We start from the raw sequence: 56,585 nt of genomic DNA on the forward strand, positions 1-56,585 counted from the left end.
CGGAGGCTTTCGCCGCGGCGCAGGCCGCTGCGGCCGCCATTGCCGCGCAGGCCACCCGGCAGCAGACTCCCGCGGCGTCGGCACCCGCGGCCCCGGCCGCGCCGAATGGCTCGGGCAGTACCGGCTCGGGCAGCAGCGGTTCGGGCAGCACTGGCTCGGGCAGCTCGGGCAGCTCGGGCAGCTCGGGTTCGGGAAGCGCGGGTTCGGGAAGCACGGGTTCGGGTTCGAGCGAACCGGCCGGCTCCGGCGAGAGTGCCGCGCCCGAAACGGCCGCACCCGAGGCATCCGTGCCCGCACCGAGCGCGAGCGCGGTCTCCACGGCCCTGAGCTTCGCCCGCGCCCAGCTCGGCGATCGGTACCGGTTCGGAGGCGCCGGCCCCGACGAGTGGGACTGCTCCGGACTGACCAAAGCATCATATGCCGCTGCCGGCATTTACATCGGAACGCACTCAGCGACCAACCAGTACAACACCATGGCGAGCCAGGGCAAGCTCGTGTCCTTCTCCAACGTGCAGGTCGGCGACCTGCTGTTCTGGGGCAGCGCCGGCAACTATTACCACACGGCGATCTACGTCGGCGGTGGCCAGATTCTCGAGGCGCCGAACCCGAGCCAGCGCGTGCGCGTGCACTCCATCTGGTCGATCGGTGCCGTCGCACCGTACGTGGGTCGCCCCTCGGCATAGTTGCACCTGACCCGTGGTATGCGGGTGCTGAGTCGCGGACTTCGCACCCTCATGCTGCGAACGACGGTGCGTTTTCCGCGACTCAACTCGCGCTTGGCAGCGGATGCGCTGGAATGGGCACGAAAAAGCCCCCGCCGGGTGGCGGGGGCTTTTGCGCAGCTGAGCGAGAGGTTCTAGTGGCCCTCGGCGAGCAGCTTCGCGATGCCGTCAACGACGATCTGCTCGGCCTCGGCGGCGTCGCCCCAGCCCTCGGTCTTGACCCACTTGTTCGGCTCAAGGTCCTTGTAGTGCTCGAAGAAGTGCTCGATCTCCTTGCGGGTGTACTCCGGAATGTCGAGGACATCCTGAATGTGCGCCCAGCGCGGGTCGCCGGCCGGAACGGCGATGACCTTCGCGTCGGAGCCGCCGTCATCGGTCATGTTGAACACGCCGACGGGACGCACGGACACGCCCACGCCCGGAAAAAGCGGGTAGTCGAGCAACACCAGCACGTCGACGGGGTCACCGTCGAGCCCGAGGGTGTTCTCGAAGTAGCCGTAGTCGGTCGGGTACATGAAGCTCGTGTAGAGCACCCGGTCGAGGTAGACCCGGCCGGTGCCGTGGTCTACCTCGTACTTGTTGCGGCTCCCGCGGGGGATTTCGATCACTGCGTCGTATTCGGCCATAGCTGTGTTTCTCCCTTGTTTCACGTCTGCCGATAACGTTACTGGATGCAGTATGAACGCCGCCCCCGCTTGACTCCGGCCATTGCCGACGTGCGCCGGGCCGTGCGCGCCGTGCTGCCGGCCGACGGTCTCGTTCTCGTGGGCCTCAGCGGGGGAGCGGATTCGCTGGCCCTGGCCGCGGCCGCGGCCTTCGAAGCCCACCGCGCGGCATCCGGTGGCGTGCGGGCCGGCGCCGTGATCGTCGATCACGGCCTGCAGGCAAGGTCAGCGGATGTCGCCGCCACGGCGGCCGCGCAGGCTCGCGGTCTCGGACTCCACCCGGTGCTCGTGCTGGCGATCGACGTGCCGAGCGGGACTGACGGCCCGGAGGCCGCCGCCCGAGACGCGCGCTACGCCGCCTTCGAGCGCGCGCTGGCGCAGACCGGAGCGGTCGCGGTGCTGCTCGGGCACACCCTCGACGACCAGGCCGAGACGGTGCTGCTGGGCCTCGCCCGCGGCTCCGGCCCCACCAGCCTGCACGGAATGGCGGCCCGGAGCGGGCCGTGGCTGCGCCCGCTGCTCGGCATCCGTCGCGCCCAGACCCACCAGTTCTGTGCCGACGCCGCCCTGACCCCGTGGCACGATCCGCAGAACCTCGACCCGCGGTACGCCCGGGTGCGGGTGCGGCAGGCCGTGTTGCCGATGCTCGAACGCGAACTGGGCCCCGGCATTCGCGAGGCCCTCGCGCGCACCGCCGAACAATTGCGCGAAGACGCCGACGCCCTCGACGCCCTGGTGCCGGCGCTGCTCGACGGTCTGCCCGCTGGCCTGCCCGCCGGCCGCGCCCCCGGATGCCGCCTGCCGGCGGCCGATCTTGAGCGCCAGCCGGCCGCCCTGAGGCAGCGGATGATTCGCGCCGCCGTGCAGCGCACCTTCGGCATTTCCCTCGATCGCACGCACACTCTGATGGCGGCCCGCCTCGTGACCGACTGGCACGGTCAGGGAGCTCTCGACCTGGCAGGCGTTAGAGTTGTACGGCAGGACGGAGACCTCGTGTTCTCCAGCCCTGGACCCGCACCGATCGAAGGACATTTCCGCTCCCATGGAACCCCGCGACATTCCTGAAGACCTCACCGAGATTCTGATCAGCGAGGAGCAGATTCGCACCCGTCTGGCCGAGCTCTCCCGCCGCATCGAAGCCGACTACGCCGGCAAGGACCTGCTACTCGTCGGGGTGCTGAAGGGCGCCGTGATGGTGATGGCCGACCTCGCCCGCGAGCTGCACCACCCCATCACGATGGACTGGATGGCCGTGAGCTCCTACGGATCGGGCACCGAATCCAGCGGCGTCGTGCGAATTCTGAAGGACCTCGACACCGACCTGTCCGGCCGCAACGTGCTCATCGTTGAGGACATCATCGACTCCGGCCTGACCCTCTCGTGGCTGCTCGCCAACCTCAATACCCGGGGCCCCGCATCCGTCGAGATCTGCGCCCTGCTGCGCAAGCCGGAGGCCGCGCGCGTCGACATCGACGTGAAGTATGTGGGTTTCGAGATTCCGAACAAGTTCGTCGTGGGCTACGGCCTCGACTACGCCGAAAAGTACCGCAACCTGAAGTCCGTCGGCATTCTCGCGCCGCACGTCTACACACCCGTGGCCGCACAGTAATCTTTCCGCACAGTATTTCCCCGCCATGCGCCGGAGCGCGCCTGAGTTCTCCTGAGGGCGAACACACGGCAATCCTCCAGTGCCGTCACGCTAGCCTGTGAGGATCATGAACGTCAAGAAGCTTCTTCGCGGCCCCATTCTCTATTTCGTTCTGGCCATCATCGTGGTCTGGGTGGGGTCGAGCCTGCTCACCATGTCCGGATTCCGCGAGGTCCCGACCCAGCAGGGGCTTGAACTCCTGAAATCGGGAGACGTGATCGAGGCGAAGATCGTCGACGGCGAGCAGCGGGTCGACCTGACCCTCAGCAAGGCCAGCGGCGACCTCGGAACCGAGGTGCAGTTCTACTACGTGGCCCCGCGTGGCGAAGAGATCATTCAGGCGGTCACGGCCGCCGACCCCAAGGACGGCTTCACCGACGAGGTACCCCAGCCCAGCTGGATCCTCTCGGCCCTGGGCTTTCTGCTGCCCCTGCTGCTGATCGGTGCCTTCTTCTGGTTCATGCTCGCCGGCATGCAGGGCGGCGGCAACAAAGTCATGCAGTTCGGCAAGTCGAAGGCGAAGCTCGTCTCGAAGGAAAGCCCGCAGGTCACCTTCGCCGACGTCGCCGGTTCCGACGAGGCCATCGAAGAGCTCGAAGAGATCAAGGACTTTCTGAAGGAACCGGCCAAGTTCCAGGCCGTCGGCGCCCGCATCCCCAAGGGTGTGCTGCTCTACGGCCCTCCCGGCACCGGTAAGACCTTGCTCGCGCGGGCCGTGGCCGGCGAGGCCAACGTGCCCTTCTACGCCATCTCCGGCTCCGACTTCGTCGAGATGTTCGTCGGCGTCGGCGCCAGCCGAGTGCGCGACCTGTTTCAGCAGGCCAAGGAAAACGCCCCCGCGATCATCTTCATCGACGAGATCGACGCCGTCGGCCGTCACCGCGGCGCCGGCATGGGCGGCGGCCACGACGAACGTGAGCAGACCCTGAACCAGCTGCTCGTCGAGATGGACGGCTTCGACGTCAAGGCGAACGTCATCCTCATCGCCGCCACTAACCGCCCCGACATCCTCGACCCCGCCCTGCTGCGCCCGGGCCGCTTCGACCGTCAGATCGGCGTCGACGCGCCCGACATGCTCGGCCGCAAGCACATTCTCGAGGTGCACTCCAAGGGCAAGCCGATGGCTCAGGGTGTCGACCTCGAGGTACTCGCCCGCAAGACGCCCGGTTTCACCGGCGCCGACCTGGCCAACGTGCTCAACGAGGCCGCGCTGCTCACCGCACGTTCCAACGCCCAGCTCATCGACAACCGGGCCCTCGACGAGGCCGTCGACCGTGTCATGGCCGGCCCGCAGCGTCGATCCCGCGTCATGCGCGACAAGGAAAAGCTCATCACCGCGTACCACGAGGGTGGCCACGCCCTCGTCGCCACCGCGATGCGCAACACCGACCCGGTCACCAAGATCACCATCCTGCCGCGCGGCCGGGCCCTCGGCTACACGATGGTCATGCCGCTCGAGGACCGCTACTCGGTTACACGCAATGAGCTGCTCGACCAGCTCGCCTACGCCATGGGCGGCCGCGTCGCGGAAGAGATCATCTTTCACGACCCGACCACCGGCGCCTCGAACGACATCGAGAAGGCCACCGCCACGGCCCGCAAGATGGTCACCGAGTTCGGCATGAGCGCGGCCGTCGGCCCGCTCAAGCTGGGCCAAGGGTCCGGCGAGGTCTTTCTCGGCCGTGACATGGGCCACCAGCGCGACTACTCGGAGCGACTCGCCGAGCGGGTCGACGCCGAGGTACGTCAGCTGCTCGAAGACGCTCACGACGAGGCCTACGAGGTACTGATCAACAACCGTGAGGTGCTCGATCGCCTCGCGACCGCGCTGCTCGAGCACGAGACCCTCGACCAGGTCGCCCTCGCCGAGATCTTCACCGACGTTGAGAAGCTCGCCCCGCGCCCGCAGTGGCTCTCGAGCGACAAGCGCCCGGTCAGCGACGTTCCCCCCATCGACATGCCGGCACCGAAGGCCCCCATCGACGGCGCCGCCGTCGACGGCGGTATCTCGAGTGGCGACTCCGCCAAGCCCACCCGAGCGCCGGTACGTCACCCCCGCCCCGCGACCGCCTAGGTCACCGGTGGCAGTTGACAGGGAGCGCATCGGCCGCGCCGTGACCGAAATTCTCGCGGCAATCGGGGAGGACCCCGAGCGGGTCGGCCTCGCCGCAACCCCACACCGGGTGGCCGATGCCTACGCCGAATTCTTCGGCGGCCTCGACCAGGATCCGCTCACGCTGCTGCGTGACACGGTGCCGGTCGGGCCGGCAACCGGTGAACTCGTGCTGCTGCGCGATATCGCCTTCCGCTCGATCTGCGAGCACCATCTGTTGCCGTTCCTCGGCACCGCGCACGTGGCCTACCTGCCCGGAGACCGGGTCGTGGGCCTCGGCCGCCTGCCCGCCGTCATCGAGGTGCTCGCGGCGCGCCCGCAATTGCAGGAACGCCTCACCGAAGAGATCGCCGGCGCCCTCGAGACGGGTCTCGCGCCGCGCGGCGTGCTCGTCGTGCTCGACGCCGTTCACGGTTGCGTCGGCACTCGCGGCCCGCGCCAGAGCAACAGCTCGACGGTCACGATGGCGAGCCGCGGCGAGCTCTCCGACCCCGTCAACCGGGCCGAGATCATCTCGCTGATCGCGGCGGGGCATCCGGCGCCGTGACCCTGATCATGGGCGTGCTGAACGTCACGCCGGACTCCTTCAGTGATGGCGGCCGGTGGGCGTCGACGGATGCCGCGATCGAGCACGGCCTGCTGCTCGCCGCTCAGGGCGCCGACCTCATCGACGTCGGCGGAGAGTCGACTCGCCCCGGCGCGACCCGCGTTGCGCCGGCCGAGGAGCAGTCCCGTGTGGTTCCCGTCATCACCGAACTCGCCCGGCAGGGGCTGCGGATCAGCGTCGACACCCTCAACGGCTCGACCGCCAGGGCCGCAGCGGCGGCCGGGGCCGAAATCATCAACGACGTGTCCGGCGGTCTCGCGGACCCGCTGATGGCATCCGTCGCCGCCGAGACCGGCCTCACCTACGTGGCCATGCACTGGCGCGGTCACGCCCAGCAGATGGATGCCCTCGCCCTGTACGACGACGTCGTCGCCGAGGTGCACGCTGCTCTCGCCGAACGCATCGCCGTGCTGACAGCGGCCGGGGTCGCCCGCGACCGGATCGTGCTCGACCCCGGGCTCGGCTTTGCCAAGCTGCCGGAGCACAACTGGCGGGTGCTGGCCCACCTCGACGCGCTTGCCGACCTCGGCCTTCCCGTCATGGTCGGCGCGAGCCGCAAACGGTTTCTCGCCGAGGTTCTGCCCGACGGCGCTCCGGTTCAGGGCCGGGACCTGGCGACCGCCGTCGTGAGCGTGCTGTGCGCCCAGGCCGGCGCGTGGGCGGTGCGGGTACACGACGTGCCAGGCACCCGTACCGCCCTGAACGTGCTCAACCGGCTCGGGTCGACCAGAATGGTCTCATGAGTCTTGACTGCATCACCCTGACCGGACTGCGGGTCAACGCCCACCACGGCGTCTACGCCTTCGAACGGGAGAACGGTCAGGACTTCGTCATCGATGTGACGGTCTGGCTCGATCTGGTGCGCGCGGCCGCGAGCGACGACGTGACCCAGACCATCCACTACGGCGAGCTCGCCGTCGAGGTCGCCGATGCCGTGCGGCACAACCCGGTCGACCTGATCGAAACCGTCGCCGAGCGCATCGCCGCGGTCGTACTCGCCCACGCCGCGGCAGAGCGGGTGCGGGTGACGGTGCACAAACCAGAGGCGCCGATCGAGATTCCGTTCACGGATGTCTCGGTGCAGATTGAACGCGTGCAGATTGAACGCGCGCAGATCGAGCGGAGCCGCGCGTGAGCGGCCCCGCCGCCCTGCCCGCTGCCGCCCCGGTGATCCTTGCGCTGGGCAGCAACCTCGGCGACCGTGCCGCGACGCTGATTCAGGCCGTGCAGGATCTCTTCGCGGTCGACGGCCTCGAACTCAGCGACGTCTCCCCGCTCTGGGAATCCGCCGCGTTGAAACTCGACGGGGTCGATGCGGCCGCGCCCCGCTACCTCAACGGCGTCGTAGCCGGCAGCTTCGCGGGCGACCCGCTCGACCTGCTCGCGGCCGTGAATTCGATCGAGGCCGATCACGGCCGGGTGCGCGCCGAGCGCTGGGGCGACCGCACCCTCGACATCGACATCATCGTGATCGGTGATCTGGTGCGAGCGGATGCCCGGCTCACGCTGCCGCATCCGCTCGCCCACGCCCGTGACTTTGTGCTGGCACCGTGGCTTGACGTCGACCCCGACGCCGTGCTGCCCGGGCGCGGCCCGGTGCGCGACCTGCTCGCGGCAACCGAGCAGACTGCGCGGCGCTACACCGACACCCGCATCGACGCGCCGCCTCGCGACGCCCCGCCTCGCGCCGCGCCGACCGGCGCCGCGGCGCTCGGAGCGTCGGGCCTCGGAGCCTCGCGGTGAAGCCGTCCCGCCCGACCCCGTTGATCGCCCTCGGGCTGCTGGGTTTCGTGCTCGGCCTGCTCGTCGAAATCGCCGCTGCGGCGTCGGGGCGGGCCATCATCGTGCCGCCCGTCACCCTGCCGCTCACCCTCATCGTCGTGGGCGTCGTGGTTGTGCTGCTGGCCTGGCCGATCCGGCAGGTCACTCGGGGCCGCGGTCGGCGCCTCGTTGACCCGTTTCGGGCGATGCGCGTCGCCGTGCTCGCGAAGGCGTCGAGCCTCAGCGGCTCGCTCGTCGCTGGCGCCGGCGCCGGAATCGTGGCATTCATCCTGACGCGCTCCGTGGTGCCGGCGGTAACATCAGTGTGGCTGGCCATTGCAACGGCGCTCGGTGCCGGCATCCTGCTTGCGGGTGGCCTGGTCGCCGAAAAGTTCTGTACTCTGCCGCCGGACGATGACGAGAGCCAGCCGGGAGGCGAACGTGCCTAACTCACACTCTGACGACGCACCAGGTGACGCAGCACGATACGACGCTGCACCGCGCGACGCTGCACCGCGCGACGCTGCACCGCGCGACGCTGCACCGCGCGACGCTGCACCGCGCGACGCTGCACCGTACGACGACGTGCCGTACGACGCGCAGCTCTCGGACGCTGTGCCCGTCGCCGCGCCCGTCGCCGCGTCCGATGGCGCCGAGCCGGCGCCGGAAACCTTGCCGCAGCATCCGCTTGCCGAGCAGCGGCCCCCGCGCCTCGATCTTGACGGCGAGTGGCAGCGGGTGTCGCCGCGGTACGTTGTCGTTGAAGTCGTCGGCACCATCATCTTCGGGTTCGTCGTCTGCCTCGGGGCGGCCCTGCTGTGGCTGCTGGCCGACCAGACCTGGGCGCTCTGGGTGGGCGTCGCGATGCTGCTCATCACGGTGCTGAACCTCATCTTCGAACCGCGCCGGGTGCGGTCGATCGGCTACCAGCTGCGCGCCGACGACCTGCTGTTTCGCCGCGGCATTCTCTTTCAGCGCTTCGTGGCGGTGCCTTATGGCCGCATGCAGCTCGTTGACATCACGCGCGGGCCGGTGGCCCGCTGGCTCGGGCTCGCCGACCTCAAGTTCGTGACCGCCGCCGCCACGACCGCGGTGGCGATTCCGGGGCTGCGCGAGGCCGACGCCGAGGGCCTGCGCGACCGACTGGTGGAGCTCGCCGAGAGTCGCCGGGCCGGACTGTGACCGGCCCGGTTCCGGCCGCGGCCCGCCCGGCACCGCCGAGCCTGCGGCCGCAGGCGCCGCTCACCGACGGCGAGTGGCACCGCCTGCACCCAGCGACGCCGCTGCTGCGCGGCGGAATCTTCGTCGTCGCCGTGCTCGGTTTTGTCATCACGAACCTGCGTGAACGCCTCGTCGAGTTCTTTTTCGGCGAACCGCACTTCGAGGGCGACCCGCTCGACGAGATCGTGCGCCGCGGCGCAGTCGGCTGGGCGCTGCTCGGCATCGCGGCCATACTCATCATCATTCTTGCGGCCTTCTACGTGTCCTGGCGCATGCACACCTTCCGGGTCGGGGCCGACGCGGTCGAGGTGCGCAGCGGCATCCTCTTCCGCAGCCACCGCAAGGCCCGCCTCGACCGCATCCAGGGCGTGAACCTGATGCGGCCGTTCATTCCGCGCCTGTTCGGCACCGCCCGGCTCGAGGTCAGCGTCGGCGGGCAGGACGGCTCCGTGCAGCTCGCCTACCTGCGCGGCGACCTGGCCGATGACCTGCGCCGGGATATTCTGCGACTCGCCTCCGGCATCCGTCAGGCGGCAGCAACGGATGCCGCCGGGCTCGAGAGCGGCCCCGGGACCGGGCTCGAGACCGGTCCCGGGGGCGCTGCCGGCCGGTCGGGCGCCGCGGGACTCGGCGGCCTGGCCTCGGCTCGCATGCACGAGTTCATGGCGCCGGAACTCGACCCCGATGCCGCCCCGCCCGAATCGGTCGTGCGCATTCCGGTCGGCCGCCTGATCGGGTCGATCGTGCTCAGCGGCTTCACCCTCTTTCTGCTGGCGGCCGTCGTCGCCCTCGTGATCAGCGTCGTCAGCGGCGGCAGCGGCTGGTTGCTGTTCGCGATTCTGCCGGGCATCATCGGCAGCGTCGGGTATTACTCCTCCCGCATCACGAAGACCCTGCGCTACAGCATCTCCAGCACGACTGATGGCGTGCGCGTGGGCTTCGGCCTGCTCTCGACGAGCAGCGAAACCCTGCCGCCGGGCCGCATCCACGCCGTCGGCGTCTCCCAGCCGCTGCTCTGGCGACCATTCGGCTGGTGGCAGGTGCAGATCAACAAGGCCGGACAGTCCGTCATGCAGGGCGCCGGCGGCGGGGCGAGCACCCTGATGCTGCCGGTCGGCACCGTGGGCGACGTGGAGCGCGTGCTCGAGCTGCTGCTGCCCGGGTTTTCGACCCCCGAGCAGCGCCACCTCGTGCAGCAGGGCATGGCTGGAACCGGAACCGGCGGCGACAGCGGCAGCAGCGACGACGGCTTCATCAATGCACCGCGACGCGCCCGCTGGTTGCGCCCGTTCTCGTGGCGCCGCACCGGGTACGCCGTCTCCGGGGGAGTCGCCCTGCTGCGCCACGGCGTCATCTCGCGCGACCTGATTCTGGTTCCCCTGGCCCGGCTGCAGAGCGTCGGCATCGATCAGGGGGCCATCAAACGGCGCCTGGGGCTCGCATCCGCTCGCCTGCACACGGTGGTGGGCCCGGTCACGGCGCAGCTCAGCGTGCTCGACGCCGACGAAGCCAAGCGGATGTTCGCCCGCATTTCCGCCGACGCGGCTGCCTTCGCCGCAACGGACACGAGTCATCGCTGGAACCAGGCGGCCTCGCTCGCACCCGCAGCGCCGCATTCGCCCGCGCCGACACCGTCACCCGCTGTGCCCAACCCCGCTGTGCCCAACCCCGCTGTGCCCAACCCCGCTGTGCCCAACCCCACGGCGCCGAAATTCACGACAGGACTCCCCGAATGACCCCCCGTCCCGGACGCCTCGGCGTCGGCATCATCGGCGCGGGCCACGTCGGCCCGATCCTCGGCGCCGCCCTCGCGGGCGCCGGCCACGCCCTCGTCGGCATCTCCGCCATCTCGCAGGCCAGTCGCGACAGGGCCGAGGCGATCTTGCCGGGCGTGCCCATTCTCACGGTGCCCGAAATCGTCGAGCGCAGCGAGCTCGTGATCATCTGCGTGCCCGACGACGCCCTCGAAAGCCTCGTGGCAGGCCTCGCCGCGACCCGCACCTGGCAGGCCGGCCAGCTCGTCATGCACACCTCGGCCCGGTTCGGCACGGATGTGCTCGCCCCCGCCCTGCTCGGCGGCGCGATCCCTCTCGCTATCCACCCGGCGATGGCCTTCACCGGCACGAGCCTTGACCTGGCCCGCCTCGCCGACAGCTATTTCGCGGTGACCGCGCCGACTCCGGTGTTGCCGATCGGGCAGGCCCTCGTCGTGGAAATGGGCGGTGAACCCCTCATCGTGGCCGAGCGTGATCGTGCCGCCTACGCCGAAGCGATCGAGACCGCGACCGCCTTCTCGACCTCGATTGTGGAACAATCGACACGGTTGCTCGCCGGAATCGGCATCGACCGCCCCGGCGCCGTGCTCGGCCCGCTCGTTCGCTCCGCCGTCGAAAACGCGCTGCAGCGCACCAGCCCTGACGTGCGCGACCTCGACGCTCTCACCACCCAGCCCCGCACCGACCGCACCGACTCGGAGGACGAATGACCGTGCTCACCAGGCCAGAACTGATTGGCACCATCACCGAACTGCGCGCGGCGCTTGACCGCGACCGTGCAGCCACGCGCCGCGCCGACGGCACCCCCGGCCGCGTCGTGCTCGTTCCGACGATGGGCGCCCTGCACGCCGGGCACCTCTCACTCGTTCGCCGGGCCCGTTCGCGCGGCGAAATCGTCGTCGTCTCGATCTTCGTCAACCCGCTGCAGTTCGGCGCCGGCGAAGACCTCGACGCATACCCGCGCACCCTCGACGCCGACGTGGCCCTGCTCACCGAACTCGGCGTCGACGTCGTCTTCGTTCCGACGGCCGACGAGATGTACCCGGCCGGTGGCGGCCTCACCCGCGTCGTCGCCGGGCCGGTCGGCTCGTTGCTCGAGGGCGCAGCGCGCCCCGGACACTTCGACGGGATGCTCACCGTCGTGTCGAAACTGATCAACATCGTCGGCCCCGACACGGTGATGTTCGGTCAGAAAGACGCGCAGCAGGTCTTTCTCGTGCAGCGCATGGTCGCCGATCTCAATCTGCGGGTCGCGATCGAGGTCGCCCCGATCGTGCGGGAGCCCAGTGGCCTCGCGCTCTCCAGCCGCAACCGTTACCTCGAACCCAGCGAGGCCGAGGCGGCGGTGAGCCTGTCCGAGGGTCTGGGGGCGGCATCCGTCGCCGCTGCCCTCGGAACAGCGGATGCCGCGGCCGCCACCCGCACCGCGCGTGCGATCATCGCCGCCCGACCGCTGGTTAAACTGGACTATCTCGTTGTTGTGCACCCAGAGACGTTTCTGCCCGTTGAGGCGCAGCACCGCGGGCCGGCCCGCATGCTCGTGGCGGCGCTCGTGGGCCACACCCGACTCATCGACAACGTGCCCCTCGACCTGAATCCCGAACCCCGCGCCACAGCACAGAAAATCTGAGAGTCGTTATGAGCAAGAACCCCGCCCCACGCGCCGCTGACACGAGCGAGTCCGACCTGACCGACAGTGCCCTCGCCTTCGCCGGCCTGAGCGATTCGGAGGTCAGCGAGCAGCAGGCCGTGCGTCTCGGCAAGCGCGACCGCCTCAACGCGGCCGCGAGCACCCCGGGTGGCGGCGCGTACCCGGTCTCGGTTCCCGTCACCCACACGATCCCCGCCGTGCGCGCCGAATTCGGCGCCCTCGAAGCGGATGCCGTCACCGGCGTCACCGTCGGCGTCGCCGGCCGCGTCGTGTTTCTGCGTAACACCGGCAAGCTGTGCTTCGCGAGCCTGCAGTCCGGCGACGGCACCCGCATCCAGGCCATGGTGAGCCTCGCCGCCGTCGGTGCGGACTCCCTGAGCGAGTGGAAAGACCTCACCGACCTCGGCGACCACCTCTTCGTGTCCGGCGAGGTCATCTCGAGCCGCCGCGGCGAGCTGTCGATCATGGTCACCGACTGGCAGATTGCCGCGAAGGCGCTGCTGCCGCTGCCGAACCTGCACAGCGAGCTGAGCGAAGAGACCCGGGTGCGCAGCCGGTACCTCGACCTCATCAACCGCGAACAGGCCCGCCGCACCGTCGTGCAGCGCTCACAGACCGTCGCGAGCCTGCGCAAGACGTTCACCGATCTGGAATTTCTCGAGATCGAGACGCCCATGCTGCAGACCATGCACGGCGGGGCATCCGCTCGCCCGTTCGCGACGCACTCGAACGCCTTCGACACCGAGCTCTTTCTGCGCATCGCGCCGGAGCTGTTCCTCAAGCGGGCCGTGGTCGGCGGCATCGACCGGGTCTACGAGATCAACCGCAACTTTCGCAACGAGGGCGCCGACTCGACACACTCGCCCGAGTTCGCGATGCTCGAGGCCTATGAGGCCTACGGCGACTACAACTCGATCGCCGACCTCACCCAGAAGCTGATCCAGAACGCGGCGATGGCGATCGCCGGGTCGCACGTGGTGACCTGGGCCGACGAGACCGAGTTCGACCTCGGCGGCGAGTGGGACCGCATCAGCATGTACGAGAGCCTCTCGGCCGCCGTGCACCGCGAGATCTCGCCGGCGACACCGCTGGCCGAGCTGCAGGAACTCGCGACCCGCGAAGGCCTCGAGCTCGAGCACCCGATTCACGGCAAGTACGTCGAAGAGCTCTGGGAGCACTTCGTGAAGGGCGACCTCGTGCGCCCGACCTTCGTGATGGACTTTCCCATCGACACGAGCCCTCTCGTGCGCGGACACCGCTCGATCCCCGGCGTGGTCGAGAAGTGGGATCTGTACATTCGCGGCTTCGAGCTCGCGACCGGGTACTCCGAGCTCGTCGACCCCGTCATCCAGCGCGAACGCTTCGTCGAGCAGGCGAGCCTCGCCGCGAACGGCGACCCCGAGGCCATGCGCCTCGACGAGGAGTTTCTGCGGGCGCTCGAATACGGCATGCCGCCGACCGGCGGCATGGGCATGGGCATCGATCGCCTGCTGATGGCCCTCACGGGGCTCGGCATTCGCGAGACGATTCTGTTTCCGCTGGTGAAGTAGTAGTCTCGCGGTCATGAGCGCTGGCCGATGAGTTACCTTCCGCCGGGCGAGCTCGAGCCCGATAAGGGCGGCAAAAAGCCGCCGACGATGAACCGCATCGCCATCTGGGTCGTCGCCGGCGGCATCGGAGTGTATTTCGTCGGCTCCGGGGTCTACGGGCTGCTGACCAAGTAGCCGCGCGCCGGCATCCGCTGCCCGGCCCGTGGCGAAAGCAGGACGAATTGCGCTTGTGTCGGCGTACGCAGGACGTTTTGACCGTTTTGGGTGGTCGCGTCCTGCTTTCGCCACGCGGCCTCTCCCCACACAGGTCGGCACACGCTCGACTTGTCCACAAAACGCCGTTCCGGGCGCTCAGACCCGGCCATCGTCAGCCATGCTCGGGCCATGAATCGTTCACTGGCAGGCGACTTGGCTCGATTCGGCAACCTGGCGACCCGCTCGCAGCTCCGAGCACTCGGCTATACCGACCGTGACCTGTGCCGGGCAACGGTGGCGCACGAGTTGTGGCCACTCGGGCGTTCCTGGCTTGCCCACCGAGGAGTTGATCACGACGCGATGCGGGCCGTAGCCCTGCAAGGCCGACTCGCCGCTGCGTCGTCACTGGCAAGTCACGGGGTGTGGGTTACCCGCCCCGACGGTCTGTGGATCGGCACCCCTAAGCACTCAGCCCGAGCACCCGCCACCGGAGCGAACGAGCACCGTCTCTGGGTGACTGAGCGGTTTCCGCGCCACACCGACATCCGGTGGCGGATGTCGGTTGCTGATTCCCTGCTGCAATTCGCCGGTCTCGGGGCCGGTTGCGACGCCATCGCGTCCATGGACAGCGCGCTCAATAAGGGGCTCGTTTCGCCGAGCGAGCTGGAACAGGTGATCGCCCTTTTGCCGCGGCGGTTGCGCCGCCTTCTGGGGCGCCTCGACGGGCGAGCTCAGTCGGGGCTGGAGACGCTGCTTCGAATTGCGGCAGAGGACGCTGGATGGACCGTGCAGATTCAGGTCGTGATCTCGAGGGTCGGGCGCGTCGACGTGCTCATCGACGGATGGCTCGTCATCGAACTCGACGGGGCCCGGTGGCACGACGACGACCAGTCCCGCGACGAGGACAGCCGCCGAGATGCGGAACTCACCCTGCTGGGCTACCGGTACCACCGGTTTCGGTCGCGCCAGGTGCTGGACGAGATGCCGCTGTGTTTGGCGGTCATCCGCACCATTCTGGCCAGCGGGCGGCCGGCGACGGCCGGCTGAGCACATCCGCCCGCGCGTTCCCGGTCGAACCACGTCACGTGCGTCAACTCCCAGCGTGACCCCGTACTCTGGAGGCATGGTTGAGAACTTTTGGGCGAACGCGGCGTGGTCGGTCATTCCCACGATTCTGCTGGGATTGACCTTCTGGTACGTGCTGCGCTCGATCATCCACGCCGACCGCAACGAACGTAAGGTATACGCGCAGATCGAAGCCGAAGAGCGCGCGCGCCTCGGCCTCGATAATCCCGGTCTCGACAAACCGGTCACCTAGGTCCGTATGCCGGCCCTTGACGGTTCGACCTTTCTCGTTCTGGCCGCCTTCGTCGTCGACTTCATTGTTCGCGTCATCGCCGTTATCGTCGTGCCCCGCAACCGCCGTCCGATGTCGGGAATGGCCTGGCTGCTGACGATTTTCTTCATTCCGTACCTGGGCGTGCTGCTGTTCCTGCTGATCGGGTACCGTACCCTGCCGAAGAAGCGGCTCGCGCAGCAGGAAGAGATCAACCGGTTCATCCTCGAGAGCACCGAGGGCATCGAGCGGGTGCGCCGCGACGAGCCCTGGCCGACCTGGCTCGAGTCGGTCGTCGAACTCAACCGCAACCTCGGTGCGATGCCGCTCGTGGGTGACAACACGGCGACCCTGCTGGGCGACTATCAGGGCAGCCTCGACGCGATGATCGCCGACATCGACCGGGCAGAACGCTACGTGCACGTCGAGTTCTACATTCTCTCGCTCGACCCGACCACGAAGCCGTTCTTCGACGCCCTCGAGAATGCGGTCAAGCGCGGGGTCAGCGTGCGGGTGCTGATGGACCACATCCAGTCGATGCGCAAGCCCGGGTTCACGCAGACCAAGGAGCGCCTCACCGCCTCGGGCGTGAAGTGGGAACTGATGCTGCCGGTGCAGCCGTTCAAGGGCAAGTGGCAGCGCCCCGACCTGCGCAACCACCGCAAGCTGCTCGTTGTCGACGGGCTCGTCGGGTTCATGGGGTCGCAAAACATCATCGACCGCTCGTACAACATGCGCCGCAATATCCGTCTGGGCCTGCAGTGGAAAGACTTCATGACCCGCCTCGAGGGTCCGATCGTCTCGGGCCTCAACGCGATCTTCATCACCGACTGGTACAGCGAAACCGACGACATGCTGACCCGTGATATCGAACCGGTGCATCCGCGGCCGCTGACCGACGGGCTCGACTGCCAGGTCGTGCCGAGCGGCCCCGGATTCAAGGGCGAGAATAACCTGCGCCTGTTTCTCGCGCTGCTGTATTACGCGCAGGATCGCATCATCATCACGAGCCCGTACTTCGTGCCGGACGAGTCGATGATGTACGCGATCACCACCGCCACCCAGCGCGGCCTGCACGTCGAACTCTTCGTCTCGGAGATCGGCGACCAAGCCGTGGTTTACCACGCACAGCGCTCGTACTACGAGGAGCTGCTGCGCGCCGGGGTTCACATTTACATGTACAAGGCGCCGTACATTCTGCACGCGAAGCACTTCACGATCGACGAGGAGGTCGCCGTGGTCGGCTCGAGCAACATGGACCAGCGCTCCTTCAGTCTCAACATGGAGGTGTCGCTGATGGTGCGCGGCCACACCTTCGTGCAGAGCCTGCGCTCGATGGAAGACGAGAACCGTCGCAACAGCCGCGAACTCACCCTCGAAGAGTGGATGAAGCAGCCGTTGCGCTCGACGATTCTCGACAACCTCGCCCGGCTCACCTCGGCCGTGCAGTAGCGCCAGTAGTCAGCAGGTCTCCGACGTCACAGTCGAGCGCCGTGCAGATGGCTTCGAGCGTCGAAAAGCGGATGGCCCGGGCTCGGTCGTTCTTCAAGACCGACAGATTGACGACGCTCACCCCCACCAGCTCGCTGAGCCGGGTCAGGGTCAGCCCGCGGTCGGCGAGAAGCTCGTCGAGCCGGCAGTGGATGCCGGTGGGTGCTTCAGCTGGCACCGATTTTTCAGTGGGCACTACACGAGCCCCTCGGTGTCCCGCTGCAGGCGGGTTCCGACCTCGATCACCATGGCAACGAGCAGAATCACGAAACCCACCATCATGGGTGTCAGGTCAAGGAACACAGCCAGGGGCCAGAACGGGGTGGAGGGCGCACCGAGTTCCCCAGTGGCGATCATGAGCCCGAGGCCGCCGAAGCCGCCCCCGATGATCGAGCCGAGCACGAGGACGAAGCCCACCGACAGGGCCATCCGGGTGACCGAGCGGTCGAAGGCACGGCGCCGCAGTAGCTTCCAGCACAGGTGGGCGACGGCGGCGCAGATCACGGCGGTCGTCACCATCGCGACCACGGAGCTGAGGGCCCACAGGAAAACGGGAAGGGGGCTCAGGCCCGAGATCAGAACGGATGCGCTCGCGAACGTTCCCTCGACCAGGGTCGCGGTGCCGGCATCCGCTTCGGCGGGCAGCGGGGCGTCCACCGTCAGGGTGAGGGGAATGCGGTCGGAGGTCAATCCGGTCAGGAGGTGGATCAGGCCGAGGGTGAGGCTGATCAGGGCGACCATGATGGCCGCGCCGAAGAAGGTCCACAGGATGGGGCGTTCGAGCCGGGCGTCCAGACGCTTGAGCCGGGCGTAGGTGGTAGTCATGCGATTCCCTCAGTGTCATAATGCTTATCGTTATGCTCACCATATTGCTTATCGATGGGGTGAGCAAGATCTGGCGCGTCGCAATGGGAGCCCGGGCACGGCATCCGTCACGCCCACGGCGAACAACGACCAACTCGCCCCGAAGGATCGTTACTCTCGATGTATCGGCACCATATAACTGCCCTGGCGCCAGAGGAGCGATCACATGTTTGAGAGATTTACCGACCGAGCTCGTCGTGTCGTCGTTTTGGCCCAGGAAGAGGCCAAGATGCTCAACCACAACTACATCGGGACCGAGCACATTCTGCTCGGCCTGATTCACGAGGGTGAAGGCGTCGCCGCCAAGGCTCTGGAGAGCCTCGGCATCTCCCTCGATGCCGTGCGCGAGCAGGTGCAAGACATCATCGGCCAGGGTCAGCAGCAGCCGACCGGCCACATTCCCTTCACGCCGCGTGCAAAGAAGGTTCTCGAGCTCAGCCTGCGCGAAGCACTTCAGCTCGGCCACAACTACATCGGCACCGAGCACATTCTGCTCGGCCTGATTCGCGAGGGCGAGGGCGTCGCCGCCCAGGTTCTCGTGAAGCTCGGCGCCGACCTCAACCGGGTGCGCCAGCAGGTCATCCAGCTGCTCTCGGGCTACCAGGGCAAGGAGCAGGTGCAGGTCGGAGCGAACGAGCAGGCCGCCGGCGCCGCCGGAAGCCAGATTCTCGACCAGTTCGGCCGCAACCTCACGCAGTCCGCCCGGGACAACAAGCTCGACCCGGTCATCGGCCGTGAGAAGGAAATCGAGCGGGTCATGCAGATCCTCTCTCGACGTACTAAAAACAACCCCGTGCTGATCGGTGAGCCCGGCGTCGGTAAGACCGCCGTCGTCGAGGGCCTCGCCCAGGCCATCGTCAAGGGTGATGTGCCCGAGACCCTGAAGGACAAGCAGCTCTACTCGCTTGACCTCGGCTCGCTCATCGCCGGCAGCCGCTACCGCGGTGACTTCGAAGAGCGCCTGAAAAAGGTCACGAAAGAGATCCGCACCCGCGGCGACATCATCGTCTTCATCGACGAGATCCACACCCTCGTGGGTGCCGGAGCCGCCGAGGGCGCGATCGACGCCGCATCCATTTTGAAGCCGCTGCTCGCCCGCGGTGAGCTTCAGACGATCGGTGCGACGACCCTCGACGAGTACCGCAAGCACTTCGAGAAGGATGCCGCCCTCGAGCGCCGCTTCCAGCCCATTCAGGTGAACGAGCCGTCGCTGCCCCACACCATCAACATCCTCAAGGGCCTGCGCGACCGGTACGAAGCGCACCACAAGGTGTCCATCACGGATGGCGCGCTCGTCGCCGCCGCGAACCTCGCCGACCGCTACGTGTCCGACCGCTTTCTGCCCGACAAGGCCATCGACCTGATCGACGAGGCCGGCGCCCGCCTGCGCCTGTCGATTCTGTCGAGCCCGCCCGAGCTGCGCGAATTCGACGAGAAGATCGCCGTGGTGCGTGCCGCCAAGGAACTCGCCATCGAAGAGCAGGACTTCGAGAAGGCCGCCGGCCTGCGCGACGAGGAGAAAAACCTCCTCGGCGAGCGTCTGCGCCTCGAGAAGAAGTGGAAGTCCGGCGACGTCAAGACGACCGCGGTCGTCGACGAGGGTCTGATCGCCGAGGTGCTCGCCCAGGCGACCGGCATTCCGGTCTTCAAGCTCACCGAGGAGGAGTCCTCGCGACTCGTCTTCATGGAGAAGGCCCTGCACCAGCGCGTCATCGGTCAGGAAGAGGCCATCTCGGCGCTCGCCAAGACCATCCGTCGCACCCGTGCCGGCCTCAAGGACCCGAAGCGCCCGAGCGGTTCCTTCGTCTTCGCCGGCCCGACCGGCGTCGGCAAGACCGAGCTCGCCAAGGCGCTCGCCGAGTTCTTGTTCGACGATGAAGCCGCCCTGATCGCCCTCGACATGAGCGAGTACGGCGAGAAGCACACCGTCTCGCGCCTGTTCGGTGCGCCCCCCGGGTTCGTCGGCTTCGAAGAGGGCGGCCAGCTCACCGAAAAGGTGCGCCGCAAGCCGTTCTCCGTGGTGCTCTTCGACGAGATCGAGAAGGCCCACCCCGACATCTTCAACTCCCTCCTGCAGATTCTGGAAGAGGGCCGGTTGACGGATGGCCAGGGTCGCGTCGTTGACTTCAAGAACACCGTGATCATCATGACGACCAACCTCGGCACCAAGGACATCAGTGGCGGCCCCGTCGGTTTCCAGATCGAGGGCGACACCTCGACCGGGTACGACCGCATGGCCGGCAAGGTGAAAGACGAACTGAAGAAGCACTTCAAGCCCGAGTTCCTCAACCGCGTCGACGAGATCATCGTCTTCCCGCAGCTGTCGAAGCCCGAACTGCTTCAGATCGTCGACCTCTTCATCAAGCGCCTCGGCGAACGCCTGCTCGACCGCGACATGACCATCGAGCTGACCCTCGCGGCCAAGGAACGCCTCATCGAGGTCGGGTTTGACCCGGCCCTCGGTGCCCGGCCGCTGCGCCGTGCCGTGCAGCACGAGATCGAAGACCGCCTGTCGGAGAACATCCTGCACGGTGAGCTGAACGCAGGAGACCACGTTCACGTCGACTTCATCGATGCGAAGTTCGTGTTCACGACCACGCAGCGCGCCGACGCCGTCTCGGTCGGCATCAACGCCGGCGCGAGCATCGGCACCGGAGCGGGCACGCCCGACCTCGCCATCACGAGCGAGTAGGCAGCACCAGCAGCATCGACGGGCCCGGCAGTTCTTGCCGGGCCCGTTCTTTGTGCCCGAATTCGGGTATCCAAAGGGATAACTAAACTAGGCAGATGACAGATGCCAGCGTTTCCGAGGACGTGACCGAGCAGGCCCGGACCGATCGGGGCACGTCCGATCGGGGCTATGTGGTGCGGCGCGCGCGCACCGGCGACGTTCCCGGTATCCAGGCGCTCGTCGAACCGCTCGTGCAGCAGCGCATCCTGCTCGGCAAAGACCGGGTCGTGTTCTACGAGGCCGTGCAGGAGTTCCGGGTGGCCGAAGACCCGGCCGGCAACCTCATCGGCGTCGGTGCCCTGCACGTGATCTGGGAGGACCTCGGCGAGGTGCGCACTCTGGCCGTGACCGAGGATTGGCTCGGCAAGGGCGTCGGCCACGTGCTGCTCACTCGCCTCGAAGCGGATGCCCGCGAGCTCGGCCTGACCCGCCTGTTCTGCCTCACCTTTGAGGTGCCGTTCTTCACCCGCAACGGGTTTCGGGACATGGGCACCGAAACGGTCGACCCCGCGGTCTACGCCGAACTCGTTCGTTCGCATGACGAGGGGGTCGCCGAGTTTCTCGACCTGGCCCGGGTGAAGCCGAACACCCTCGGCAATACCCGGATGGTGAAATCCCTGCTCTGACCGCTGATTCCCCTCCCCGATGCCGTTGAGGCCCTGCTCATAAGAGCAAACTTTGCTCCCGTAACCCGTTGGACACCTGCGCTGCATAGTCTCAGAGAGTTGCACCATTAGAGCTCACTCTCACAGGGGGAACCACAATGTCACGACCGTCCAGGAGCGCCTCCACGCTCATTTCCGCGAGCCTTCTCGGGGTGAGTCTGGTGGTCGCCCCGCTGGTCGCACTGCCGGCGACGGCATCCACCGATGGCACCGGGGTGATCATCAACGAGGCCTACCTCAGCGGTGGCAGCGCCGGATCCGCTTACAAGAACAAGTTCGTCGAGCTCTATAACCCGACGGATGCCGCGATCTCTCTCGAGGGAACGTCGATTCAGTACCGCTCCGCGACTGGAACGGCCAACCCGAACGGCGTGGTCGCTCTCACCGGATCGATCCCCGCGAACGGTTATTTTCTCGTCGGCGGCGGCACGAACAGCGGCACCTCAACCAGTCCTGACCTGCCCGCGCCGGATGTCACCAGCGCTGCCAACTGGTCGGGTACCAACGGAACGATCTTTTTCGCTAACCAGGCGGAGACGCTGACCGCGCCGGCCGTCGGCAGCCAGATCGACAACCCCCTGATCATCGATCTGCTCGGCTACGGCACCTCGAACACCTTCGAGACCGCCGCGGCCGTCTCGCCGAGCAGCACCACCGATGTGAAATCGATGAACCGCACCGGCTTTGCCGACAGCGACAACAACACCGCCGATTTCAGCCTCTCCGCGACGATCACGCCCACGAATTCCGGCGGCGCGACGGCGGTCGAGCCGACCCCGGAGCCCACGCCGACCGAAACGCCCGCTCCCACCGAGGCGCCGTCCGACACGACCCCGATCAACGCGATCCAGGGTACGACCAACATCAGCCCGCTCGCGGGCCAGACGGTCAAGACCGTCGGTGTCGTCACGGCCGTGTACCCGACCGGTGGCCACGATGGCTTCTACATTCAGTCCCCAGACACCGGCGGACCGATCGACATGTCGACCCACACCGCGTCAGACGGGATCTTCGTGTACGGAACGGAGGCCGTCGCATCCGTCGCCATCGGCGACTATGTTTCCGTCGTCGGCGCCGTAACCGAGTTCAACTCCCTCACCGAAATCACGGTCGGCTCCGCCACCGATGTTATGCAGCTCTCCGATACCGGAATCGTTGACCCGATCGCCGCGACGGTCGCACTGCCCGAGACGGAGGCGGCCCGCGAGTCGCTCGAGGGCATGCTCCTGGCGCCGCAGGGAGACTTCACCGTCACCAACAACTACACGACCAATCAGTACGCCGGGATCGGCCTCGCCGCCGGAACCACGCCCCTCGTGAACCCCAGCGTCACCGCTCGCCCCGGAACGGCTGAGTACACCGCCGCGATTGCCGCTAACGCCGCCCGCGCCGTGAACCTCGACGATGGTGCCACCACCAATTACCTGTCCGCCGCAGCCGAGAACACCGCGGTTCCCTACCTCTCCACCACCGAGCCGGTGCGCATCGGAGCGGCCGTGACCTTCACGACGGCGGTCATTTTCGACTATCGCTTCGGGGCCTGGAACTTTCAGCCGACCACCGCACTCGTCGCCGAAAACGCCGACACGGTGCAGCCGGTCACATTCGAGAACGACCGCACGGCAGCGCCCGAGAACGTGGGCGGCGACATCCGCCTGGCCACGTTCAACGTGCTGAACTACTTCTCGACCACCGGTGACTCGCTCACCGGGTGCCGCTACTACACCGACCGCGCGGGCGACCCGACCACCGTTCAGTCAGGCTGTGACGCCCGCGGCGCCGCGGACGCCGAGAACTTCGAACGCCAGCAGGCCAAGATCGTCGCCGCCATCAACGCCCTTGGCGCCGATGTCGTCTCGCTCGAAGAGATCGAGAACTCCGCCGCCTTCGGCAAGGACCGCGATGACGCCCTGGCGAATATCGTCAACGCGCTCAACGCCGACGCCGGCAGTGACGTTTGGGACTTCGCCGGTTCACCGGCCGAGCTTCCCGCGAGCGAAGACGTGATTCGTACCGCGTTCATCTTCAAGCCCGCCACCGTCGAACTCGTCGGAGAGTCGGTCGTTCTGGCCGACTCTGTGGCGTTCAACGGCCGCGCCCGCGAGCCCCTCGCCCAGGCGTTCCAGCTGGTCGGCGACGACGAGAGCAGCTTTCTCGCCATCGCGAACCACTTCAAATCCAAGGGTTCCGGCTCGGGGGCCGACGCCGACCAGGGCGACGGCCAGGGCGCCTCGAACGCCACCCGCGTCGAGCAGGCAGAGGCGCTCGTCGCTTTCGCCGCTGAGCTCAAGACCGACACGGCAATTGACCGGGTCTTTCTCACCGGAGACTTCAATGCCTACGACATGGAAGACCCGCTGCAGGTTCTGCTTGAGGCCGGCTACGTCAACCAGGGCGCCAAGTCCGGCGAGTACACCTACGCGTTCGGCGGCACCGTCGGCTCGCTCGACCACGTCTTCGCCTCGCCCGAAGCGGATGCCACGGTCAACGATGTCGACGTCTGGAACATCAACTCGGTGGAGTCCGTCGCACTCGAGTACAGCCGTTACAACAACAACCTGACCGACTTCTACACGCCGGACGCGTTCCGTTCCTCGGACCACGACCCGGTAGTGCTGGGCCTCAACCTCGCGCGCACAACCGACATCAACCTGCTGAACATCAACGACTTCCACGGCCGGATCGATGGCAACACCGTGAAGTTTGCCGGAACGGTCGAGCAGTTGCGTGCCGAATACGGTGACGACGCCACGCTGTTCCTTTCCTCGGGGGACAACATTGGCGCCTCGCTGTTCGCGTCGTCGTCGCAGCTCGATGTTCCGACGATCGACACGCTCAACGCGCTGGGACTTGACACCTCCGCGGTCGGCAACCACGAATTCGATCAGGGTTTCACTGACCTGACCGGGCGAGTGACCGAGGCCGCGAACTTCTCGTACCTCGGCGCGAACGTTTACGCGGCGGGTACCACCACGCCCGCCTTGCCCGAGTACGAGATCTTCACCGTCGACGGGGTGCAGGTCGCCGTCATCGGAGCCGTCACCGAGGAGACCCCTGCCCTCGTGTCGCCGAACGGTATTGCGATGCTGGAATTCGGCGATCCTGTCGAGGCCGTGAACCGCGTTGCCGCGGAGCTCACCGATGGCAACCTCGAGAACGGTGAAGCGGATGTGATCGTTGCCGAGTTCCACGAGGGAGCCGGCGCCGGAACGGTCGAAAACGCGACGCTCGCTCAGGAACTCGCGCTGACCGACAGCGCGTTCGAGCGCATTGTGAACGACACCTCTGCCGAGGTGGACGCCATCTTCACCGGTCACACGCACAAGCAGTACGCGTGGGACGCACAGGTTCCGGGTGCCGCCTCCGGCGTGACCCGCCCGGTGCTGCAGACCGGCAGCTACGGCGAAAACGTCGGCCAGGTTGTGCTCAGCTACAACTCGGCGTCGGGTACGACCACCACCGCGGTCAACAAGAACGTGGCGCGCACGACAACGGCCGATGCCGACCTGATCGCGGCCTACCCGCGGGTCGCGACGGTCGACACGATCGTCAGCGCAGCCCGCGCCGAGGCGATCGTTCTGGGCGGTGTTCCGGTGGGTTCGCTCACCGCCGACATCAGCCGGGGCTGCCTCGTCGCGGGTCTCGCAACCTGTGCTGAGGACCGCGCCGCACCGTCGGCGCTCGGCACGCTCGTCGCGAACTCGCTGCGGGAGTCGCTCTCGAGCGACCTGCGCGGTGGCGCCGAGATCGGCATCGTCAACCCGGGTGGCATGCGCACCGACCTCACGGTCGGAGAAGACGGCGTGATCAGCTACGCCGACGCCAACGCCGTGCTGCCGTTCCTGAACAACCTGTGGACCACGACCCTCACGGGTGCTCAGTTCAAGATCATTCTCGAACAGCAGTGGCAGCGCACGGCGGCCGGAGCGGTTCCGAGCCGTCCGTACCAGCAGCTGGGACTGTCCGACAACGTGAACTACACGTTCGACGCCACCCGGCCCGAGAGCGACCGCATCACGGGAATCTGGATCGACGGTGTCGCAATCGATGCCGCCGCTGATTACCGCATCGGTTCGTTCAACTTCTTGCTCACCGGAGGTGACAACTTTCACGAGTTCAAGAAGGGAACGAACACGATCGACTCGGGACTCGTCGACCGTGACGCCTGGATCGACTACATCACGGCGAACAGCCCGCTGTCACCGTCATTCGCGGCGACTCAGGCTACCGTTACGGGCATCCCGACCGGGGCTGTTGCCGCGGGCGACTCGCTGAACCTCCTGCTGTCGAAGGTTGACCTCACCTCGTTGGGCGCTCCGAAGAACACGGAGTTCGCTCTCAACTGGGTGGGCAGCACGGCGAATCTGGGCACGGCATCCGTCGACGCCAACGGCGTGTTTGCCGTCAACGTCACGGTGCCCGCCGACGCGAGTGAGAACAGCGTGCTTCAGCTGACCTCGGCCGCGACCGGAACCGTTGTGCGCGTCGCCATTGCGGTCTCGCCGGCCGCGGTGACGCCTCCGGTCACGCCGCCCGTGACGCCGCCGGTGTTCACCGCTCCGACAACGGCCCCGACCTTTGCCGGGGAGGGTGCCCTGCTCGACAGCCTGAAGAATCTCGTCTCGACCGACAAGGGTACGTATGCCGCTGGTGGCAGCATCACGATCAACGTGGGCGCGCAGCACGCGGGTCAGTTCGTGTCGATCTGGATGCTCTCCACACCGGTTAATCTGGGCGGTTGGACTCAGGTCAGTTCCACCGGGTTCGTGACGGCCACCATTCCCGTCACGGCGACCGCCGGTGTGCACCGCATCGTGGTGCAGGATGCCTCCGGTGCGGTGATCGGCTGGACCGAGATTCGGGTGACGGCCGCGGCGGTCACCGTCGCGAGTCTGCCCGACACGGGAATCGACGCGACTCCCGGGCTGTTCGCGGCTGCTCTGCTGCTGCTGCTCGGCGCGGTTCTGATGATGCACCGTCGTCGGGGAGGAATCGCACAAATCTAACCGACACGCACGCCATTACCGGCGCCGGCGCTGAACGTGAATAACCTTGGGGCATGTCGACGATCAAGCATCCGGTCGGCCGCCAGTCCAGCAAGGTGTACCGGCGCCGGCGTCTCGTGGTTGGGTTCGGCCTGCTTGCCGTTCTCGTCATCATTATTCTGATCGTGGTCCGTCCCGGGGCCAGCAGTGGGGAGTCCGATTCGGGCTCCCCGTCTGCCGACTCCGCGGGCGAGGCCCCGACGGCGACGGATGCCGCAGAGACTCCGGTCCCTGAGGCATCCGCCGCCGTCGACGGCTCGCCGTGCGATCCCGCACAGGTGCAGCTGGATGCCGTGACGGATGCCGTGCGGTACGAGTCCGGGCAGCAGCCGCAGCTCTCACTGAGCCTCACCAACACCGGAACCAACTCGTGCGTGATCAATGCCGGCACCGCGGCGCAGGTGTTCACAATCACGAGCGGCGCCGAAACCTACTGGACCTCGACCGATTGTCAGACCGAATCGTCGGACTCCCAGGTTACGCTCAAGCCCGGCATCGTCGTCAGCTCCTCAACGCCGATCGCCTGGGATCGTACCCGCAGCGCGGTGGACACGTGCGACGCGGTCACCCGCGACGGCGCCCCGGCCGGTGGCGCCTCGTACAACCTCAGTGTGACCGTCGACGGCATCGAAGCGGCCTCGGCCAAACAGATTCTGCTCTTCTAGATTCTGCTCTTCTAGATTCCGTACGCCCAGATTCAGGACTTTGGGGCACTGCTGATTGAATAGGGGGGTGACCGACGTGCCCCCCACCCCACCGACCCATTCCGAGGCCCTGGCCGCGGCCCTCGCCGCCCAAGACGTCGTGGCCGTCGCGTACGCGCTGCGCAACGACTACATCATCGTGCCGCAGCTCGTCATCGATGGCGAAGGCGAGCAGGTGCGCGTCTTCGGCCGTGAGGGCAGCGACAAACGCATGCTGCTGCTCTTCTCCTCGGCGGCGAACTACAAGCTGATGCTGCCCGACGACCCCGACCTGCGCGTGATGGTCTGCGACGGGCAGTGGCTGCGCGAGTTCTTGACCGTGCACGCGAGCACGGTCGAGATGGTCTTCTTCGACATCGCCGGCCCGCACGTCATGCAGGCCGCTCCGGCCGACCTGCTGAAGGCGCTCGGCCCGCTCGAGCCAGGCCCGGACGCCGCAGCGGCCTAGCCGGCGCTACCGTCCGCGGCGGTCGGCTTTCGCTGTGCCGAGCAGCGACAGGTCGGTGGCCACGTCGATCGAGAGGATCGACGCGTCATAGGTGGTCGTGAATCCCAGTCGCTGAGCCTCGTTGGCTCGTTGCCGGGCAGCGGATGCCGGGCGCACCTCGCCCGCGAGGCTGATCTCCCCGAACGCCACCACGTCGTGCGCAATGATGGAATCCTTGGCGGCCGAGGCGATGGCGAGTGCGATCGCCAGGTCGGCCGCCGGCTCGATCAGGCGGATGCCGCCGACCGTCGACACGTAGACGTCGCAGTCGGACACCTTGATGCCCGCCCGCACTTCGAGCACGGCAATGATCATGGCCACGCGGCTTGAGTCGACCCCGTTGGTCACCCGACGCGGGTTGGGCGCGTTCGTGGCGGCGACCAGTGCCTGAACCTCGACGGGCATCGCACGCCGGCCCTCCATCGCGATGGTCACGCAGGTGCCCGGCACCGCCTTCGCGCCGCGGCTGAGAAACAGCCCGCTCGGATCCGGTACCTCGGCGATGCCCTCGCCGGTCATCTCGAAGCAACCCACTTCATCCGTCGAGCCGTAGCGGTTCTTGAGCGCGCGCACGAAGCGCAGCGCGGTCTGCCGATCGCCCTCGAACTGGCAGACAACATCGACGAGGTGTTCGAGCACGCGCGGACCGGCGATCGACCCGTCTTTCGTGACGTGGCCGACGAGCATCACCGGCAGGTTGCGGTCTTTGGCGAGGCGGATGAGGGTGGAGGCGACCTCGCGCACCTGGCTCGGGCCGCCCGGGGACCCCTCGGAGAGGGCGCTCGACACGGTCTGCACGGAGTCGACGATGAGCAGGTCGGGTTTGATGGCATCGATCTGGCCGAGGATCGTGCCAAGGTCGGTCTCGGCGGCGATGAACAGCAATGGCTGCAGGGCACCGGTGCGTTCGGCGCGCAAACGGATCTGGCTGACCGATTCTTCGGCGCTCACGTAGAGCACCCGGCTCTTGGCGACGGCGGCTTTTGACGCGACCTCGAGCAGGAGGGTCGATTTGCCCACCCCCGGCTCGCCGCTGAGCAGAATCACCGAGCCTGGCACGATGCCGCCGCCCAGAACGCGGTCGAACTCGGCGACGCCCGTGGGCCAGTGGGCGGCGGCATCCGTTGCCGCATCGGTGATCGGGCGGGCAATGCTGCCGTCTCGCAGATTGCTGGCGGCGACGGTACGAATGATGCCGGTCTTCTCGTCGGTCGCCTGCACGGTGCCCCACTGCTGGCATTCGCCGCACCGGCCCGCCCATTTCAGGGTGGACCAGCCACACTCGGTGCACCGGAAGGAAGCTGAGGGTTTCGCCATGTCTGCGAGCCTAGCTGCGACCTCCGACACTGGATGAAGCGGCCCGGTCGATTGGGGGAAACCTCTGCGCGAGGTCGGCTGTGAGGGAAGGCAGAAAGGCTTCGGCCCAGACCCGGTAGCCGCGATCGTTCGGGTGGAACATGTCGTTGGCGAACTGGGTGGCGATGCTGCGCAGGCCCTGCCGCTTCGTGGTGGCGTGCAGTGGCACCACGGTGAGATCGTGCACGGCGGCGCGTTCTTGCAGCAACCGGTTGGCGATCGCTACCGTGCGTTCGTTATGGGGCAGGTGGAAGCAGGGCAGGTCGGCCACGAGAGCGTGTTCCGGCAGCGCCGCGAACAGGCGACGGATGCCGGCGGCGAACACCGCGGCATCCCACCGGGCGATGTCATTGGCCCCGATCGCCACCGTGACGACGTCAGGAGCGAGTTTCTCGAACCGCGGCAGCTGGTCGCGCACGGCAAGCTCGACCGTGGCTCCCGAGACGCTGAGGTTGATCACCCGCACCGTGCGACCGGTCACGAGGCGCATATGGTCGGCGAGCAGGCCCACATAGCCGCGGTCGGGAACACTCGCGCCGATGCCCTGGGCGGCGCTGTCGCCGATGGCGACGTAGAGCAGTTCGCCCTTCACCTTGGCGTGGTTGCGCCAGAACTTCGAATTCACCGGCAGCGTCTCGCTGAGAATTGCCGACTGTTCGGCCAGGTGTCGGCGAAAACCGCGGTAGCGCAGCGCTGCCACCCCGATTCCCACAGCGGTGGCGATCGTCGCGGTCAGGGCCAGCAGCGCACGTGAGCGGATGCCGCGGGTCGGGTGGGTCATTCGATGAATGTACATCGAGTTGCTGGGCCACAAGCGCGGGTGGGGCACGTTTTGCTGCGCGGATTCGCGCCGGGCCCCGGAGTCTACTAGGATCGACGGCGGTACCGTGTCCGAGCGGCCGAAGGTGCAACTCTCGAAAAGTTGTGTGGGGGAGACTCCACCGTGGGTTCAAATCCCACCGGTACCGCCACGAAAAACCCCCTACATCTCAGTGTTTTACTGGGGAGTAGGGGGTTCTTCTGTGCCCGAATGCCGTTTCGGTAACATCTGCTCACCGTGGTCGCTGCGATCGTCATTGCCGTGCGGCATTTTCGGAAGCGGGGAGCTGGAGAACCACGCTGAAACGGAGCGAGATCCAGTCGCTGTCGAAAATGTGCCTCGTGAGAACATGCCAAGTAGATTTACACGTGCCACCAACGTTTAAAATTTCGGCCTGTTTTTTTACACGTTTAGCGAATGTGCGCCTAGAGTTTGCACATGACGTGGATTGCCGGGACGCCCTACAACGACTTGCCGGCCCTGCCGCCGGCGGTCGACCTAGAATCCAAGAAGGTCTTAAAGGCGACGATCCAAGCACGCACAGCTCTTGCTTCACTCGATCAGGCGTCACGGCGGATTCCCAACCCGACGGTACTCATCAACACGATTCCCCTGCTGGAAGCGCAGGCAAGCTCCGAAATTGAGAACATCGTTACGACGGCTGATGACCTCTTCAAATTTGCCCAGGATGAGTCAAGTGCGACCAGCTCGGAAACCAAGGAAACGCTGCGCTACAGGACTGCTCTGTTCAGCGGAATTGCGAGCATGCGAGCCCGGCCGTTGTCGGTCACCACGGCGATCGAAGTTTGCTCTAACATTCACTCGCGCGAAATGATCATACGCAACCTGCCCGGCACGTTCATTGGCAGCCCCGTCACCAAGAAGGCCATCTATACCCCGCCCGCAGGAGAGCGGTTACTCCGCGACAAGCTCTTCAATTGGGAACAGTTCATCCATGCCGGAAACGATCTCGACCCGCTGATCACGCTCGCTGTCGCCCACTATCAGTTCGAAGCAATTCACCCCTTTGCTGATGGCAACGGCCGCACGGGTCGCATCCTCAATATCCTGCTCCTCATGCAGGCGGGGCTGCTTCACCACCCGGTCCTCTACCTGTCTCGGTACATCATCGAGAACAAGGCCGACTACTACCGGCTCCTGCTGGCGGTCACCGAATCGGGCGCCTGGGAGGAATGGATTCTGTTCATTCTGGAGGGAATTCGACAGACATCCCTGTCGACCGTCCAGAAGATCGACGCCATGCACGAACTCGAAACGGCGACCCAGGAGATCATCCGCGCGGTCACCACCGGGGGCGCCAACGCGGACCTGCTCTCCGTCCTGTTCGAACAGCCGTACTGTCGCATTACGAGCGTCATGACGCGGTGCAAGGTGTCCCGACCGACGGCGACGGGATGGCTCAATTCGCTCGTCGAAGCGGGAACCTTGATCGACGTCAGGGTTGGGCGTGAGCGGCTTTTTGTCAATACCGACTTCTTCGAATTGCTCGTGCGCCCGGATTCTGCCACGCCCAGCGGTGAACCGACTCTCTTCTAGAGCAAGATGATTCACAGCGCTGAAACGCGGCCGCGAAACGTGGCAACATGTGAATGAAATTGCTCCCATTCCGGCCTTCTGATTGGGTGAGCATTAGGTTTCAAATCCCACCGGTGCCGCCACGAAAACCCCCTGCATCCCAGTCTGACTGGAATGCAGGGGGTTTTGTGGTTCCTGGCGGGGCGCTAGAGCTAGGTCTTGGTTCTCGTTCTGTGCCCCACCAGAAGGAGCGTCACCAGTAGTCCCAGTGTGATGATCACGCTGAGGAAGCCATAGTTGGCGGTCGCCTGACTTCCGGTGAAGGTTGCGAGGTTCAGTCCCACAGACACCACCGCGAAAATGGTGGTCAGGACCACGAGAACAGCTTTCATCAGACAACTCCTCACCGCAACGCCGTGGCCGACGCCGCACTCACCGGCGATGAGCGCGGTCGTTTTGGGTGGCCGCTACGCCGATTACCGTAGCAGCCGCTGAAATCGGGCGCGGCTGAGCCGTGGGGCTAGTGCGTGCCGGCGATCATACTGCGCAGCATCCAGGCGGTCTTCTCGTGTACGTCGAGGCGGCGCACGAGCAGGTCCGTGAGCGAGTGGAACATGGGGCCGACGACGTTCCAGTGGTAGTTGTGGGTCTTGAGGTACACGGTGTACGAATCGGCGAGGACCCGGGACAGGCCGTCGATGATGGTTTGGAGTTGGGCTTCGGGGATGCCGACGTCAAGCTGAGTGGTCATAGGGTTCATTGTTCTGGCTGGTTGGTGTTTCGATCGAGCGAGATCTGAGTGAGCGATTGGGCCCGCTTCTCGGCCCGGGTCAGCGGCACGTAGGTGCACGTGTCTCCGGGGCATAATTGCGGTTTCGTCCTGGCGAAAATACGGTAGAGCGAGCAGCCGACGCAGATGCCGAAGGCGGTTTCCAGAAACAGGATACCGAGGCACAGTCCGCAGAGAATGAGCGTGACCGTCTCGTCCAGACCGAGCAAGCCCATCGCCACGCAAGACGTGAAAGCCAGACCGAGCCCGAGCGTCCAGGCGAGCTTCTTCTGGTCGGCGCCCACCCATTCCGGGCGTTGGCGGCGCACCATCAGCGCGCCCAGGAACATGCTGGGGGTGTAGCGGGCGCTGACGAATAGCCGCAGCATCATGTCGACCATGAAGATGAAGGCGAAGGCCCGTAACGGGTCGAAATTGTCAGTGAGGGCGGCGGTCATGAAGGCCACCATGCCGACCAGAAAGAGCAGCCCCGCCGAGGCGCGCACCGCGCGTTCGTTGAAGACGGGAATGTCGATTCCGTCAACGCGCTCGCCAAAATCAAGCGGTGAAGTGGTTGCAGCCATTCAAGCAGCATATACCGGCCGGGGTATTGACACGCCTACGAGTCTCGACGAACCCCCACCATTTGCGAGTGAGCAGTCTTGGCACTTCCATCGCTGTGTGCCGAGCTGGGGAAGCGCCACAACCGCTCACACGCAAGGGATTCCCTTGTCGCGCGTGGCGTGGGCGTCGCGGGAGGCGCGGGTGGCACAGGGGGCGAGGTTTAGTTGATGGGGCGGTTGGCGCGGTGGTTTTGGGCGGGCCGCCAGGTTTGGCTGGGGTCTATCCAGGCTGGGCCGAGTACTTCGGGCCTGCCGTGGGTCATGCGGATCTGCCAGCCGGAGGTGTCGATGGCGTGGTGATGTCGGTAGCAGAGGCAGACTCCGTTGGCGACTTCGGTTTTGCCGCCCTGGGCGTAGCTTTTCACGTGGTGCAGCTCGGTCCAGTACGCCGGAATGTCGCAACCCGAGATGATGCAGCCACCATCGCGAGACATGATGGCTTTCGTCATCGCTGGGGAGAACGCCCGCCGCTTATCGCCAACCCGGAGTACCTCATTGTTGGGGCCGAACAGAATGGGGATGAACCCGCCACTGCACAGGACTTGGTCGACGGTCGTGAGTGACACCGGGGCTTCGACCCCGTCGATCCAGCCGACGCCGCGGCCGGCGTTGAGGTCGACCGCGTTCACGTGCACGGTGACGGTGGGGGCGGAGCCGCCCATCACTCCGGCTTTGGGGTCGCGGGCGGCTTCGCGGACCATGTCGCGCAGGATGTCGGCCCGCTTTTCCCCGGCGGGGCGACGGTCGATATCGACGACGTCGGTGTCGGGCACGACCTCGGTGTCGGGCACGACATCGGCCCCGTCGGACCCGTCGGTCCCGTCGGCCCCGTCCAGCTCGGTTTGTCCGGCGGTGGGTAGAAACTTCACCGTTGCCCGCGCCGACAGCCGGGACGCAAAATAGGTCTCGAACTCGCCGCGCAGGTCGGGGGTGACGCCGCCGAAGATTCGGTAGAGGCCTCGTTCGAATGAGCCGAAGCTGATGCTGCTCTTGGCCTCCCGAGCCTCTTCCTGAGGCGCGATGCCGTCGGGGTCAAGTCGGGCCTGCCACTCATGTACCAACACCCGCATCCGATCGGCCGGCAACGCGATACCGGCGCCGGGGAGGCCCTCGGTGTCGTCGTTGAGTGCGCCCGTCGCGTTGGCTACCAAGACTCGTTCGGCGAGGTGCAGGTCTGAGGGGTCGGCCTGCCGGATGACCTCCTGCAGGCCTTTCACGATGATCTCGGCCGAGTCCACGCCGATCTCGCCCGCGGCCAGTGCCGCGCTCACGGTGGGAAACACCGCCGGTCGCAGCGGTCCCACCCCGGGCCGCACGCTGGTCAACGCCCCCAGGCTGATGCGTCGCTTCACTTCCCGCACGGACACGTGGGTGACGCTCATGATCAGGTCGAGCTTGCCGGTGCAGCCCATGCGCTTGGAGAGGCTGGCCGTGCCACCGTAGAGCTCGACATCGGCCCGGCGGGCAACATCCGCTGTTGAGGCGACCCGAGCACCATCGACGCGGCGGCCGAGCTGCTCAAGACCATCGAGAAGCGCGAGTGACAAGGCATCTTCTTGCAGCGCGTAGGTCAGCCCGGTCAGGGCCTTGGCGAGTTGCTCGGTGATGTGGGCGAGCTGGTCTACCGGATTGTGGTCGGCATCTGTGTCCGACGAGAGTGTCTGTGACATATTCTCAGTTTACTCCCGAATGAAGACAAATACCAGAGAATCTTCAAAACTTTTTCTGAGTCTCGTATTTATCGACACCCCGAGTCGCGGCCTGTTCGGCCGGGTGACCGTGCTGCACCAGCTCCATCTGTCGGAGTCTGAACGCGTCTTGTCAACCCGAGCCTCTCACCACCCACCGACACTCCACCCACCGATACTCCACGCTCCGCACGCCGCGCTCCGCAGGGCTGGCTCAGACGCTGGCCTCGGGTCGCAGGTCGAGGCGGCGCAACAGCTGGGCGTTCAGGGCGACCACGATGGTCGACACCGACATCAGCAGGGCACCGATCTCCATCGGCAGTACGAAGCCGATCGGGGCGAGCACGCCGGCGGCGAGCGGCACCGACAGCAGGTTGTAGCCGGCGGCCCACCACAGGTTCTGCTTCATCTTGCGGTAGCTCGCCCGTGACAGCTCGATCACGGAGAGCACCGAGCGCGGGTCGTCGCTGGCCAGAATGACACCGGCCGAGGCGATCGCGACGTCGGTTCCGGCGCCGATGGCGATGCCGACATCCGCTTGCGCGAGCGCCGGGGCGTCGTTCACGCCGTCGCCGACCATCGCGACCCGGCGGCCCTCGCGCTGCAGCTCGGCAACCTTCTGGGCCTTGTCCTCGGGGTGCACGCCGGCGAAGACACGCTCGATGCCGAGCTCGGCGGCCACGGACTGCGCCACGGCCTCGGCATCGCCGGTGATCATGACCACCTGAATTCCGCGGGCCTGCAGCGCGGAAACGGCCTGCCGGGACTCCTCGCGCACTTCGTCGGCCAGGCCGAGCGCCCCAATGACCAGGCCATTGCGCAGCACGTGCAGAATGATGGCGCCCTGGCGGGTCCAGTCCTCGGTGACGACGAGCGGGGAGGCCTCGTGGGTGCTGAGCAGGCTCGGGCCGCCGACGCTGATCTCGGCTCCCGCAACGGTCGCGGTGACGCCGACCGCGGCCGCGGTGCGGAAGGCGGTCGCCCGCGGAACCGCCAGGCCTCGGCCCTGGGCGGCGGCCACAATGGCCCGGGCCAGCGGATGCTCGCTGTCGGCTTCCGCAGACGCTGCCCAGGCGAGAACGTCGCCTTCGTCAATACCGTCGACGACCGAGACGTGCGTCACCGTCGGTTCGCCCTTCGTGAGGGTGCCGGTCTTGTCGAAGAGCACCGCGTCGACGGTGCGCATGCTCTCGAGGGCGAGCCGGTCCTTGATCAGCACGCCACCCTTGGCCGCCCGCTCGGTCGCGATCGACACGACGAGGGGGATCGCGAGGCCGAGGGCGTGTGGGCAGGCGATGACCAGCACGGTGATCGTGCGGATGACGGCATCCTGCGGCTGCCCCAGCAAGGTCCAGGCGACGGCCGTGATGGCGGCGGCGCCGAGCGCGAACCAGAACAGCCAGCCGGAGGCGGTGTCGGCGATGCGCTGGGCCTTCGATGACGAGGCCTGCGCCTCGGTCACGAGCCGCTGGATTCCGGCGAGAGCGGTATCGTCTCCGACGGCGGTCACGCGCACGCGCAGCGCCGAATCGGTCGCGACGGTGCCGGCGACGACCTGGTCGCCCGGGGCGCGGGTGACCGGGCGGGACTCGCCGGTGATCATCGACTCGTCGACGTCGGCGGTGCCCTCCGTGATGCGGCCGTCGGCGGGAACGCGGCCGCCGGGCCGCACCACGACCACATCATCGACGACGAGGTCGGTCGGGGAGACGGTGACGACCTGATCGCCCTCGACGCGTTCGGCCTCGTCGGGCAGCAGAGCGGCGAGCGACTCGAGGGCGGTGGATGTCTGCGCGAGCGACCGCATTTCGATCCAGTGTCCGAGCAGCATGATCACGATCAGCAGGGCGAGCTCCCACCAAAAGTCGAGTTCGGCATCGATCAGGCCGAGGCTCGCACCCCAGGAGGCGAGAAATGCGACCGTGATCGCCAGCGCGATGAGCAGCATCATGCCGGGTGTGCGGCGGCTCACCTCGGAGACGGCGCCCGTGAGGAACGGGCGGCCGCCCCAGACGTACATCACCGTGCCGAGCACCGGGGAGATCCAGGTCAGCCAACCCTGCATGGGCAGGTCGTAGCCCACGAGCATCGAAAACATCGAGCTGAAGCCCACAACGGGCACCGCAAGAATCAGCATGACCCAGAACAGTCGGCGGAACTGGCCGACGTGGTCGCCGTGGCCCGCGTGGCCGCCGTGGTTCATCACGCCGTGATCCTTGCCCGTGTGGCCCATGGACGCGTGATCGGTTCCCATCATTGTCATGTCCCTGAGTTTATACCCGTGGGGGGTATGTGTAAATCACGCCCATCATGCCGGAGTCTTCGTGATCGAGAATGTGGCAGTGGTAGACGCTGCGCCCGCTGAAATCATCGAAAGCGATGCGTACGCGCACTGAACCGTTCGCCGGTACGTTGACCACGTCCTGCCACCGCACGGTCTCGACCGCCTGCCCGCGTTCTTCGACTATCTGCATGGGCCAGACGTGCAGGTGCAGTGGATGGTCGAGCGTGCTCGTATTGGTGAGCAGCCATTCCTCGACGCTGGCGAACTGAACGGTCGTGTCGACCCGGGCGGCGTCGAACACGCGACCGTTGATGGTGGCGCTCATCATTCCGCCGCCCATTCCGCCGCCCATCCCCATCGCGAAGACGAGTTCGCGGCGGGCGGTGACGGTCGCCGCGCGCAGGTCGCGCGGTACGGGCTGCGCGGCCACCGGGTCGAGGGCCGCACCGGGCTCGCCGGCCACCGTCAGCGTGGCCACGGTCGCATCGGCCGACGTGGGCGCGCGTCCGCCGCCCATCATGCCGCCGAATGCGCCGCGGTCGTAGGCGAGGGAGCGCAGCACCGAGGTTCCCGTCTGAGCCGTGACGAGCAGGTCGGCGCGGTTGCCGGGTGCCAGCACCACGTCCTCGACCTCCCGCGCGGATTCGAAACGACCGGAATCGATCGCGAGCAGCGACATCCGCTGCCCGTCGAGTCGCAGGCTGAGGTAGCGGGAGACGCACGCGTTGACGATGCGCCAGCGCTCGCGCTCGCCGGGGCGCGCGGTCAGGGCCGGGTTCACCTGACCGTTCACCAGCAGAAGTTCTCCCTCGCGGCCGGACATCGTGTCCATCGCGATGGCCTGCGCGATATCGCCGGACCCGTCGAGGGTCACGTCGGAGATGACGAGCACGCGTTCCCGACTGATGTTGAGCGGGGTGGGGTCCTCCACGATGATGGCGCCATAAAGGCCGCCGAACACCTGATCGGCCACCGAACCATGCTGGTGCGGGTGGTACCAATACACGCCCGGGGGATGATCGGCGGGCAGCACGTACTCGTAATCGACGGTGTCACCGGCCTCGACCGTCACGAACATGTTGTCGCCGTTGTTCTCGGGGGAGACGTGCAGACCGTGAACGTGCAGGTTGCTCGGCTCCGTCAGCCCGTTGCGCAGGCTCACGCTCAGGGTGTCGCCCGCACGAACCCGCAGGGTGGGGCCCGGCACGCCGCCGTTGTAACTCAGCGCGCGCACCTCGCGGCCCGCGAGAGTGACCTGCCGGCGAGACTGTTCCAGGGTGACGGCGAGTCGGCCGTCGACGCTGCTCAGTTCGGTGGGTTCGAGAAGGCCATGCCCGCTGACGACACCCGACGAGCCTGGCGTGGCATCCGGGCGGGTGACAGCGAACACCGTTCCCCCGATTGCCACGCCGGCGGCGCCGATTCCGCCGAGAATCAGTGCAGTGCGTCGGGTCAGGGTTGCCATCATTCGCCTCCGAGCGAGAGCAGGTCGGTCCATGTTGCACCGTAATCATCGCTGCCGGCAATGCCGGCGGCATCCGCCACGAGCATCCAGGGCGCGTTGCCGCCGGCGAAGGTCAGCGCATCGGGGGCTCGGCCGGTCGATCCCGTTTCGGACCAGGCCTGCGTCGCCGGGTCCTGCCGCCAGACCGCGCCGCCGGCGTCAATGCCCACGAAACCGCCCCCGGCGCTCTGATCAACGGCCTCGACCAGCAGCAGGGCAGGAGCGTCGGCGATGAGCTGGAACGAGTGACCGGCATCCCGACTTTCGGCCAGGCCGTCGGCGGTGGTGGCGAGCACGCGATCGCTATCGGCCCGATCCGCCGTCAGGTCCCGCATCGCCAGGCTTGCTCCGGCGGTCCAGGTCTGGCCGGAGTCGTCGCTGATCGCGAGGGCTCCCGCACCGGCGTCATACCCGTACACGCGCAGGGTGCCGCTGGGCAGGGGGACCGCGTCGAGGTCGTGAAAGTCCGTTCTGCCCGCGAGGGACAGATTCGTCCAGGATGCTGCGGCGTCGGTACTCGAGATCAGGCCCAGATTCGGCGTGGCCAGGTCGCTGGCCTCGTGCGCATCCGGGTGGCCTGAGGCCAACAGCGTGCCGGGCACGGCCACGGTGAACCCCATCATGTCCTGCGAGCCGCCGGCCAGCTGTAGGGGAGCGGCCGGTGGGCCAGGCTCTGCCCCGCCCAGATAGCTGTCGGGCAGGTCGGCGGTGGAGATGAGCCACACCCCGTGGTGGGTGGCCGCATAGGTGTTTCCGGTCAGCGGGTCGGCCCCGAGCCCGTGGATGTGCCCGAAGGCCTCGGCGGTCGCGCCGGCCTCGGCGTCGACCGTGCCCGCGGTGAGAGTGCATCCGCTGAGCACGATCAGCGTGGTGATCGCGGCCGGTGCGGCCCAGCGAAAACGCGCGGGTGTGAGACGGCACGACACGATCAGAGGGTCTCGAGCAGCTCGGCCATGACGGCGATTTCTGCGGTCTGAGTCTCGACGATGGCGGTGGCCAGGGCGATGGCATCCGGGTTGTCACCGTCGTTGATCTCAAGCTGGGCCATGGCCACGGCGCCCTCGTGGTGCAGGGTCATCTGCTGCAGAAAGAGGATGCTTGCCTCGGTGCCCGAGGCGTCCTGCAGCATGGTCATGTCTTCGGCCGACATCATGCCGTCGGAACCGGCGCTGTGGTCCATGCCGGACATGGCGTCTTCTTCGGCGTCCCACTCGGTCAGCCAGGCTTGCAGCTGGGCAATTTCGGGCTCCTGAGCGGCCTTGATATCGGCGGCGAGGTCGACGACGTCTTGCTCGATGCCATCCTTGGCGAGCAGGTCGTCGCTCATCTCGACGGCCTGTTCGTGGTGCGGAATCATCATCTGGGCGAAGGTGACGTCGGCGGTGCCGAATGCCGTGGTCGCGCTCGAGGCCGACGGTGAGGAATCGGCGGCGGGGCTGGTGCTGGCGCAGGAGCTGAGCGTGAGGGCTGCCGCCACGGAGAGGGCGGCGAAGAGTGCGGTACGGGTCGTGAGCATGGTTCATCCATTCGTCGTGTGTGTTGTGTGACCGGGGGCCGTGGGTGCGGCGAAGCGACGTGGCCCGGTGGGGCCACGATGCGGTCACGGTCTAGACGCGACTGATGCAGAGCAGGGTGAGGCCGGGGCGTGGCGCCGGCACGGTGACGGTACGCCAGACCACACCGCGTGCTGCGCCACCGGCATCGAGCAGGCGGCGATAGGTCGCCGGGCGCCGCCTCAGGAACACCGAGACGACGAGGGTGAGCAGCAGAACGCAGGTCATGGCGAGCAGGGCGCAGTCGAGCAGCCCGTCGCCGGCGCCGAACGTGAGGGTCGCGACCGCGGGAGCCGCCAGGGTGATGACGGCCAGGGTCACAGCTTCATCGGCGTGATGGGCGGCCATCGGCGAGCTCGATACGGACGATGCGCCATGCATCTCGTGTCCGGTCATCTGGCAGTGCAGGGCGAACATCCCCAGGAGCAGACCGGCGAGGGCCAGTAGGGCCACCACAGGGCGTGCCGTGCGATCCTGCGTCATGTCACCCCTGTCGTGAGTCTCCCTGAACCATACTCCGTTACGAAAAGCGGATGCGGCGTGCGAGGGTGTCCGTTTCATCCGCTATTCGACCGCGAAACGCCATCGTGTCCGCTTTTCGTGCGCCTAAATGCCGAGCACGAGGCGGATGCCGTCGGCGACCTTGGACAACACGTAGTTCGGTGCGTGCCCCACCGGGTGCGGGTCCAGGAACTCCCGACTGATCGGACCAATCTGAGACACCACCGCGACCGAATCCTTGCCGAGTCCTGAACCGTCCACCGGTATGAGCACGTTTCCCGGGAACGCTTCGAGGGCAAGGTTGGATGTCACGGGCACCACGAGCACCGTGGCAATCTCGGTGGCGAGCAGCCAGCCATCTTGCACGACGAGGGCCGGCCGGCGCGTGGCCGGTTCTGAGCCACCGGGAGATCCGAAATCGACCCATACGATATCGCCGCGGGCGATCACCACTGCGTGCCCTCACGCACGATGCGTTCTGCTTCGGGCAGGAAGGGGCTATCGGCGGCGGGCTGCCCGACGCGTGCGATGACCGCGTTTGCCAGAGCGGTCAGCTCCGCTTTCCCCTCAAGCTCTTCGGCGAGGCGGTGGCCGGCGAGGCGGTAGAACTCTGAACGGTTCATTCCATGTCTCGCCGCCAGCCTGTCAAAGCGTTCGAAATCGCCGTCGGGTATCGAAATCGCGGTTTTCATGCTGAAAGTATAACTTGTTATACCTAGGATCGTCAGGCCAGGCTGGCAATCAACTGATTGCCCACAACTGTATTGTGCACAATGTGTTAGCGTCAGACTGTGGCTCACACAAACCCGATCAGTACCGCGCCGATCCCCGTGCTCGACGAGCAGATCTGCTTTGCGCTCTACAGCGCCTCCCGCGCCATCACCGCCCGCTACCGCGACCTGCTCGAGCCGCTCGGCCTGACGTACCCGCAGTATCTGGTGCTGCTCCTGCTCTGGGAATCCGAACCGGCCACCGTGACGCGCCTCGGCGAGCGGCTGCACCTGGACTCGGGCACGCTCTCACCGTTGCTGCGTCGCATGCAAGCGGCGGGTCTGGTCACCCGCAGTCGTCTGCCGCACGACGAGCGCAGCGTGCAGGTGTCGCTGACCGAGCGCGGCAGCACGCTGCGGCACGAGGCGCGCGGCATCACCGACCTCGTCTGCGCCGCCACCGGCTCGGGGCTTGCCGATCTGCAGGCCCTGCGGGCGCAGGTCACCCTGCTCGATGACCACGTTCGTGCCTCGCACTGACTTCCTTTCCAGCCCCAACCCGCACGACAACAGAAATGGAACCACCGCTATGCCTACACGTACCGCACGCACCGCATGGAACGGCAGCCTCGAGGCCGGCGAGGGTCAGGTTGAACTGACCAGCTCGCAGCTCGGAACCTACGACGTGTCCTTTCCCACGCGCACGTCCGACACCGCCAACGGCTTCACGAGCCCCGAAGAGCTGCTCGGCGCCGCGCACTCCGCCTGCTACGCCATGCAGCTCTCCGCCGTACTGACCGCGGCCGGCGGCACCGTCGACGCCCTCGACGTGCAGGCCGACGTCTCGATCGGCGCCGACCCGGCCGGCGGATTCATGCTCACCGGCATCACTCTGACCGTGCGCGGTGAAGTGACCGGCCTTGACAGCGACGCCTTCCTGGCCGCCGCGAACGAAGCCAAGAGCGGATGCCCCGTCAGCAAGGCCCTGACCGGCGTGGACATCAGCCTCGACGCCGAGCTCGTGGTCGCGCAGACCGTCTAACCCCGATAAAAGCGGATGCCCGGGGGCCGACGACGTGTCGTCGGCCCCCGGGCATCCGCTTGTCCGGTGCTCGTGCTAGGCCAGCGGAGGGATCAACCGCTCACTCCGGTAGCGGTCAAAGAGTGCGGTGAAGCTGTCGATGGTGCGGTGATGGCTCGTGAAGCCCGCCAGCCGGCTCTTGCTCACATCGGTGACGACCTCGATCGTGCGGCCGAGGTCGGCGTCGGTGTGCCACCAGGACGCCAGGCGGGAGACATCCGCTTCGGCGAGGCTGTGCTCGGCGGCGATGCCGGCCCACACCTCGTCGATGCCCTGCATCTGCTGCTCGAGGGGCTGCGGCACCGCGCCCGGGCCGACGGGCTCGACTCCGAACTGTGCGGCCAGCTGCGACCACAGGCGGCGCCAGCGAAAAACATCGCCGTTGACCACGTTGAAGGCCTCGTCGCGGCCGGCTGTGTGGGTGGCGGCCCAGAACATCTGCTCGGCCAGAATGGTGGCGTCGGTGACATCGGTCAGGCCATTCCACTGCATCTCGCTGCCGGGAAACACGAAGGGTCGGTCAAGCGACCGGCAGATCGACGCGTATACGGCGAGCGTGAGGCCCATGTTCATGAGGTTGCCCACGGCGTGGCCGATCATGGTGTGGGAGCGGTGCACCGACCAGGTGAAACCCTGAGCGGCCGCGGCCGCGAAGAGGGCGTCCTCCTGCGCGTAGTAGAAGTTGGGGGCGTCAAGGCGCGGCTCTTCTTCGCGGAACGGGGTATCGGGCATGTTGCCCTGCCCGTAGGCCTCGAACGGTCCGAGGTAGTGCTTCAACCCGGTCACCAGGGCGACGTGCTCGAGGGGCGCGTCGGTGAGTGCCGCCAGCAGGTCGCGCACCATGCCGCCGTTCACGACGATGTTCTGCTGTTCCGTCGCCTGCCGGGACCACGCCGTGAAGAAGACGTGGCTGGGGCGTTCGGGTGCCAGGACCCGCTTGAGGTCGTCGGCGGATCGCAGGTCGGCCGTCAGCCAGCGCACGCCCTCACGGGGCAGGCCGGGGCGGCGGCTGAGCGCGAGCACGTTCCAGCCGGCCTCCCGGAGTTCATCGGTGACGGCCGAGCCGCTGATCCCGGTCGCGCCCACGACGAGTGCGGTGCGGGCTTCCGTGGTGGGCAGGGGAGTGTTCTGTGCAGAAGTCATTGATAGGCGTAACGCGCTCGGTACGCGTGCCATTCCCGGGGCCCGAGCGCAGCATCCGTCGCCACGGCGGGCGACACTGTTAGGGAGCCGGGCGCAGCGCGGGCTGCAGAATGACGACGTCGGGGCCGTACCGCTCATCGAGCAGGGCCTGCACGGTTCCGTTGTCGAAGATCACGTCGACGAAGAGGTAGCCGTGATCGATGTAGCTGCCGAGGGCTTCGACGTCGTTCGGCAGTTGCAGTTCGGCCTGGATGCTCTCCAATTCGGCCTGCTCGGTGTTGCCGGGCCGGCTGCCGTCGCGTCGCGCATCCTCGATCGGCATGGCGTCGTAGAGCGAGAGCGGAATCGGGGGCTTCGTGGTGGTGAGGCTGGTGCCGTCCCAGGTGCCGAACACCGCGTAGGTTCCCCACGTCACGTTCGACACGGTTTCCGACTGGGTAGCGGATGCCCAATCCCACCCGAGCACGGTCGGCCCACCGCATTGAGGAGGGTACGACTGGGCGATGGCGCCGAGGCAGAGCTCGGGGTCGGCGTCACCGACCTGGATGACGGTTCCCTGGCCGATCAGCTCGGTGCCGGCATCCGCCGTGGGCGGTGTGCTTCCGGCCGAGGCACCGTTCGCGCACCCGGTCAGCAGCAGGGCGGCGCCGACGACCACCGCAACCACCCCGGGGGTCTGGCGGCGCCGAAAGCGCCGGGCGGTCGAGCGGGCAGGGCCCGCGGGTGTGCCGATCACGGGTTTGCGCACGGCGCCACCTTTCGTCGCTTGGTTCCTGGCCGTTGATCCATTGTGGCGCGCCGCGCCTGAAGGCGTGCTGCGGATCTACGGCAGGGTGGCGAGGCGGGCCAGCACGTGCTCGGGAACCGCCGCTGCCGGAATTTCGGCGAGCAGAAATTCGCCCGCCGGCGGCTCGTCGACGCTGCTGCCCGGCCAGAACCCGGCCGGAATCACGACGCCGGCTGGCCGGTCGAGTTCGGCGCCAACCCCGGAGAGCTGCACGCCGTCGGCGCGACGCAGCCCGAGAGTCCAGCCGTAGTGGTCGGTGACGTTGCGCACCGGGGAATAGGTGTCGAGCGGTACCGAAACCGTGGTGTCGTCACCGTCGTCCAGCGGGCGGTCGTCGAGCAGAACGGATGCCAGCGGCAGCCCCGCAAACGCGCGCAGCCAGTCCGCGACGTACATCGACGCGTTCTCGGCGTTGTCGGCGTCGAGGCCCGCGGCATCCGCTGCGCCGCTGAACCGATGCGTGCGCACCAGCCACTGCATCGGGGAGGGGATCTGCAGCACCACCGGCGCCCGCTGGGTCTTGCTGAAGGTGGTCGCGAACTCGACCGCGTCACGCAGCAGGTCGGCGTCGCCCAGCAGGGTGCGGAGCGCGAACCCGGTGCGGTTTCGGGCCGCCATCGCCTCGCGCAGTGCCTCGCTCGACCGCAGCCGATAGGCGTAGAACCGGTCGAGGTTCAGCAGGGCGAGGTCGCTCGACAGCAGCCCCTGGGCCTGCCCGAAGAAGTTGCAGTAGGCCATCGGCTCGCTCCACGGCACCGGTTTGCCCTGCAGCAAGACGGCCTGGGCGTAGTCGTGGGAGTCGACGAGCACGGCCCGGCGGCGACCAGAGGGTGGGGCGGCGATCACGGCGGCGAGCGAGAGGGTCATGGGGTCTCCTATATATAGGTGTGTGCGGGGGTACCCGGATGCCGGGCCGGGCTCGGGGAGCTCGGCCCGGCATCCGGGCGGATTGCGGTGGCCTGGCCTTAGGACTTGTGCACGACCTCCTCGCCGTACTTCTGCTCGAGTTCGCGCACGCGGGCCTCGAGCTTGCTGATCTTGAGCACCCGGCGGTCGGGAACCATGATGAGCGGCAGCTCCTCGAGCTTGCCCTTCACACGTTCGGGCTCGAGGCCGCCCCAGTGGGTGGCGAGCAGCTCGTCGTCGTTGTCCTGACCCCAGGATCCGAAGTAGAGCAGATCGGTCGGCGGCTCCTCGGTGACGAATTCCTTGACGAAGTCCGCGTAGGGCGTGCCGCGGCTGATGCGATCCCGCCGCATCTGCGCGCGCAGTTCGATCGTGGCCTGCTCGTGCACGACGTAGGTTCCGGGCTCCCAGACCACGCCGTACATGGTCGTGGCGGTGTGGGCGCTGATGCGATCGAGTTCGAGGTCGGTCACCACGAGCTCAGGGTCGCGTTCGAGCACGTCACCGTAGCCGCCGCCGGCGCCCTGGGCGATCATGTACAGCTCGCCCTCCTTGGCCACGTCGAACTGCAGCCCCATGTGCGCGGACTGGTAGTCGCCGCCCTCGAACGGCTGCTCGTTCATGACGCGTTCCATCGACAGGTTGAACTGTGAGGGGTCCTTCTTGATCACGTCGTAGATGTTGATGTTCTTCACCATCGCGAGCGGATACACCGGGCAGCCGTAGCCGCCGAACATGCCAGGCACCGAGGAGAACTTGGATCCGCTCGTCACGGTCATGAAACCCCAGCTGGGTGTGCCGCGAGAGGCGACGATCATCTCGTAGCCCATGCCGCCGCGAAACTTGCCGAAGCCCTGGTTGTCGCGCACCAGACGCTTGCTCACGAGCTGCAGGAACGGAACTTCTTCTTCCATGACCTCCTGCTCGCCGATGTCGGCCATCGCGCAGAACAGCGGAGCCACGGCATCCTCACCGTCGCGGAACGCCTTCGCGCCGCCGCCCATGCCGTTGAGGTCGGCGCACAGGTTGCCGACCTGCTCGCCGTTCTGGGTGGTGCCGCCCCACAGAAAGTCGTTGATCTGGTTGAACCAGGGCGCCACGACGTTCGAGTACTTCTGCGGCGAGGAGAACTGCATCTTGGCGAACGCCGTCTGCAGGGCCGAGAACCCGCGGAAGGAGGCCTGCAGCGACTGGCCGACCGGGGCGTCGTAGCCGGCATCCGCCCAGCTGTGCTCCTCGGTGATGACCTCGATCGGCGACAGGGCGCCGGTCGAGCGGGGCAGGTCGGGCCACCAGTACGACAAAATGGCCTGCGCCATGAACGACTTCGTCGAGGCGAGCGGAGAGTTGATTGCCCGGTTCAGAATTTCCGGGCCGGTTCCGGTGAGGTCGACGATCATCCGCTCACCCTTGATGGTGATCTTGCAGGCGAACTTGATCAGGATGTTCTCTTTGAGCGTCGAGTCGACGAACTGGTTGAAGGTGACCGTGCCGTCGGGCAGCTCCCCGATGCGGCGCTTGACCTCGGTCTCGACGTCTTCGACGGTGACCCGCAGCGAGGCCACGAAGGTCTCCTGGCCGACCTCGTCGATCAGGCGGTCGACGGTGTCCATGATGCGGCGCACCGCGCCCATCTTCACCTTGATGTCGGCGAGCATGAGCTTGGGGTCGCGGGTGGAGTGCTGCAGAAAGGTCAGCAGGTCGCGGCGCAGGTGGCCCTTCTCGACGATCTTGATCGGCGAGGCCCGCAGGCCGTCGTCGAATGGGGTCTCCGAGCCCGACGGCATGCCGCCGGGCTCGCAGGCGCCGTTCTCGCCCTCGTGGATGGTCGCGCCGACCCAGGCGATGATGATGCCGCCGCGAATGACGGGCACGAGCATCGACTGGTCGGTGTTGTGCACCATGCCGAAGCGCGAGTCGTTGTGGAAGAAGCCGTCGCCCTCGTTGATGCCGACGGTCGGTTCGTCCTTCCAGTTCTTCATGATGTAGCGGATGGGGTGGTGCAGCACGGCGGAGAAGGCGATCACACCGCGGTTGGACAGGTAGGTGACGTCACCCTCGGCGGTGTAGACCGCGCAGGAGAGGTCGGCCCACTTGGCGCCGGGGGCGGCGCCCATGCTCTCGCACATTTCGAAGGCCTCGTCGAGGGCGCCGGCCAGGCGCTTGCGGATGCGGTCGATCTCGATCGGGTCGATGCCCTGCGCGATGCACTCCTCTTCGTAGGCGGTGCGGGGCATGATCTCGTGGTGGCGCATGATGGCCGGGTCGGGTCCAAGAAAGAGGGTGGTCTCGTCCATGAACTTGTCGACCCACTGCTGTTCCTGGTCGGTCAGCGCCTGATCGGAGTGGGCCTGGGCGTCGTTGTCGTCGTTTGAGCTGGCGGGTACGAAGTGGTCGGTTGTCAGTGTCATTGTTCTCAAGCTCCTTTGCTTGTCTACAGAAAAAGTTCGGGATTCACGCGCTCAGCAGCCAGACGGCGCCCTGCACGGTCGGTTCCAGTCGCCAGCCCGGCTCGACCAGATAGGTGGTGTTCTCGGTCGTGACGATCGCCGGCCCGTGAATCACGTACTCGTGCTTCAGCGCCTCGGCGTCGTAGACGGGGGTGTCGACGGCGCCCGAGATGCCGGTGAAGTGCACCATCCGGCTCGAGACCGGTGCTGGTTCGGTTTTCTCGCCGCCGGCCAGGATCGACTCGAACTTGATCACCTCGCCCTCGATGAACGACGCCACCCGGATCGTCTGCACGCGGATGCCGGCCTCGGGCGCCTGGGTGCCCTCGCCGTAGCGCTCGCCGAAGATCTCGGAGAACGTCTTGATCAGGTGCAGCACGTCGGCGACGCCGTTGACCCGGTTGATGTCGAACGCGACGGCCGTGGTGACGAGCTGGTTGCCGTAGCGCATGTCCATTTCGAGGCGGTAGCGCACATCCGCTCGGTCGTAGCCCTGGCGCACGAGGTCTTCGGCGCCCTTCGCTTCGAGCTCTTCGATGTAGCCGTTGAGCGCGTCGTACTGGTTGTACAGGCTGCGCTTGATGGCCTCGTAGAGCACGACGTAGGCGCTGCGCTCGTGAATGTGCAGCGGCCGCATGTTTCCGGCGCCGAGGGCGGAGAACACCGACGCGAACGGCGGGAACAGGATGCGGCTGATGCCGGCGCTCGCGGCGATGCCGCAGGCGTGCAGGGGGCCGTTGCCGCCGTAGGCGAGCATCGTGTAGTCCTCGATCAGGCCGCCGCGGGAGCGCAGTTCCTTCTCGATGCCGATCGCCATCTGCTCGTCGACGGTCTTCTTGATGACCTTCGCGACCTCCACGGCGTCGAGGTCGAGCTCGTCACTGAGGGTCTCGTCGATCACATAGATGGAGCGCTTCTTGCTCAGCTGGATGTGTCCGTTGGCGTAGTTGTCGGGGTCGAGGTAGCCGAGCACGAGGTCGGCATCGGTCACCGTGGGCCGCAGCCCGCCGCGGTCGTAGCAGGCCGGGCCCGGGTCGCTGCCGGCGGACTCCGGGCCGATCTGGATCGCGTGGTGGATGCGGTTGTAGGCGGCGATCGACCCGCCGCCGGCGCCGAGGGTGTTGAGGTGGATCATCGGCGCCGACACCATCCAGCGCCCGATCGTGGGCTGGAAGTCGTAGTGCCGCACCCCGCCCTCCGGCACGAGGCCGATATCGAAGGAGGTGCCGCCCATGTCCATCGAGACGACGTCGCCGAGCCCGGTCGATTCGGACAGGTGCTGGGCCGCGCCGACGCCGGCGATAGGGCCGGAGTGGATCGTCTGCAGGGCATCCGTCGAATTGGGCTGGGCCATGCCGCCGGAGTTGTGAATGACGAGCATCGGCTTCTCGTAGCCGGAGTCGCGCAGGTTGTTGCTGAGCTGGTTGAGGGCGTGAAACATGGTCTCGTGCAGAAACGCGTCGACGATCGTGGCCATGGCCCGCACATATTCGCCCTTGCGGCCCGAGACCTGGCTGCTGAGCAGCACGGGAATCGACCCGAGCTCGTGGGTGGGGTACTCGTCGAGGATGATCTCGAGAATGCGGTCTTCGTGCACCGAGTTCTCGGTGGCGTTGGTGAGCGCGACGACGATGGCCTCGGCGCCGTTGTCGACGAGCTCACGCACCATGGCCCGCACGTCGTCGTACATGAGGGGCACGAGAACCTCGCCGACCGAGTCGATGCGTTCTTTCACCGAGCGGATGAGGCGACGCGGCACGAGCGGGTCGGGCCGCTGAGCGTCGGGCATGTCGCCCTGCTTGACGCCGTCGAGGCCCTCGCCGTAGCCGCGGCCGCGGGAGAGCGGGATGGTGTCTTCGAAGCCGTGGGTGACGATCGCGGCGACCCGGGGGCCCTTGCCCTCGATGAGGGCGTTGGTGCCGAGAGTGGTGGCGTAGCGCACCGAGTCGACCTCGCGCAGTGCGGTGTCACGGCTGATGCCGGCCCGTTCGCAGGCCCGGTCGAGGGCCTCGTTGAAGCCCAGGGCCAGGTTGTGGTGGGTGGTGAGCGCCTTGGATTCGATGTACTTGTCGTCCCAGACGAAGAAGCAATCGCTGAATGTGCCGCCGATGTCTACGGAAATGCGTTTCACGGTCAGTGCCCTTCGGTCTGGTGAGAGTGAGAGTGGGAGTGCGAGTGGCCCGACACGGAGTCGAAGCGGGCGCTGAGGTCGGTTTCGGCGTTCTCGCCGGGGCCGTAGTTCACGACCTCCTCTGGATTGCCGCCGTGGGCTTCCCACTTCTCACGCAGCGAGTCGATGTCCCAGAGCATGTCGACGGTCGGCGGATGCCCCGGCGGCAGGTATTCGGCCTCGATCTGGGTTCCGCAGGTGGGGCAGTAGAACTCCAGGATGCGGCAGAAGGTGGGGTCGGGCGAGAACGTGAACTCGTACTTCTCCGGGTCGATCACCGGCGGGTGGATTTCTCGGGGGTCGCGGTCGTAGACCAGGGTGCCCTCTTTGTAGTTGCCGCGGGCGTCGCCGAAGTCGTGCGCGCAGACGCGGCAGAGCCAGCGTTCCGTGTCGAGGTCGATGAGCAGGTATTCGGTCATGGGGACTCGCATCGTGGTTACCGTCCTGATTCGGGGTTGGTCGTGCTCGCGGTGTCGTTCAGCAGCAGGTCGCCGGCCGTGGAGACGTTCAGGGTCCAGCCCTGCGGAACGCGGGCCGTGAAGAACGGCCCCTCGACGATCGCCGGGCCGGCGGCCCGGGCGCCGGGCACCTGGTCGTCGAGCTGGTAGACCTCGACGGTGTCGATGGTGCCGGCGGATGCCCGCACCCGGCGGGTTCCGCTGGCCACGGCCTTGCTGTGCGTGCTCGGAGTGCCGCCATCGAGGTGGGGGTGTGGCAGCCGGTAGGTCGCGGTGAGCAGCTGCACCTCGTGGTCGTCTTCGGTCAGGGTGCTCCAGGCCAGGTCGCAGTCGGCGATATCGTGACCCTCCTGGAACATGTCGCGCGAGGCATCCGTCAGCATCTGCTCACGCGCGCCGGCGACGGCGGCGGGGGAGAAGCCGGTGATGGTGGTCTCATACGACTGGGCGATGTCGCTGAAGCTGATGCCGTAGGCCGAGAACACCGCGGCGAGGCGCGGCACGAGCACCTGGGTCACGCCGGCGGTGCGCGCCGCACTGCACGCGTTCATCGGCCCGCCGCCGCCGAACGCGGCGAGGGTCGTGCCGCGGGCTGGGTCGACGAGGTGCGCGAAGCTGGCCGCGAGCCGGTCGGAGTAGGTGCTCTCCATGCGGATGAGTGCCTCGTCGAGGCTGATGCCGAGCGGCTCGGCGATCGTGGCGGTGATCACGGCCCGCGAGCGGTCCGCGTCGAGCGCCATCTCGCCGTTCAGGTAGGTGGCGGGGTCGAGCACGCCGAGCAGCAGGTTGACGTCGGTGATGGTCGCCCGGGTGCCGCCGAAACCGAAGCAGGCGGGGCCGGGAGCGGCGCCGACGCTTTCCGGCCCGACAGTGATCTCGCCGTCGTGCACGGCGATGATGGAGCTGCCGCCGACACCGCTCGAGTGCACATTGCTCATCTCATAAGAAATGTCGACGCCCTGGATCGATCCGCGCCGGTCGACGGCGATCGTGGAGTCCTCGACGACACCGACATCGGTCGTCGTGCCGCCGACGTCGATCATCAGCACGCTCGCCAGCCCGTAGGCCTCGGCGAGGGCGCGGGTGCCCTCGAGGCCGCCGCGCGGTCCGGACGAGTATGTCTTGAGGGCCACCGACTTGGCAACCCGGGAAGACGCGCCGTCGTTGCGGTAGATCAGCAGCGGGTTCTTGAGCTTGTAGGCCCGCAGTCGGTGCTCCGCGCTGTAGAGAAATCGTTCGACCGTGGGGTGCAGGAACGAGTTGAGGATGCCCGACCAGATCTGGCGCGGCCGGGAGGTGTCGCTCGCGAACTCGCGGGAGAACAGGATCGGCACGGAACCGAGCAGGTGCCGGGGAAAGTTCTTGAGCATGGTGCGCTTGTAGAGGTGCTCGCGTTCGAGGCTCGACGCGGCCACGACGAGGCGTTCGGCGCCGGCCGTGGTGAGGCGGTTGATCTCGGCCACGAGCTCGCTCGCGAGTTCATCGTCGGCGCCGTGCGGCGAGACCACGCTGATGCGGGCACCGACGAGGTCGTCGAACAGGCCGGCCTTGGTTTCGCTGCCGCGTAGGGTCGCCTCGAGCGTCGGGTCGTCGGTGATGACCCCGATCAGCGGGCCCTTGCGTTCGACCAGGGCATTGGTGCCCTGCGTCGAGCTGTAGCGGATGTGCCGGGTCGAGTGCAGCAGATCGGCCAGGTTGGCCTCGCCGTACAGCAGCACCGACGCCTTGGTCATGCCGTCGAACAGGCACTGCGACAGGTCGACCGGCGTCGTCAGGGTCTTCGTGAAGGTGAAATCCGTGCCGGTGCCAACCACGATGTCGGTGAGTGTTCCGCCGTTGTCGATGTTGATTAATCGTGCCATGAGCGCTCCTTTGCGTCAGGTACTGCGGTGGGTACTGCGTCGAGTGGTGTCGATGGGCGGCCCTCGAAACGGCCACGGATCTCAGCGTGCGGCCCCGTGCATCCGCCCCGATGTCCCAGATTGGGACACCGGACACGTAGCGCCCGCAGGGTGTTCCGAGGCATGCTTGCAAGGTCCACAAGGGAGTAGACATGCCGCACGTCCGCCTCAAACGCCTCAAGATCGCAGCCGCACGCGCCGATTTTCTGCGATTCGGGCGGGCTGAAACCGATGCCGTGCCGAGCGTCGTTGCGGCCTCCTGGCAACGCTCTTTCACCGCCGGCGTGAACGCGGCGACGGCCCAGGCGGCCTTTCACGCGGATCTCGACATGTCCAGCCGGCTGATGCGGTGCGCCCGACCCGTGATCGCACGCCTCGGTGACGAGATGGCGCAGATGCCGCTGAGCATCGTGCTGACCGACAATCGGGCCCGCATTCTGAGCCGCTCGGAGACCGACCGCACGATCGCCCGGCAGCTCGACGATGTCTCGCTCGCCCAGGGATTCAACTACGCCGAGGGCTCGGTGGGTACCAACGGCATCGGCACGGTGCTCGAATCGGGCCAGCCGCTCTACATCGTGGGTCCCGAGCACTTTCACGAGCAGCTGCAGCCCTTCGCGTGCGCGGGCAGCCCGATTCGCGACCCCCTCACGGGACGGGTCGAGGGGGTGCTCGACATCACCTGCCTGAGCGAGTTCGCCAGCCCGCTGATGCACTCCCTGGTGCGCTCGGCCACGCACGACATCGAACACAACCTGCTGGCCGACCGCAGCCTGCGCCAGCAGGCCCTGTTCGACACCTTCGTGCGAGTGGATGCCCGCAGCCGCGGTGCCGTGATGGCCGTCGGCGGCACGATGGTGATGGGCAACGCGGCCGCGCAGAACCTGTTCGACATGACCGAGCAACGCACCATTCACGAGCACGCCCGCTACCTGATGCTCGGCGCCGGCACGGCCGCGGATCACATCGAGCTCTCGACCGGCAGGCGTGTGTACCTGCACGGTAAACGGGTCGTGGTGGGCAGCGATGTGGCCGGCATCGTGCTCAGCGTCGACATCGTTGCGGAGGCGGTCGCGCCGGTCGCTGCGCAGGGTGCGGCGCCGTCCGGGTGGGTTCAGGATCCCGCGCCGGCCGGGCCGGCCGGGGCACCGGGCACACCGCAGCGCGGGCCGTCGCTGCTCGGCAAGCGCGCGGTAGAGGGCGTCTCGCGGGCTCTTGTCGCGGGTACCGCCCTGCTCGTGGTCGGTGAGGCCGGCTGTGGAAAACTCTCCCTCGTGTCCGAACGGTACCGGCTGGAGGTGCCGGAAGGTCGCAGTGTCGTGGTGCGCTGCGCCGGTCCCGATCGGGCCAACCTCACGGATGCCCGCGCTCGGCTGGCCCCGGCCCGGTTCGGCGAAGCGCGGGGCACGGTGCTCGTCATCTTCACCAACATCGACCGGCTCGACGCCGTCGGAGTGCTCGAGCTCGAGGCTTTCTTCGTCGAACTCGCGGCGAGCGGGAGCCCGGTCGCGATGGCCGCCACGGTGTCCCAGGACTCCGTCAACGCGGATCTCCCGTTTCAGCAGTTGCTCGCCCACTTCGGCCAGGCGGTGACCGTTGCTCCGCTGCGGCATCGGGTCGAGGAGCTGCCCGAACTCGTCGCGGGGCTGCTTCAAGCCCTGCCGCCGCGCCGCGGTGCAACGCTGAGCCCCGCGGCCCTGCGGCTGGTCTGCCGCTACTCGTGGCCCCGCAACATTCGTGAACTGCGACAGGCGCTCGAGTTTGCTCTGCTGCGACGGCCCGTCGGTGAGATCCAGGAGGACGACCTGCCCGGCCACTGCCACAGCGGCGCCGAACGCCTGCTGACCCCGCTCGAGACCGGGGAACGCGACCTCATCGTGTCGGCCTTGCACGACGCGAACGGCAACCGGGTGCACGCCGCCGCGGCCCTCGGCATTGCCCGGTCGTCGCTGTACCGCAAGATCAAGAGCTTCGGGATCGACGCGGCGTAGGCATCCGCCCGCTGCCCAGCAACCGACAGTACCGTCGCCTAATACCCCATAGGGTATAGTCTCGAGTAGATCCGCGCGGCCCACGCCGACCGGACTCCACGAGAATGAGGTGCCGGGCGATGCCAGTTGTGAGCGAACCAACGAAGCCGGTCGCGCGCGCCCGAGCGACGCTCGGCGCATCCGTCGTCGTCGATCGCGGCTCGTGGTCTGGCCGACGCTGGCTGCTCGCGGCCGGAATCGCCGTGGTGGCCGTCGTCGCCCTGATCGCCGCCGGTGGGCTCATCGGGCCAGCGGATGCCCTGCCAGGAGGCTCGGCCGTCGCGCCCTGGTGGGCGCTGCCGGTCGTCGTCGTCGGCTCAGCGCTCGCGGCCCTCGTGGTCGCCAGCTACGTCGGCACCCCGATCGGCGCCGACGCGACCCTGTGCGACACCCGCTGGCCCGCGCTGGGCCTGACCGGGCTGTACCTCGCGACGGAACTGCGCTCCCTCGAGCCGGTTCTGGGCGCCTCAACCGACGGCCCGGTTCGGCCGGTCGTGGCGCTCGCCGCGATCGGGCTGCTCGTCTGGGCGCTGCGCGCACGGCTCATGACAGAGCACCGCGCCACCGCCGCGCTTGCCGCCGACGTCGATGCCCAACCCGGGGAGGTCTGCACCACCTGCCGGCCGCTGTTCGCCCGCACCACCCGACCCGCCGCATCCGCTGCCCCCACAACAGAAAGTCACCCATGAAGAAGACCCTCGCCTCCATCGTGCTTACCGTCACCGCCGTCTTCGGCCTGGCCGCCTGCGCCACGACCGCCGACCCCATCGAGCTCACCGCCAACACGGTCGTCGTCGACGTGCGCACCGCGTCGGAGTTCGAGGCCGGCCACCTCGACGGTGCAGTCAATATCGACGTGCAGTCCGCCGATTTCGACGCCCTCATCGGCGCGCTGCCGGCCGCGGGCGATTACGTGGTCTACTGCGCCAGCGGCAACCGGTCCGCCGGTGCCGTCGACCGCATGGAGGGCCTCGGCTTCACCGCGGTGACGGATGCCGGCGGCATCTCTGAGGCCGAGACCGCGACCGGCCTCGCGGTGGTCACCGCCCCCTGATCCGCTGACCCGCTCACCCGCTGCCCCGCTCATCCGCTGACCCGCTTATCGGTTGCGGGCGCGCCCGAAACGGGCGCGCGCTACGGTAACGGCCGTAGCGGCCGCCCGTTTCGGGCGCGGTCACGCCCGCTCCGCCGTGCGGCCTACTGGAACGCGGAGATGCCCGTGATGGCGCGGCCGACGAGCAGCGTGTTGATCTCGTAGCTGCCCTCGTAGCTGTAGACGGCCTCGGCGTCGGCGAAGACACGCGCCATGCCGAAATCGGTGCTGATTCCGTTGCCGCCGAGCACCGAGCGGCCGAGCGCGGCGGACTCCCGCATGCGTGCGCTGCCCGAGGCCTTCGCCATGGCCGCTTGCTCGGGCCGCAGGGTTCCGGCCTGTTGCAGCTGCGCGATGCGCACCATCGTGCCGAGCGAGGTGGTGGCGTTTTCGAGCATCCGCACGAGCTTGTCCTGCACGAGCTGGAACGACGCGATCGGCTTGCCGAACTGGGTGCGCTCGAGGGCGTAGCGCAGCGCGCAGTCGTAGGCGGCGAACTGCAGCCCCACGGTCTGCCAGGCCACCCAGGCCCGAGAACTGGTTAGCAGTCCGTTGATGTCGTCGAAAGTGGATGCCCCCGGCAGCCGGTCCTGCTCGCTCACCTCGACGTTCGTGAGGGTGATCGTGGCGTTCTGCACGATGCGCAGCGCGATCTTGTTCTCGATCTTCACGGCGCGCAGCCCCGCGGATGTCGAGTCGACGAGAAAACCCTTGATCTGCCCGTCTGCGGTGTCGCGGGCCCAGACCAGCACGGTGCTGGCGAAGGTGCCGTTGCCGATCCAGCGCTTCACGCCGTTGAGGGTCCAGAAATCGCCGCGGCGGGTTGCCGTGGTTTCCATGCACCGGGAGATGTCCGAGCCGTGGTCGGGCTCGGTCAGCGCGAACGCCCCGATCGTGCGCAGCGAGAGCGCGTCGGGCAGGTAGTGGGCACGCTGCTGGGCCGAACCGAGCTGAGCGATCGCGGCGGTGAAGAGTCCGCTGTGCACGCCGAGGAAGGTGGACATCGAGGTGTCCACGCGGGCGAGTTCGAGGTGCATGAAGCCCTGCAGCAGATAGCTCTCGCCGCGAGCGGACATGCCCACGAGGTCGAGGGCGGCGAGAGGCGCCAGCACCTCGAACGGAAACTCGCCACGGTCCCAGTGATCGGCGACCAGGGGGCGCACGTCGAGTTCGAATACCTCGCGTGCGGCGTCGAGCCGCAGTCGTTCGGCGGGTGTCAGCAGATCTTCGTAGCCGAGAAAGTCGGCGGACGCACAACCGGCGACGGGGGAGTCGGTGCAGCGGGAGTCGGATGGCGTGCGATGGACGGCGACGGCGGGATGCTCCGCGATGCTCATAGGATCCTCTCTGACCGAATGTGATCCGAGCCTGCGGCATGAATGACGGCTGCACAACGTGTCAACGCAGAACCGTGCAGATTGCATGGCTGAAACGCGGATCAACGTGCCATACTGCGGTACATGCCCATCATTGACGCGATTGACGCCCGCATTCTGCTTGCCCTCAGCGATGACGCCCGCCTGGCCGGAGTGGAGATCGCCCAGCGCCTCGGCCTGTCGCGCAACACCGTGCAGAGCCACCTGGCCCGCCTTGAGTCGGGGGATTTTCTCGCCTCGATCGACCGTCGTGTGATTCATCGGGCACTCGGCTACCCGCTCACGGCCTTCGTCTCCGCGCTTGCCGACCAGCACCAGCTCGCCACAATCGAGGAGGTGCTCAGCACGATCCCCGAGGTCGTCGAGGTGCACGGCGTGGCCGGTGAGAGCGACGTGATGATTCAGATCGTCGCCAGGGACGCCGATGACCTGTATCGCATCGCCGGTGTGATTCTGGCGACCCCGGGCATCCAGCGCACCGAGGTGGCCCTCTCGATGCGGGAGATGGTGGCCTACCGCACTCGGCCGCTGCTCGAAAAACGTGCGGCCCCGCGGCCACTCGAGTGAGTGGTCGCGGGGCCGCGGACGCGGAGAACGGATGCCCCGCTATCGAGG

55 protein-coding genes and 1 tRNA gene (1 of these 56 running past the window's edge) are annotated in these 56,585 nt (G+C 67.2%); 31 read left to right on the forward strand and 25 right to left on the reverse strand.

Translation table 11 applies throughout. The annotated features are described in order from the left end of the window. Positions 1 to 683: C40 family peptidase (locus tag E3T55_RS02885; RefSeq protein ID WP_166791655.1), on the forward strand; the 683-nt coding region annotated here is incomplete at its 5' end. 173 nt (positions 684 to 856) lie between these two features. Here the strand turns inward: E3T55_RS02885 and E3T55_RS02890 are convergent. Then, on the reverse strand, positions 857 to 1,348 hold the full coding sequence (locus E3T55_RS02890) for an inorganic diphosphatase (RefSeq protein WP_119976313.1): 492 nt from the start codon (positions 1,346 to 1,348) through the stop codon (positions 857 to 859). A gap of 45 nt (positions 1,349 to 1,393) precedes the next feature. Here E3T55_RS02890 and tilS point away from each other — a divergent pair, with 45 nt between their 5' ends. From tilS to cls, 17 genes are all read left to right on the forward strand, one after another. Beyond that, the gene (gene tilS / locus E3T55_RS02895) at positions 1,394 to 2,452 is read left to right on the forward strand and encodes a tRNA lysidine(34) synthetase TilS (protein WP_134518078.1); all 1,059 of its coding nucleotides are present in this window, start codon (positions 1,394 to 1,396) and stop codon (positions 2,450 to 2,452) included. Next, positions 2,430 to 2,996 (forward strand): hypoxanthine phosphoribosyltransferase, encoded by a 567-nt coding sequence (gene hpt, locus E3T55_RS02900; RefSeq protein WP_134518079.1) that lies wholly within the window; start codon positions 2,430 to 2,432, stop codon positions 2,994 to 2,996. The genes tilS and hpt overlap by 23 nt, the downstream gene beginning before the upstream one ends. A 106-nt stretch (positions 2,997 to 3,102) precedes the next feature. Continuing rightward, positions 3,103 to 5,109, forward strand: a complete 2,007-nt coding sequence (gene ftsH / locus E3T55_RS02905; protein ID WP_134518080.1) for an ATP-dependent zinc metalloprotease FtsH — start codon at positions 3,103 to 3,105, stop codon at positions 5,107 to 5,109. Between the two features lie 7 nt (positions 5,110 to 5,116). After that, positions 5,117 to 5,695 (forward strand): GTP cyclohydrolase I, encoded by a 579-nt coding sequence (gene folE, locus E3T55_RS02910; protein ID WP_134518081.1) that lies wholly within the window; start codon positions 5,117 to 5,119, stop codon positions 5,693 to 5,695. Next, a complete protein-coding gene (gene folP / locus E3T55_RS02915) occupies positions 5,692 to 6,498 on the forward strand; it encodes a dihydropteroate synthase (RefSeq protein WP_134518082.1) in 807 nt (268 codons plus the stop codon). The genes folE and folP overlap by 4 nt, the downstream gene beginning before the upstream one ends. Beyond that, positions 6,495 to 6,890: a dihydroneopterin aldolase gene (folB, locus tag E3T55_RS02920; protein WP_134518083.1), complete on the forward strand. Its 396-nt coding sequence runs from the start codon at positions 6,495 to 6,497 to the stop codon at positions 6,888 to 6,890. Before folP ends, folB begins: the two co-directional genes overlap by 4 nt. After that, on the forward strand, positions 6,887 to 7,498 hold the full coding sequence (gene folK, locus E3T55_RS02925) for a 2-amino-4-hydroxy-6-hydroxymethyldihydropteridine diphosphokinase (protein ID WP_134518084.1): 612 nt from the start codon (positions 6,887 to 6,889) through the stop codon (positions 7,496 to 7,498). The genes folB and folK overlap by 4 nt, the downstream gene beginning before the upstream one ends. Further along, positions 7,495 to 7,965, forward strand: coding sequence for a DUF3180 domain-containing protein (locus E3T55_RS02930; RefSeq protein WP_134518085.1), 471 nt, complete (start codon positions 7,495 to 7,497; stop codon positions 7,963 to 7,965). The genes folK and E3T55_RS02930 overlap by 4 nt, the downstream gene beginning before the upstream one ends. A 223-nt stretch (positions 7,966 to 8,188) precedes the next feature. Beyond that, complete coding sequence (locus E3T55_RS02935) at positions 8,189 to 8,698, forward strand: PH domain-containing protein (RefSeq protein WP_134518273.1); 510 nt, start codon at positions 8,189 to 8,191, stop codon at positions 8,696 to 8,698. Beyond that, on the forward strand, positions 8,695 to 10,473 hold the full coding sequence (locus E3T55_RS02940; RefSeq protein WP_134518086.1) for a PH domain-containing protein: 1,779 nt from the start codon (positions 8,695 to 8,697) through the stop codon (positions 10,471 to 10,473). Before E3T55_RS02935 ends, E3T55_RS02940 begins: the two co-directional genes overlap by 4 nt. Further along, the gene (locus tag E3T55_RS02945; protein WP_134518087.1) at positions 10,470 to 11,222 is read left to right on the forward strand and encodes a Rossmann-like and DUF2520 domain-containing protein; all 753 of its coding nucleotides are present in this window, start codon (positions 10,470 to 10,472) and stop codon (positions 11,220 to 11,222) included. Before E3T55_RS02940 ends, E3T55_RS02945 begins: the two co-directional genes overlap by 4 nt. Next, the gene (gene panC, locus E3T55_RS02950; protein WP_134518088.1) at positions 11,219 to 12,142 is read left to right on the forward strand and encodes a pantoate--beta-alanine ligase; all 924 of its coding nucleotides are present in this window, start codon (positions 11,219 to 11,221) and stop codon (positions 12,140 to 12,142) included. The genes E3T55_RS02945 and panC overlap by 4 nt, the downstream gene beginning before the upstream one ends. 8 nt (positions 12,143 to 12,150) lie before the next feature. Then, a complete protein-coding gene (gene lysS / locus E3T55_RS02955) occupies positions 12,151 to 13,713 on the forward strand; it encodes a lysine--tRNA ligase (RefSeq protein ID WP_134518089.1) in 1,563 nt (520 codons plus the stop codon). Between the two features lie 27 nt (positions 13,714 to 13,740). Then, entirely contained in the window at positions 13,741 to 13,887 is a 147-nt protein-coding gene (locus E3T55_RS20170) for a hypothetical protein (RefSeq protein ID WP_166791656.1), read from the forward strand. Positions 13,888 to 14,421: 534 nt separating this feature from the next. Then, complete coding sequence (locus E3T55_RS20175; RefSeq protein WP_166791657.1) at positions 14,422 to 14,955, forward strand: endonuclease domain-containing protein; 534 nt, start codon at positions 14,422 to 14,424, stop codon at positions 14,953 to 14,955. 76 nt (positions 14,956 to 15,031) lie between these two features. Next, a complete protein-coding gene (locus tag E3T55_RS02965) occupies positions 15,032 to 15,226 on the forward strand; it encodes a hypothetical protein (RefSeq protein ID WP_134518091.1) in 195 nt (64 codons plus the stop codon). A gap of 6 nt (positions 15,227 to 15,232) precedes the next feature. Then, the gene (cls, locus tag E3T55_RS02970) at positions 15,233 to 16,696 is read left to right on the forward strand and encodes a cardiolipin synthase (RefSeq protein WP_134518092.1); all 1,464 of its coding nucleotides are present in this window, start codon (positions 15,233 to 15,235) and stop codon (positions 16,694 to 16,696) included. Here cls and E3T55_RS02975 read toward each other — a convergent pair. Both E3T55_RS02975 and E3T55_RS02980 read right to left on the reverse strand, forming a co-directional pair. Next, positions 16,677 to 16,913: a helix-turn-helix domain-containing protein gene (locus E3T55_RS02975; RefSeq protein WP_134518274.1), complete on the reverse strand. Its 237-nt coding sequence runs from the start codon at positions 16,911 to 16,913 to the stop codon at positions 16,677 to 16,679. The two genes, cls and E3T55_RS02975, sit on opposite strands and share 20 nt — an antisense overlap. A 17-nt stretch (positions 16,914 to 16,930) precedes the next feature. Next, positions 16,931 to 17,560, reverse strand: a complete 630-nt coding sequence (locus E3T55_RS02980) for a hypothetical protein (RefSeq protein ID WP_134518093.1) — start codon at positions 17,558 to 17,560, stop codon at positions 16,931 to 16,933. Positions 17,561 to 17,765: 205 nt separating this feature from the next. Between E3T55_RS02980 and E3T55_RS02985 the strand changes: the two genes are divergently transcribed. The 5 genes from E3T55_RS02985 (at position 17,766) to E3T55_RS03005 (ending at position 27,192) form a co-directional block, all read left to right on the forward strand. Next, positions 17,766 to 20,291, forward strand: coding sequence for an ATP-dependent Clp protease ATP-binding subunit (locus E3T55_RS02985; RefSeq protein WP_134518094.1), 2,526 nt, complete (start codon positions 17,766 to 17,768; stop codon positions 20,289 to 20,291). A gap of 95 nt (positions 20,292 to 20,386) precedes the next feature. Continuing rightward, positions 20,387 to 20,956 carry an amino-acid N-acetyltransferase gene (locus E3T55_RS02990; protein ID WP_134518095.1) on the forward strand — a complete coding sequence of 190 codons (570 nt, stop codon included), beginning with the start codon at positions 20,387 to 20,389 and terminating at the stop codon, positions 20,954 to 20,956. A gap of 137 nt (positions 20,957 to 21,093) precedes the next feature. Continuing rightward, positions 21,094 to 26,001, forward strand: coding sequence for an ExeM/NucH family extracellular endonuclease (locus E3T55_RS02995; protein ID WP_134518096.1), 4,908 nt, complete (start codon positions 21,094 to 21,096; stop codon positions 25,999 to 26,001). A 53-nt stretch (positions 26,002 to 26,054) separates the two neighbouring features. After that, positions 26,055 to 26,705, forward strand: a complete 651-nt coding sequence (locus E3T55_RS03000; RefSeq protein WP_134518097.1) for a hypothetical protein — start codon at positions 26,055 to 26,057, stop codon at positions 26,703 to 26,705. Positions 26,706 to 26,772: 67 nt separating this feature from the next. Further along, complete coding sequence (locus E3T55_RS03005) at positions 26,773 to 27,192, forward strand: dehydrogenase (RefSeq protein ID WP_134518098.1); 420 nt, start codon at positions 26,773 to 26,775, stop codon at positions 27,190 to 27,192. A gap of 6 nt (positions 27,193 to 27,198) precedes the next feature. Here the strand turns inward: E3T55_RS03005 and radA are convergent, their stop codons facing one another. Continuing rightward, a complete protein-coding gene (gene radA, locus E3T55_RS03010; protein WP_134518099.1) occupies positions 27,199 to 28,548 on the reverse strand; it encodes a DNA repair protein RadA in 1,350 nt (449 codons plus the stop codon). Between the two features lie 10 nt (positions 28,549 to 28,558). Continuing rightward, on the reverse strand, positions 28,559 to 29,368 hold the full coding sequence (locus tag E3T55_RS03015) for an SGNH/GDSL hydrolase family protein (protein WP_134518100.1): 810 nt from the start codon (positions 29,366 to 29,368) through the stop codon (positions 28,559 to 28,561). Positions 29,369 to 29,468: 100 nt separating this feature from the next. Between E3T55_RS03015 and E3T55_RS03020 the strand changes: the two genes are divergently transcribed. Together E3T55_RS03020 and E3T55_RS03025 are read left to right on the forward strand one after the other, a co-directional pair. After that, positions 29,469 to 29,558, forward strand: a tRNA-Ser gene (locus E3T55_RS03020). Positions 29,559 to 29,845: 287 nt separating this feature from the next. Next, complete coding sequence (locus E3T55_RS03025) at positions 29,846 to 30,964, forward strand: Fic family protein (protein WP_134518101.1); 1,119 nt, start codon at positions 29,846 to 29,848, stop codon at positions 30,962 to 30,964. Between the two features lie 191 nt (positions 30,965 to 31,155). Here the strand turns inward: E3T55_RS03025 and E3T55_RS03030 are convergent, their stop codons facing one another. The 11 genes from E3T55_RS03030 to E3T55_RS03080 form a co-directional block, all read right to left on the reverse strand. Next, entirely contained in the window at positions 31,156 to 31,335 is a 180-nt protein-coding gene (locus E3T55_RS03030) for a hypothetical protein (protein ID WP_134518102.1), read from the reverse strand. 128 nt (positions 31,336 to 31,463) lie between these two features. Continuing rightward, the gene (locus E3T55_RS03035; protein WP_241992821.1) at positions 31,464 to 31,694 is read right to left on the reverse strand and encodes a hypothetical protein; all 231 of its coding nucleotides are present in this window, start codon (positions 31,692 to 31,694) and stop codon (positions 31,464 to 31,466) included. 5 nt (positions 31,695 to 31,699) lie between these two features. Further along, positions 31,700 to 32,296, reverse strand: coding sequence for a DUF4395 domain-containing protein (locus tag E3T55_RS03040; protein ID WP_134518104.1), 597 nt, complete (start codon positions 32,294 to 32,296; stop codon positions 31,700 to 31,702). 200 nt (positions 32,297 to 32,496) lie between these two features. Continuing rightward, the gene (locus E3T55_RS03045) at positions 32,497 to 34,005 is read right to left on the reverse strand and encodes an HNH endonuclease signature motif containing protein (RefSeq protein ID WP_134518105.1); all 1,509 of its coding nucleotides are present in this window, start codon (positions 34,003 to 34,005) and stop codon (positions 32,497 to 32,499) included. A gap of 232 nt (positions 34,006 to 34,237) precedes the next feature. Continuing rightward, positions 34,238 to 36,280: a heavy metal translocating P-type ATPase gene (locus E3T55_RS03050; protein WP_241992852.1), complete on the reverse strand. Its 2,043-nt coding sequence runs from the start codon at positions 36,278 to 36,280 to the stop codon at positions 34,238 to 34,240. Between the two features lie 16 nt (positions 36,281 to 36,296). Further along, entirely contained in the window at positions 36,297 to 37,772 is a 1,476-nt protein-coding gene (locus E3T55_RS03055; RefSeq protein WP_134518275.1) for a multicopper oxidase family protein, read from the reverse strand. Further along, positions 37,772 to 38,737: a beta propeller repeat protein gene (locus E3T55_RS03060; RefSeq protein ID WP_134518107.1), complete on the reverse strand. Its 966-nt coding sequence runs from the start codon at positions 38,735 to 38,737 to the stop codon at positions 37,772 to 37,774. Before E3T55_RS03060 ends, E3T55_RS03055 begins: the two co-directional genes overlap by 1 nt. A 2-nt stretch (positions 38,738 to 38,739) precedes the next feature. Beyond that, entirely contained in the window at positions 38,740 to 39,327 is a 588-nt protein-coding gene (locus E3T55_RS03065) for a DUF305 domain-containing protein (RefSeq protein ID WP_134518108.1), read from the reverse strand. A gap of 91 nt (positions 39,328 to 39,418) precedes the next feature. Continuing rightward, positions 39,419 to 39,847, reverse strand: a complete 429-nt coding sequence (locus E3T55_RS03070) for a hypothetical protein (protein ID WP_134518109.1) — start codon at positions 39,845 to 39,847, stop codon at positions 39,419 to 39,421. Positions 39,848 to 39,970: 123 nt separating this feature from the next. Further along, a complete protein-coding gene (locus E3T55_RS03075) occupies positions 39,971 to 40,318 on the reverse strand; it encodes a type II toxin-antitoxin system PemK/MazF family toxin (RefSeq protein WP_241992822.1) in 348 nt (115 codons plus the stop codon). Next, positions 40,312 to 40,557 carry a ribbon-helix-helix domain-containing protein gene (locus E3T55_RS03080; RefSeq protein WP_134518110.1) on the reverse strand — a complete coding sequence of 82 codons (246 nt, stop codon included), beginning with the start codon at positions 40,555 to 40,557 and terminating at the stop codon, positions 40,312 to 40,314. Before E3T55_RS03080 ends, E3T55_RS03075 begins: the two co-directional genes overlap by 7 nt. 99 nt (positions 40,558 to 40,656) lie before the next feature. Between E3T55_RS03080 and E3T55_RS03085 the strand changes: the two genes are divergently transcribed. After that, complete coding sequence (locus tag E3T55_RS03085; RefSeq protein WP_194092213.1) at positions 40,657 to 41,115, forward strand: MarR family winged helix-turn-helix transcriptional regulator; 459 nt, start codon at positions 40,657 to 40,659, stop codon at positions 41,113 to 41,115. A 49-nt stretch (positions 41,116 to 41,164) separates the two neighbouring features. Beyond that, a complete protein-coding gene (locus E3T55_RS03090; RefSeq protein WP_134518111.1) occupies positions 41,165 to 41,617 on the forward strand; it encodes an OsmC family peroxiredoxin in 453 nt (150 codons plus the stop codon). Positions 41,618 to 41,692: 75 nt separating this feature from the next. Here the strand turns inward: E3T55_RS03090 and E3T55_RS03095 are convergent, their stop codons facing one another. From E3T55_RS03095 to E3T55_RS03125, 7 genes are all read right to left on the reverse strand, one after another. Continuing rightward, positions 41,693 to 42,799 (reverse strand): SDR family oxidoreductase, encoded by a 1,107-nt coding sequence (locus tag E3T55_RS03095; protein WP_134518112.1) that lies wholly within the window; start codon positions 42,797 to 42,799, stop codon positions 41,693 to 41,695. A 79-nt stretch (positions 42,800 to 42,878) separates the two neighbouring features. After that, positions 42,879 to 43,547 (reverse strand): hypothetical protein, encoded by a 669-nt coding sequence (locus tag E3T55_RS03100; protein ID WP_134518113.1) that lies wholly within the window; start codon positions 43,545 to 43,547, stop codon positions 42,879 to 42,881. 75 nt (positions 43,548 to 43,622) lie between these two features. Continuing rightward, complete coding sequence (locus tag E3T55_RS03105) at positions 43,623 to 44,453, reverse strand: hypothetical protein (RefSeq protein ID WP_134518114.1); 831 nt, start codon at positions 44,451 to 44,453, stop codon at positions 43,623 to 43,625. 98 nt (positions 44,454 to 44,551) lie between these two features. Continuing rightward, positions 44,552 to 46,903 (reverse strand): hydantoinase B/oxoprolinase family protein, encoded by a 2,352-nt coding sequence (locus tag E3T55_RS03110; RefSeq protein ID WP_134518115.1) that lies wholly within the window; start codon positions 46,901 to 46,903, stop codon positions 44,552 to 44,554. Between the two features lie 43 nt (positions 46,904 to 46,946). Further along, positions 46,947 to 49,073 carry a hydantoinase/oxoprolinase family protein gene (locus E3T55_RS03115; RefSeq protein WP_134518116.1) on the reverse strand — a complete coding sequence of 709 codons (2,127 nt, stop codon included), beginning with the start codon at positions 49,071 to 49,073 and terminating at the stop codon, positions 46,947 to 46,949. A gap of 2 nt (positions 49,074 to 49,075) precedes the next feature. Beyond that, positions 49,076 to 49,531, reverse strand: a complete 456-nt coding sequence (locus E3T55_RS03120; RefSeq protein WP_241992823.1) for an acetone carboxylase subunit gamma — start codon at positions 49,529 to 49,531, stop codon at positions 49,076 to 49,078. A 17-nt stretch (positions 49,532 to 49,548) separates the two neighbouring features. Further along, positions 49,549 to 51,432 carry a hydantoinase/oxoprolinase family protein gene (locus E3T55_RS03125; RefSeq protein ID WP_134518118.1) on the reverse strand — a complete coding sequence of 628 codons (1,884 nt, stop codon included), beginning with the start codon at positions 51,430 to 51,432 and terminating at the stop codon, positions 49,549 to 49,551. A gap of 191 nt (positions 51,433 to 51,623) precedes the next feature. On the opposite strand from E3T55_RS03125, the gene E3T55_RS03130 reads away from it, so the two are divergent. The 3 genes from E3T55_RS03130 to E3T55_RS03140 all read left to right on the forward strand — a co-directional run bounded on the left by E3T55_RS03130 (position 51,624) and on the right by E3T55_RS03140 (position 54,555). Next, complete coding sequence (locus E3T55_RS03130) at positions 51,624 to 53,462, forward strand: sigma-54-dependent Fis family transcriptional regulator (RefSeq protein ID WP_134518119.1); 1,839 nt, start codon at positions 51,624 to 51,626, stop codon at positions 53,460 to 53,462. Positions 53,463 to 53,581: 119 nt separating this feature from the next. Then, complete coding sequence (locus tag E3T55_RS03135) at positions 53,582 to 54,190, forward strand: hypothetical protein (RefSeq protein ID WP_134518120.1); 609 nt, start codon at positions 53,582 to 53,584, stop codon at positions 54,188 to 54,190. After that, on the forward strand, positions 54,187 to 54,555 hold the full coding sequence (locus E3T55_RS03140) for a rhodanese-like domain-containing protein (RefSeq protein WP_134518121.1): 369 nt from the start codon (positions 54,187 to 54,189) through the stop codon (positions 54,553 to 54,555). The genes E3T55_RS03135 and E3T55_RS03140 overlap by 4 nt, the downstream gene beginning before the upstream one ends. 143 nt (positions 54,556 to 54,698) lie before the next feature. On the opposite strand, the gene E3T55_RS03145 is transcribed toward E3T55_RS03140, so the two are convergent. After that, a complete protein-coding gene (locus tag E3T55_RS03145; RefSeq protein WP_134518122.1) occupies positions 54,699 to 55,931 on the reverse strand; it encodes an acyl-CoA dehydrogenase family protein in 1,233 nt (410 codons plus the stop codon). A gap of 123 nt (positions 55,932 to 56,054) precedes the next feature. On the opposite strand from E3T55_RS03145, the gene E3T55_RS03150 reads away from it, so the two are divergent. Further along, a complete protein-coding gene (locus E3T55_RS03150; protein ID WP_134518123.1) occupies positions 56,055 to 56,537 on the forward strand; it encodes an Lrp/AsnC family transcriptional regulator in 483 nt (160 codons plus the stop codon). 39 nt (positions 56,538 to 56,576) lie between these two features. On the opposite strand, the gene E3T55_RS03155 is transcribed toward E3T55_RS03150, so the two are convergent. Continuing rightward, positions 56,577 to 56,585, reverse strand: partial view of an MFS transporter gene (locus E3T55_RS03155; RefSeq protein ID WP_134518124.1) — the 3' portion only. It continues 1,401 nt past the right edge of the window; only the last 9 of its 1,410 coding nucleotides appear in the window; the start codon falls outside the window, past its right edge — the gene reads right to left on this strand; it ends in the stop codon at positions 56,577 to 56,579.

It is taken from the genome of Cryobacterium frigoriphilum (genome assembly GCF_004403305.1).
In the GTDB taxonomy this organism is placed as follows: Bacteria; Actinomycetota; Actinomycetes; order Actinomycetales; family Microbacteriaceae; genus Cryobacterium; species Cryobacterium frigoriphilum.

What these genes read in the sequence shown, in the direction of transcription:
- E3T55_RS03000 (WP_134518097.1), top strand. Translation starts at nt 26,055, where the DNA reads ATGTCGACGATCAAGCATCCGGTCGGCCGCCAGTCCAGCAAGGTGTAC.
- E3T55_RS02990 (WP_134518095.1), top strand. Translation starts at nt 20,387, where the DNA reads ATGACAGATGCCAGCGTTTCCGAGGACGTGACCGAGCAGGCCCGGACC.
- E3T55_RS03105 (WP_134518114.1), bottom strand. Translation starts at nt 44,453, where the DNA reads ATGACCCTCTCGCTCGCCGCCGTGATCGCCGCCCCACCCTCTGGTCGC.
- E3T55_RS03050 (WP_241992852.1), bottom strand. Translation starts at nt 36,280, where the DNA reads ATGATGGGAACCGATCACGCGTCCATGGGCCACACGGGCAAGGATCAC.
- E3T55_RS20170 (WP_166791656.1), top strand. Translation starts at nt 13,741, where the DNA reads ATGAGTTACCTTCCGCCGGGCGAGCTCGAGCCCGATAAGGGCGGCAAA.
- E3T55_RS03070 (WP_134518109.1), bottom strand. Translation starts at nt 39,847, where the DNA reads ATGACGCAGGATCGCACGGCACGCCCTGTGGTGGCCCTACTGGCCCTC.
- hpt (WP_134518079.1), top strand. Translation starts at nt 2,430, where the DNA reads ATGGAACCCCGCGACATTCCTGAAGACCTCACCGAGATTCTGATCAGC.
- E3T55_RS02965 (WP_134518091.1), top strand. Translation starts at nt 15,032, where the DNA reads ATGGTTGAGAACTTTTGGGCGAACGCGGCGTGGTCGGTCATTCCCACG.
- E3T55_RS03135 (WP_134518120.1), top strand. Translation starts at nt 53,582, where the DNA reads ATGCCAGTTGTGAGCGAACCAACGAAGCCGGTCGCGCGCGCCCGAGCG.
- E3T55_RS02945 (WP_134518087.1), top strand. Translation starts at nt 10,470, where the DNA reads ATGACCCCCCGTCCCGGACGCCTCGGCGTCGGCATCATCGGCGCGGGC.
- E3T55_RS03030 (WP_134518102.1), bottom strand. Translation starts at nt 31,335, where the DNA reads ATGAAAGCTGTTCTCGTGGTCCTGACCACCATTTTCGCGGTGGTGTCT.
- radA (WP_134518099.1), bottom strand. Translation starts at nt 28,548, where the DNA reads ATGGCGAAACCCTCAGCTTCCTTCCGGTGCACCGAGTGTGGCTGGTCC.
- E3T55_RS03035 (WP_241992821.1), bottom strand. Translation starts at nt 31,694, where the DNA reads ATGACCACTCAGCTTGACGTCGGCATCCCCGAAGCCCAACTCCAAACC.
- folB (WP_134518083.1), top strand. Translation starts at nt 6,495, where the DNA reads ATGAGTCTTGACTGCATCACCCTGACCGGACTGCGGGTCAACGCCCAC.
- E3T55_RS03125 (WP_134518118.1), bottom strand. Translation starts at nt 51,432, where the DNA reads ATGGCACGATTAATCAACATCGACAACGGCGGAACACTCACCGACATC.
- lysS (WP_134518089.1), top strand. Translation starts at nt 12,151, where the DNA reads ATGAGCAAGAACCCCGCCCCACGCGCCGCTGACACGAGCGAGTCCGAC.
- E3T55_RS02890 (WP_119976313.1), bottom strand. Translation starts at nt 1,348, where the DNA reads ATGGCCGAATACGACGCAGTGATCGAAATCCCCCGCGGGAGCCGCAAC.
- E3T55_RS03095 (WP_134518112.1), bottom strand. Translation starts at nt 42,799, where the DNA reads ATGACTTCTGCACAGAACACTCCCCTGCCCACCACGGAAGCCCGCACC.
- E3T55_RS02985 (WP_134518094.1), top strand. Translation starts at nt 17,766, where the DNA reads ATGTTTGAGAGATTTACCGACCGAGCTCGTCGTGTCGTCGTTTTGGCC.
- panC (WP_134518088.1), top strand. Translation starts at nt 11,219, where the DNA reads ATGACCGTGCTCACCAGGCCAGAACTGATTGGCACCATCACCGAACTG.
- E3T55_RS03110 (WP_134518115.1), bottom strand. Translation starts at nt 46,903, where the DNA reads ATGACACTGACAACCGACCACTTCGTACCCGCCAGCTCAAACGACGAC.
- E3T55_RS03055 (WP_134518275.1), bottom strand. Translation starts at nt 37,772, where the DNA reads ATGGCAACCCTGACCCGACGCACTGCACTGATTCTCGGCGGAATCGGC.
- tilS (WP_134518078.1), top strand. Translation starts at nt 1,394, where the DNA reads ATGCAGTATGAACGCCGCCCCCGCTTGACTCCGGCCATTGCCGACGTG.
- E3T55_RS03040 (WP_134518104.1), bottom strand. Translation starts at nt 32,296, where the DNA reads ATGGCTGCAACCACTTCACCGCTTGATTTTGGCGAGCGCGTTGACGGA.
- E3T55_RS02995 (WP_134518096.1), top strand. Translation starts at nt 21,094, where the DNA reads ATGTCACGACCGTCCAGGAGCGCCTCCACGCTCATTTCCGCGAGCCTT.
- E3T55_RS03090 (WP_134518111.1), top strand. Translation starts at nt 41,165, where the DNA reads ATGCCTACACGTACCGCACGCACCGCATGGAACGGCAGCCTCGAGGCC.
- E3T55_RS03065 (WP_134518108.1), bottom strand. Translation starts at nt 39,327, where the DNA reads ATGCTCACGACCCGTACCGCACTCTTCGCCGCCCTCTCCGTGGCGGCA.
- ftsH (WP_134518080.1), top strand. Translation starts at nt 3,103, where the DNA reads ATGAACGTCAAGAAGCTTCTTCGCGGCCCCATTCTCTATTTCGTTCTG.
- E3T55_RS03150 (WP_134518123.1), top strand. Translation starts at nt 56,055, where the DNA reads ATGCCCATCATTGACGCGATTGACGCCCGCATTCTGCTTGCCCTCAGC.
- cls (WP_134518092.1), top strand. Translation starts at nt 15,233, where the DNA reads ATGCCGGCCCTTGACGGTTCGACCTTTCTCGTTCTGGCCGCCTTCGTC.
- E3T55_RS02980 (WP_134518093.1), bottom strand. Translation starts at nt 17,560, where the DNA reads ATGACTACCACCTACGCCCGGCTCAAGCGTCTGGACGCCCGGCTCGAA.
- E3T55_RS03145 (WP_134518122.1), bottom strand. Translation starts at nt 55,931, where the DNA reads ATGAGCATCGCGGAGCATCCCGCCGTCGCCGTCCATCGCACGCCATCC.
- E3T55_RS03080 (WP_134518110.1), bottom strand. Translation starts at nt 40,557, where the DNA reads ATGAAAACCGCGATTTCGATACCCGACGGCGATTTCGAACGCTTTGAC.
- E3T55_RS03140 (WP_134518121.1), top strand. Translation starts at nt 54,187, where the DNA reads ATGAAGAAGACCCTCGCCTCCATCGTGCTTACCGTCACCGCCGTCTTC.
- E3T55_RS03025 (WP_134518101.1), top strand. Translation starts at nt 29,846, where the DNA reads ATGACGTGGATTGCCGGGACGCCCTACAACGACTTGCCGGCCCTGCCG.
- E3T55_RS03045 (WP_134518105.1), bottom strand. Translation starts at nt 34,005, where the DNA reads ATGTCACAGACACTCTCGTCGGACACAGATGCCGACCACAATCCGGTA.
- E3T55_RS03015 (WP_134518100.1), bottom strand. Translation starts at nt 29,368, where the DNA reads ATGACCCACCCGACCCGCGGCATCCGCTCACGTGCGCTGCTGGCCCTG.
- E3T55_RS03130 (WP_134518119.1), top strand. Translation starts at nt 51,624, where the DNA reads ATGCCGCACGTCCGCCTCAAACGCCTCAAGATCGCAGCCGCACGCGCC.
- E3T55_RS03120 (WP_241992823.1), bottom strand. Translation starts at nt 49,531, where the DNA reads ATGACCGAATACCTGCTCATCGACCTCGACACGGAACGCTGGCTCTGC.